Origin of the sequence: Actinomadura livida (genome assembly GCF_014648675.1) — a bacterium.
GTDB lineage: Bacteria > Actinomycetota > Actinomycetes > Streptosporangiales > Streptosporangiaceae > Spirillospora > Spirillospora livida.
Map to the genome: position 1 here is coordinate 92,606 of NZ_BMRO01000001.1, position 51,033 is coordinate 143,638.

General features: G+C 69.6%; 41 protein-coding genes and 2 pseudogenes. 25 read left to right on the plus strand and 18 right to left on the minus strand.

Going from position 1 to position 51,033, the window contains the following annotated elements; translation table 11 throughout:
* The coding region (locus IEZ03_RS00400; protein ID WP_189241135.1) for a GDSL-type esterase/lipase family protein at positions 1-1,561 on the minus strand (1,561 nt) is incomplete at its 3' end.
* 998 nt (positions 1,562-2,559) lie between these two features.
* Here IEZ03_RS00400 and IEZ03_RS00405 point away from each other — a divergent pair.
* Entirely contained in the window at positions 2,560-3,450 is an 891-nt protein-coding gene (locus tag IEZ03_RS00405; protein ID WP_189241136.1) for an undecaprenyl-diphosphate phosphatase, read from the plus strand.
* Positions 3,451-3,675: 225 nt separating this feature from the next.
* On the opposite strand, the gene IEZ03_RS00410 is transcribed toward IEZ03_RS00405, so the two are convergent.
* The 3 genes from IEZ03_RS00410 to IEZ03_RS00420 all read right to left on the minus strand — a co-directional run bounded on the left by IEZ03_RS00410 (position 3,676) and on the right by IEZ03_RS00420 (position 7,658).
* A complete protein-coding gene (locus IEZ03_RS00410; RefSeq protein ID WP_184883128.1) occupies positions 3,676-6,414 on the minus strand; it encodes a DUF6079 family protein in 2,739 nt (912 codons plus the stop codon).
* 228 nt (positions 6,415-6,642) lie between these two features.
* On the minus strand, positions 6,643-7,227 hold the full coding sequence (locus tag IEZ03_RS00415) for an SUKH-4 family immunity protein (RefSeq protein ID WP_184883125.1): 585 nt from the start codon (positions 7,225-7,227) through the stop codon (positions 6,643-6,645).
* Positions 7,224-7,658 carry an ATP-binding protein gene (locus IEZ03_RS00420; RefSeq protein ID WP_184883123.1) on the minus strand — a complete coding sequence of 145 codons (435 nt, stop codon included), beginning with the start codon at positions 7,656-7,658 and terminating at the stop codon, positions 7,224-7,226. Before IEZ03_RS00420 ends, IEZ03_RS00415 begins: the two co-directional genes overlap by 4 nt.
* A gap of 285 nt (positions 7,659-7,943) precedes the next feature.
* Between IEZ03_RS00420 and IEZ03_RS00425 the strand changes: the two genes are divergently transcribed.
* Complete coding sequence (locus IEZ03_RS00425; protein WP_184883121.1) at positions 7,944-10,394, plus strand: NACHT domain-containing protein; 2,451 nt, start codon at positions 7,944-7,946, stop codon at positions 10,392-10,394.
* A gap of 209 nt (positions 10,395-10,603) precedes the next feature.
* Here the strand turns inward: IEZ03_RS00425 and IEZ03_RS00430 are convergent, their stop codons facing one another.
* The gene (locus IEZ03_RS00430; RefSeq protein ID WP_184883118.1) at positions 10,604-11,737 is read right to left on the minus strand and encodes a DUF7986 domain-containing protein; all 1,134 of its coding nucleotides are present in this window, start codon (positions 11,735-11,737) and stop codon (positions 10,604-10,606) included.
* A 430-nt stretch (positions 11,738-12,167) separates the two neighbouring features.
* Between IEZ03_RS00430 and IEZ03_RS00435 the strand changes: the two genes are divergently transcribed.
* The 5 genes from IEZ03_RS00435 (at position 12,168) to IEZ03_RS38765 (ending at position 16,796) form a co-directional block, all read left to right on the plus strand.
* Positions 12,168-13,580 (plus strand): hypothetical protein, encoded by a 1,413-nt coding sequence (locus IEZ03_RS00435; RefSeq protein ID WP_184883116.1) that lies wholly within the window; start codon positions 12,168-12,170, stop codon positions 13,578-13,580.
* Positions 13,567-14,016, plus strand: coding sequence for a hypothetical protein (locus IEZ03_RS00440; protein WP_184883114.1), 450 nt, complete (start codon positions 13,567-13,569; stop codon positions 14,014-14,016). Before IEZ03_RS00435 ends, IEZ03_RS00440 begins: the two co-directional genes overlap by 14 nt.
* 28 nt (positions 14,017-14,044) lie before the next feature.
* Complete coding sequence (locus tag IEZ03_RS00445) at positions 14,045-14,542, plus strand: hypothetical protein (RefSeq protein ID WP_184883113.1); 498 nt, start codon at positions 14,045-14,047, stop codon at positions 14,540-14,542.
* A 1,184-nt stretch (positions 14,543-15,726) separates the two neighbouring features.
* A complete protein-coding gene (locus tag IEZ03_RS00450) occupies positions 15,727-16,611 on the plus strand; it encodes a helix-turn-helix domain-containing protein (RefSeq protein WP_184883111.1) in 885 nt (294 codons plus the stop codon).
* On the plus strand, positions 16,608-16,796 hold the full coding sequence (locus tag IEZ03_RS38765; RefSeq protein WP_184883109.1) for a DUF397 domain-containing protein: 189 nt from the start codon (positions 16,608-16,610) through the stop codon (positions 16,794-16,796). Before IEZ03_RS00450 ends, IEZ03_RS38765 begins: the two co-directional genes overlap by 4 nt.
* 253 nt (positions 16,797-17,049) lie before the next feature.
* On the opposite strand, the gene IEZ03_RS00460 is transcribed toward IEZ03_RS38765, so the two are convergent.
* The 3 genes from IEZ03_RS00460 to IEZ03_RS37360 all read right to left on the minus strand — a co-directional run bounded on the left by IEZ03_RS00460 (position 17,050) and on the right by IEZ03_RS37360 (position 18,792).
* Positions 17,050-17,256, minus strand: coding sequence for a DUF7008 domain-containing protein (locus tag IEZ03_RS00460; protein WP_184883107.1), 207 nt, complete (start codon positions 17,254-17,256; stop codon positions 17,050-17,052).
* A gap of 22 nt (positions 17,257-17,278) precedes the next feature.
* On the minus strand, positions 17,279-17,947 hold the full coding sequence (locus IEZ03_RS00465; protein WP_229807877.1) for an HNH endonuclease: 669 nt from the start codon (positions 17,945-17,947) through the stop codon (positions 17,279-17,281).
* Between the two features lie 560 nt (positions 17,948-18,507).
* On the minus strand, positions 18,508-18,792 hold the full coding sequence (locus tag IEZ03_RS37360; RefSeq protein ID WP_221480647.1) for a hypothetical protein: 285 nt from the start codon (positions 18,790-18,792) through the stop codon (positions 18,508-18,510).
* A gap of 118 nt (positions 18,793-18,910) precedes the next feature.
* Here IEZ03_RS37360 and IEZ03_RS00475 point away from each other — a divergent pair, with 118 nt between their 5' ends.
* The 4 genes from IEZ03_RS00475 (at position 18,911) to IEZ03_RS00490 (ending at position 25,800) form a co-directional block, all read left to right on the plus strand.
* On the plus strand, positions 18,911-21,223 hold the full coding sequence (locus IEZ03_RS00475; protein WP_184883105.1) for a hypothetical protein: 2,313 nt from the start codon (positions 18,911-18,913) through the stop codon (positions 21,221-21,223).
* Between the two features lie 10 nt (positions 21,224-21,233).
* A complete protein-coding gene (locus IEZ03_RS00480; protein WP_184883103.1) occupies positions 21,234-21,593 on the plus strand; it encodes a nucleotide pyrophosphohydrolase in 360 nt (119 codons plus the stop codon).
* A 135-nt stretch (positions 21,594-21,728) separates the two neighbouring features.
* A complete protein-coding gene (locus tag IEZ03_RS00485; protein WP_229807878.1) occupies positions 21,729-23,603 on the plus strand; it encodes a DUF2075 domain-containing protein in 1,875 nt (624 codons plus the stop codon).
* 127 nt (positions 23,604-23,730) lie between these two features.
* Positions 23,731-25,800: a UvrD-helicase domain-containing protein gene (locus IEZ03_RS00490; protein ID WP_184883102.1), complete on the plus strand. Its 2,070-nt coding sequence runs from the start codon at positions 23,731-23,733 to the stop codon at positions 25,798-25,800.
* Here IEZ03_RS00490 and IEZ03_RS00495 read toward each other — a convergent pair.
* Positions 25,778-27,292, minus strand: a complete 1,515-nt coding sequence (locus tag IEZ03_RS00495; RefSeq protein WP_229807879.1) for a serine/threonine-protein kinase — start codon at positions 27,290-27,292, stop codon at positions 25,778-25,780. The two genes, IEZ03_RS00490 and IEZ03_RS00495, sit on opposite strands and share 23 nt — an antisense overlap.
* A gap of 68 nt (positions 27,293-27,360) precedes the next feature.
* Positions 27,361-29,343, minus strand: a complete 1,983-nt coding sequence (locus IEZ03_RS00500) for an N-6 DNA methylase (protein ID WP_229807880.1) — start codon at positions 29,341-29,343, stop codon at positions 27,361-27,363.
* 197 nt (positions 29,344-29,540) lie between these two features.
* Here IEZ03_RS00500 and IEZ03_RS00505 point away from each other — a divergent pair, with 197 nt between their 5' ends.
* The 6 genes from IEZ03_RS00505 (at position 29,541) to IEZ03_RS00525 (ending at position 36,564) form a co-directional block, all read left to right on the plus strand.
* Positions 29,541-30,152 (plus strand): hypothetical protein, encoded by a 612-nt coding sequence (locus IEZ03_RS00505; RefSeq protein WP_184883098.1) that lies wholly within the window; start codon positions 29,541-29,543, stop codon positions 30,150-30,152.
* Positions 30,153-30,167: 15 nt separating this feature from the next.
* Complete coding sequence (locus IEZ03_RS00510; protein ID WP_184883096.1) at positions 30,168-30,851, plus strand: DUF4352 domain-containing protein; 684 nt, start codon at positions 30,168-30,170, stop codon at positions 30,849-30,851.
* 87 nt (positions 30,852-30,938) lie between these two features.
* A complete protein-coding gene (locus tag IEZ03_RS37365) occupies positions 30,939-31,835 on the plus strand; it encodes an AfsR/SARP family transcriptional regulator (RefSeq protein ID WP_229807881.1) in 897 nt (298 codons plus the stop codon).
* Between the two features lie 14 nt (positions 31,836-31,849).
* The gene (locus IEZ03_RS00515; protein WP_229807882.1) at positions 31,850-33,853 is read left to right on the plus strand and encodes an ATP-binding protein; all 2,004 of its coding nucleotides are present in this window, start codon (positions 31,850-31,852) and stop codon (positions 33,851-33,853) included.
* 45 nt (positions 33,854-33,898) lie between these two features.
* Entirely contained in the window at positions 33,899-35,146 is a 1,248-nt protein-coding gene (locus IEZ03_RS00520; protein WP_184883094.1) for a tryptophan dimethylallyltransferase family protein, read from the plus strand.
* Positions 35,143-36,564, plus strand: coding sequence for a tryptophanase (locus IEZ03_RS00525; RefSeq protein ID WP_221480646.1), 1,422 nt, complete (start codon positions 35,143-35,145; stop codon positions 36,562-36,564). The genes IEZ03_RS00520 and IEZ03_RS00525 overlap by 4 nt, the downstream gene beginning before the upstream one ends.
* Here IEZ03_RS00525 and IEZ03_RS00530 read toward each other — a convergent pair.
* On the minus strand, positions 36,453-37,430 hold the full coding sequence (locus IEZ03_RS00530) for a DMT family transporter (protein WP_229807883.1): 978 nt from the start codon (positions 37,428-37,430) through the stop codon (positions 36,453-36,455). The two genes, IEZ03_RS00525 and IEZ03_RS00530, sit on opposite strands and share 112 nt — an antisense overlap.
* A 40-nt stretch (positions 37,431-37,470) precedes the next feature.
* Here IEZ03_RS00530 and IEZ03_RS00535 point away from each other — a divergent pair, with 40 nt between their 5' ends.
* From IEZ03_RS00535 to IEZ03_RS00545, 3 genes are all read left to right on the plus strand, one after another.
* A complete protein-coding gene (locus IEZ03_RS00535; RefSeq protein ID WP_184883090.1) occupies positions 37,471-37,995 on the plus strand; it encodes a MarR family winged helix-turn-helix transcriptional regulator in 525 nt (174 codons plus the stop codon).
* Between the two features lie 234 nt (positions 37,996-38,229).
* Positions 38,230-39,189 (plus strand): RNA polymerase subunit sigma-70, encoded by a 960-nt coding sequence (locus tag IEZ03_RS00540; RefSeq protein ID WP_184883088.1) that lies wholly within the window; start codon positions 38,230-38,232, stop codon positions 39,187-39,189.
* A gap of 68 nt (positions 39,190-39,257) precedes the next feature.
* Positions 39,258-39,869, plus strand: a complete 612-nt coding sequence (locus IEZ03_RS00545; protein ID WP_229807884.1) for a maleylpyruvate isomerase family mycothiol-dependent enzyme — start codon at positions 39,258-39,260, stop codon at positions 39,867-39,869.
* Between the two features lie 208 nt (positions 39,870-40,077).
* Here the strand turns inward: IEZ03_RS00545 and IEZ03_RS00550 are convergent, their stop codons facing one another.
* On the minus strand, positions 40,078-41,079 hold the full coding sequence (locus tag IEZ03_RS00550) for an endonuclease/exonuclease/phosphatase family protein (protein ID WP_184883086.1): 1,002 nt from the start codon (positions 41,077-41,079) through the stop codon (positions 40,078-40,080).
* 171 nt (positions 41,080-41,250) lie between these two features.
* Positions 41,251-42,021 carry an MBL fold metallo-hydrolase gene (locus IEZ03_RS00555; protein WP_184883084.1) on the minus strand — a complete coding sequence of 257 codons (771 nt, stop codon included), beginning with the start codon at positions 42,019-42,021 and terminating at the stop codon, positions 41,251-41,253.
* A gap of 159 nt (positions 42,022-42,180) precedes the next feature.
* Between IEZ03_RS00555 and IEZ03_RS00560 the strand changes: the two genes are divergently transcribed.
* The 3 genes from IEZ03_RS00560 to IEZ03_RS00570 all read left to right on the plus strand — a co-directional run bounded on the left by IEZ03_RS00560 (position 42,181) and on the right by IEZ03_RS00570 (position 46,133).
* Complete coding sequence (locus tag IEZ03_RS00560) at positions 42,181-43,782, plus strand: serine/threonine-protein kinase (protein ID WP_184883082.1); 1,602 nt, start codon at positions 42,181-42,183, stop codon at positions 43,780-43,782.
* A gap of 207 nt (positions 43,783-43,989) precedes the next feature.
* A complete protein-coding gene (locus tag IEZ03_RS00565; protein WP_184883080.1) occupies positions 43,990-44,595 on the plus strand; it encodes a DUF6082 family protein in 606 nt (201 codons plus the stop codon).
* Positions 44,596-44,966: 371 nt separating this feature from the next.
* Positions 44,967-46,133: an epoxide hydrolase family protein gene (locus tag IEZ03_RS00570; RefSeq protein WP_184883078.1), complete on the plus strand. Its 1,167-nt coding sequence runs from the start codon at positions 44,967-44,969 to the stop codon at positions 46,131-46,133.
* Between the two features lie 91 nt (positions 46,134-46,224).
* Here IEZ03_RS00570 and IEZ03_RS00575 read toward each other — a convergent pair whose 3' ends face one another.
* The 3 genes from IEZ03_RS00575 to IEZ03_RS00585 all read right to left on the minus strand — a co-directional run bounded on the left by IEZ03_RS00575 (position 46,225) and on the right by IEZ03_RS00585 (position 48,443).
* Positions 46,225-46,629: a nuclear transport factor 2 family protein gene (locus IEZ03_RS00575; protein ID WP_184883076.1), complete on the minus strand. Its 405-nt coding sequence runs from the start codon at positions 46,627-46,629 to the stop codon at positions 46,225-46,227.
* Positions 46,630-46,690: 61 nt separating this feature from the next.
* Entirely contained in the window at positions 46,691-47,692 is a 1,002-nt protein-coding gene (locus IEZ03_RS00580) for a sigma-70 family RNA polymerase sigma factor (RefSeq protein ID WP_184883074.1), read from the minus strand.
* A 76-nt stretch (positions 47,693-47,768) separates the two neighbouring features.
* Complete coding sequence (locus tag IEZ03_RS00585) at positions 47,769-48,443, minus strand: hypothetical protein (protein ID WP_184883072.1); 675 nt, start codon at positions 48,441-48,443, stop codon at positions 47,769-47,771.
* A 90-nt stretch (positions 48,444-48,533) separates the two neighbouring features.
* Here IEZ03_RS00585 and IEZ03_RS39000 point away from each other — a divergent pair.
* Together IEZ03_RS39000 and IEZ03_RS37375 are read left to right on the plus strand one after the other, a co-directional pair.
* A pseudogene (locus tag IEZ03_RS39000) lies at positions 48,534-48,974 on the plus strand (glycoside hydrolase family protein); the annotation flags it as partial.
* A gap of 68 nt (positions 48,975-49,042) precedes the next feature.
* Positions 49,043-49,438: a glycoside hydrolase family protein gene (locus IEZ03_RS37375; protein ID WP_229807886.1), complete on the plus strand. Its 396-nt coding sequence runs from the start codon at positions 49,043-49,045 to the stop codon at positions 49,436-49,438.
* A gap of 66 nt (positions 49,439-49,504) precedes the next feature.
* Here IEZ03_RS37375 and IEZ03_RS00595 read toward each other — a convergent pair whose 3' ends face one another.
* Positions 49,505-50,545: a right-handed parallel beta-helix repeat-containing protein gene (locus IEZ03_RS00595; RefSeq protein ID WP_184883071.1), complete on the minus strand. Its 1,041-nt coding sequence runs from the start codon at positions 50,543-50,545 to the stop codon at positions 49,505-49,507.
* Between the two features lie 213 nt (positions 50,546-50,758).
* Positions 50,759-51,033 (minus strand): annotated as a pseudogene (locus IEZ03_RS00600) (hypothetical protein); the annotation flags it as partial.

A 51,033-nucleotide genomic window follows, 5' to 3' on the forward strand; every position in this document is an offset into this window, starting at 1 on the left:
TGTAGCCGCAAGTCCAGCTGTCGCCGGACACCGGGAACGGCAGCCGCGTGAAGTCGCTTTCCCCCGCGGTGACGTTCCTCATCCACACGTAGTACCCGGTCGCGTGATCGGCGTCCGTCCACGTCAGCGTCGCCTCCCCGTCCCCCGGCGACACCGCCAGGCCGGCGGGCGCCGCTGGAGCCGGCCCGGTCGGCGTCACCGACACCGCACCGGTCGTGCCGCCGAGGATCGCACCGTTGATCGCCTGCACCTTGAACTCGTACGTCGCGCCGTTGAGCAAGAGCCCGTCCGTCCAGGGGCCGCCGTCGACGGGATAGGGAAGGCGGGTGAAGGTTTCGTCCCCCCAGGTGACGTTCCGCTTATGGATGTAGTACCCGCTCGCGTTCGGCGCCGCGGTCCAGTTGAGGGTCGCCTTGCCGTCGCCCGCCGTGACGGTGAGGTTCGTCGGCGGCTGCGTGGGAACCTCCCCCGTCGCGGTGAATGTCGCGGTGTTCGACCACGCGCCCCCGTCGTGGCCCTTGAACGCCTGGATTCTGATCTCGTAGGTGTTGCCTGGGATGAGGGTGGGGTTGGTCCAGGGGCTGTCGTCCGGCCCCAGCAGGTGCGGCAGTTCGTAAAAGTCCGCGTCACCGTTGGTGGTGTTCCGCTGTACGACCTTGTATCCGGTCGCACCGGTGGAAAGCGTCCAAGACATGACGCCTTGGCCGTCACCGTTGGCCGCGACCTGCAGTTGCGGCGGCTGCTGCGGCCCCAGCGGGACGGACGGGTAAGGACGCGGGTAGGTGGCTCCGAGACCGAACTCCGTGGCCAGCGCGTCGGAGAAGGCGGCGGCGATCTTGACGTCGCCCGCCGCGTTCGGGTGGGTGCCGTCCCACAGATCCTTGTCGGGGTCGATGTCGGCGTTGTTGTCCGCCACGGCTATGGGCGAAGTGGCCGTCGACATCGAGGACGCGACATTGGAGATCCGAGCGTTGTAGGCGGACACCAGTGAGGCGAACGCCGAATCGGTCTGTGCCCGTCCCGTCGGCAGCAGTTTTCCGATGACCAGCTTGATGTCCGGCTTGGCGGCCCTGGCGTTGCCGATGAATGCGCGAAGGTCGGCTTCGGCTCCTGCGGCATCGTTCATCGCGTAGGCCAGGTCGTTGATGCCGAGCAGAACGAGCAGGTAGTCCGGCGAGGCGGCCGACACCTTGCTCTGGATGACGGATTTCTCGTCGAGCAGCATCCGTCCCCAGACCGCATTATGCGAGGTGGGGAAGCCGGAGTCGGCGTAGGTGCAGTCGCTCTGCTTGTCCTGGACGTTGTCGAAAAGCGAATTGTAGGGGCCGACGAACTGCGGGGTGACCCCGTTGGCGGTCAGGTGCTCGTAGAGCCGGTATCGCCAGGTGTAGTCACCGCTGCTGCCCTGCGAGATGGAGTCCCCCGTGATCATGATGTCGGGGGTTCCTCCGCTGGGCTCGTCCGGGAAGGGTTCGCAGGGCCGCGGCATTTCGAGGGCGGCGGGGAGCTGCTGCCCCTCTCCCGCCTTCGCGCGGAGCCCGTCGGGGTCCTTCGGATCCACCTCGGGAGCCGGCTTCTCCGGGGATCCGGCAGGTGGGGACGGCCGTGAGCCGGCGGCCGGTTCCGTTGTCCGCGCCGGTTCGTCCGCTTGCGGCGCCGTGGGTTTCGGCGGCTGTGCCGGCGAATCGGCGGGCGTCGTGCTCCCCGCTCCGCCGCGCGCGGGAGTGGGCGCGGGCTCTCCGGACGCCGGGGACGCCGCCAGCGCGACCAGCAGGGTACCCATCAGGACCCCGATGAGCAGAATGCAAAAACGCCCGACCGTGCGCGAATGGTAATGCATTCCAGCCGTCCTTCATGCCTCGTGACCTCTGAGTACACATGCGGCCGGAATCAGGCATTTTCCCGCACAATTCCCGCTGGACGAGAATTTAACACGGGAAAGTCTATTCGTACACTGTGATCTGGATCACTGGCTTTACTGGATTTGTTGATGTCCTTTGGATCAAATGTTGCTGTCCTTCGGATAATTTGTCTGTGAATTCTTCGCGCCCTAATTCCTGGCTTCAAGTGATCACGGGGTGACCGTCCGTCGAGCCGGCCGGCCCGCGCGGCGCGCCCATCTTCCGGGGACCTCGGCCATTGCCGGTCGTTCACCGGCTCGTTGCCTGGGATGGCGCCTTTTGGTGCGGTCCAATACCTCGCTCTTCAGCGGCCACCGCACCGGTTCAGGGGCCCTCCGGCACCGCGGCCGACCATGCCGGCGCATGCACGGGTGTCGACTGGGTCGTCTCCGAGCCGCTGCCGTCCACCGCACGCGGGAGGACCTGTGGCCCGGACGGACCGAGGACGTGTACGTGCAGGAGGCACGTAAGTGCCGATGGAGACTGGTGTGGTGTTCGCAGTTGGTGGGATCGGTGGGAAACTCAGAGGTATCTGACCAGTTCCTGGTCATGCGATCGGGCAGTGCCGGTGGGCCGGTGGCCAGGTGCCGCCCGGTCGTATTGCTGCGCCTCGCCGCGCCCGGCCCGGCGATGCCATCAGAAGGAGTAACCGCTCCACATGACGTGGTTCGAATCCATTGTCCTTGGGCTTGTCCAGGGGCTTACCGAGTTCCTGCCGATCTCCTCCTCGGCGCATCTGCGGCTGACGGCGGTGGCCGCGGGGTGGCGTGATCCGGGGGCGGCGTTCACCGCGGTTACGCAGATCGGGACCGAGACGGCGGTGCTCGTCTACTTCCGCAAGGACATCGCACGGATCATCACCGCCTGGGCGCGCTCACTGGTGCGCAAGGAGGCCCGGGGGAACATCGACGCGAAGATGGGCTGGCTGGTGATCATCGGCTCGGTGCCGATCGGGGTGCTCGGCCTGACGCTCAAGGACTACATCGAGGGGCCGTTCCGCGATCTTCGGCTGATCGCGTGCACGCTGATCGGTCTCGCGATCGTGCTGGCGCTCGCCGACCGGTACGCCGCGCGCAACGCGCAGCGGGCTGAGGCCGCCGGGCGGCACCGTGCGAACCGGCCGGTCAAGGACCTGGATGATCTGACGGTCCGGGACGGGCTGATCTACGGGCTGTGCCAGTCGCTCGCGCTGATCCCCGGGGTGTCGCGGTCGGGCGCCACGATCACCGGTGGGCTGTTCCTCCGGTACAACCGCGCGGCGGCGGCGCGGTACTCGTTCCTGCTCGCCATCCCGGCCGTGCTGGCGTCCGGCGCGTACGAGCTGACGGAGATCGGCGAGCCCGGCAGCCATGTGGACTGGGGACCGACGATCCTGGCGACCGTCGTCGCCGGGCTGGTGGGCTATGCGGTGATCGCCTGGTTCATGAGGTTCATCTCCACCAGGAGCTTCATGCCGTTCGTCATCTACCGCATCGCCCTCGGCCTCACCGTGCTGGCGCTTGTCTGGTCCGGTGCGCTCGACCCGTTCGCCGGCGGCGTCAACGGGTGATTTCCGTGGTTGTCCGGAGGTGGCCGGGCGGTCGTACAGGGTTCAATCGTTCTTGGATGCGGGGTGCTTCTAGGATGTCCCGGCCTGACGGGGCTGTCAGGCCGGGTGAAAGGGCGGTGCGGGGTGGCTCAGCTGGCCATTGCGAAATCGTTCATGCCGCAGTACGCCAAGCTGGAGCCGAAGGTGCGCAAAGGCGTGGACGCGGCCATCGGGAAGTTCGCGGACCTACGCGACGGTGACGTCCCCGGTCGCGGCGGCCGCCGCCGCGGCCCGCCGGTCGAGCGTCATCGGCCAGTTGTCGTTGAGGACGAGCGCGGCCTCCCCCATGGCGCCGAGGTCGAGCGGGTTGACGATGCGGCGGATCGTCGGGATGTCGGCGCGCGGCGGTTCGTACCGCCGGACCTCGTTCTCCATCGCCTGCTCGATGGCGCCGAGCGCGACCTGCAGGTCCCTGAGCCGGTAGGGCGCCTGCTTCTGCGGGGCGAAGTCGGGGTGCTTGGGGAAGCGGTGGTCGAGCAGCTTGCCGCAGACGTGCTCCAGCGCGGCGTCGAAGCCGAGCGCGGCGGGCGGGCGGATGTCGACGGCGGCGTCCATGCCCATGATGTGCTGGTCGATCTGCTGCCCGATGTCAGCGTCGTCGTGGGCGGCCAGCCCGTACGCCTTCTTCAGGACGTCCCGCAGCCTCGTGTCGAGGGCGTTGCAGCGGCTCTCCAGCTGTGTGCGGGCGTGGTAGCGGTCTTCGTCGGTCAGCAGCGGGGTGTTCTCGCGCAGCCGTTCGCGTTCAAGGATGTGCTTGATGACGACCAGCTCGCCCAAGTCCGAGAGGCGATCGGTGGAAAGGAACGACGGAAGCCAGCACAGCGTGGACAGGTTGGCCCGGCGGGAGTCGGCCCGCAGTTCCTCGACGCGGTTGCGGTCCTCGGCGGGGCCGAAGACGTCGTCGAACGGGTAGTCGACGATGACGCGCAGCGCGCCCGGCTCCTCCGCCGCGAAGACCTCGGCGGAGGTCTTGGGGTCGGCGACGTTGGCGAACACCAGCTCGACGACGCGGGTCGTGCCGCGCCAGGTGACGGTGCGGCGGCTGACGAACGGGTCGGTGTCGCCCGCCTTGAGCTCCTCCCAGAGGATCTCCTTGAGCAGGCGCCGCCTGGCCGCGTCGTCGTCGACGTTGCGGACCTTGTCCAGGATGCTCTTGGTGTCGACGCCGATCAGCGCGACGTCCACGGTCGGGTTGCCTTCGCCGTGCAGGCGGATCTCGCCGAACTCGCTGGCCAGGTCGCGCAGCGTCTTGTGGACGACCTCGCCCTGCCGGCCCGGCAGCATCGAGGGGATCGAGCCGTGGTTGAGCGCGGCGAGCCGCCCGGGGTTGAGGGTCTTCAGAGCCGGGACGTTCGGCACCAGCGCCTTGAGCATCAGCGTCTTGACGACCAGGTCGTCGCCGCGGAACGCGTGCGTCGGCGGCAGGGCTGCGGCGTCCTCTTCGGTCAGGCGGTGCCGGGCCAGCAGCCAGGGCCGCAGCCGCTCCTGGTAGAAGTTCTTGGCCTGGTCGAACTCCGAGCGCAGCTTGTCGCTGAACGGGTCGACGCCGCCGGTCAGCAGCACGTCGAAGATCGCGCCCAGCGGGATCAGCTGACCGGCGGGGAGGGTGTCGCGGTGGTCGACGAGCAGCTGCAGCATCAGCTTCAGCGCCGTGCGCTCCCGTTGCAGGGCGCTGGAGATGTCGACCATCGTGTGCAGGAACGCCGGGCTGAACGGGTACACCGACCGGAACGCGGCCTGGTCGGTGCCGCCGCCCTGGGAGTCCAGGAGCGCCTCCCAGACCTGCGCCTGCGCACGCGTGATCCGCTCGAAACCGGCCTCGATCTCGGCCCGTGCGCGTTCATCTTTTGGCTTGAGGAGCCGCTGCCGGACGACCTCGGGCAGGTTCGCGTCGGCGAGCTTGATGAAGTCGAACCGGCCGTCCCAGTGCTTGAGGGTGTCGAACAGCGAGGTCTGCTGGGCGCCCGCGACGTCGCGTCCCACGAGTTCGCGCAGGTCCCGCTGCCGGGGCACGAAGCTGATGATCGGCGCGGGCCGCCGCCAGTCCGCGGACTCCACGAGCTTGGCGACCATGCTCGCCTGCTCGGCGACGAACGCCGGCTTGGCGAGGTGGGTGTTGAGCCACAGGACCAGCTCGTCGAGCAGCAGGATGAGGGCGTCGTACCCGAGCACCTCCTTGGCGTGCCGACTGATGATCGCGAGGCCCTCGTCCAGGGGGACGAAGGCGTCGGCGTCTCCGCTGACGGCCTGCCGGTAGGCCGCGAGGTGCGTGGCCAGCAGGTCGGCGACGAGGTTCTGCCGCTTCAGGTCGCCGTGCGGGGCGTTGAGCGCGGCGTCCAGTTCCGCGGCCGTCCAGCCGATGCTGCCCCACTCGTCGTCCTCCGTGGACGGCAGGCCCGCGAGGAACGCCTCGTCCCCCATCGACGCCCGGAGCGCGCGCGCGTTCTCCAAGAGGAGGTCGTCGCGGTAGACGGGCGCGGGCGACGCTTCGGGGTGCAGCCGGGCGGCGTGCTTGACGTAGTCGCCCAGCACCGCCGACGCCAGGGTCGCCGAGCCGCTCAGGTGGTAGGGCACCAGAAGGATCCTGCGGCCGGAAAGCCAGGGGTCGTGCTTGTCCACCACGGGCCGCAGCAGTTCTTTGCTGCGCGCGTCGGGATCATGCTTGACCAGCGCGTGCAGCATCGCCATGAAGTGGCTTTTACCGGACCCGAAGGAGCCGTCGATGTAGGCGGCGTGCGAGGTTCCGGTCTCCACCGCCGACTGCACGATGCCCAGGGCCCGATCGAACGACTCGGCGAGCTGCGGCGTCACGACGTAGTTCGTCACCGTATGGTGATCGGCGATCCCGGCGGTCAGCTTCAGCACCAGGTCCCCGGAGTGCACCCGCTCCGGGATCTCGATGAGGTCCCGCAACAGCTTGGTCATCGGCCCTCTCAACTCGCAACGTCCCCCTGGGCTCACCGCGCAGCGCCCGCACCCGTCCCCGGCTCCCCGCCCGGCGTAGTCAGATCCTAGGCCCTGCCGCAAAGGCTTAGTCAGGGATCAGGGCGCCTGCGATGACGTCCTCGCTCGGGCCTGTGCCGGCCGCCGGCCGGCATGGGAGGCCGTACCGGTCCGGCACGCCGGCAGTGTCGGCGCGCGGGTGGCCGCTGCTCATGGATCACCGTGTTTGTAGGTGCGGTATCTGGTGGCGAGGGTGTCGGTGTCGTAGGCGGGCCAGAGGGTCAGGGCGCCGGTGTTGCGGTCGATGATGATGACGTTGTCGAGTGTGTCGTGCGGCGGGGTTCCGGGGCGGGCGATGAAGCCGTCGTCGAAGGAGTCGACGGTCAGCGGGACGGGGTGACCGGCGGTGCGGACGTAGTAGTCGTCGGCGCGGCGCCAAGCCTCCGGGCGGTCGACCGGGTGGACCTGGAGGGCGTAGGCGGCCAGAACGTCGGAGACGGCGCGGACCGTCGGGCAGCGGCCGGTGCCGCAGGCCAGGCAGATGAGGCGGTCGTGGCGGTCGCGCCCGTACCGGTGCGCGGTGAGGACGGTGGTCAGCGCTGCGGAGGTGGCGAGCGTCAGCATCCGCGCGGTCCGCAGGAACGACAGGCTGTACGGGTCGAGGGAGCCGGCGTTCTTCTCGGCGAGCGCGTCGAGGGCGCGCGGGTCGGGGGCGCGCGGGTCGGTGCGCATGGCGGCGGTCATCGCGGACCGCACCTGGAGGACGGTCCATTCGCGCAGGTCGCGGCCGCTCATGCCGCTTCTGCCGCGGAAGCGGAGAAGAACGCGGTCACGGTGCGGGACCGGTCGTTGCCGAACCAGCCCCATCCAGAGGCGAGCAGGGACACGGTGCGCAGGCCGCGTCCCGATTCGGCGTCGGCGGCGGCGTCGGTGACGGTGGGTTCGTACGGGGCGCCCTCGTCGGTGACGGCGACGGTGACCGCACCGTCCCAGCGGGCGATCTCGACGGTGAAGGCGCCGCCGGGCTGACCGGACTTCGTGTGCCTCAGTGCGTTCACCACGAGTTCGTCCACGGCCAGGAGCACCTCGTCCAGTTCGGAGCAGCCGGCGAGGAGTGCGGAGGTGAAGCGGCGGGCGGCACGCGCCTGGTCGAGTTCGCCGGGGAAGGCGCGGCGCCAGCGCTGCGCGCCCGCGGGGACAGATGGGAAAGGTGTCGGGTACGACATGAGGGTTCCTCAGCGCGTAGTAGCCGGTTCGTCATCGTGCGTGTTCATCGTCACAGCGCGAACCTGCACGCACTCGCGAAATCCCACGTCAGGCCGCTGATTGGCACGCTCATAATCTGAGCATCGACGGTCCGTGCGCACCGAATCCGAATGCACGCCAACGGAATGTGCGGGCGGCCCTCCCCGTTTTCGGGCTGGCCTCCGGTCGGTTTCGAGTGGACCGGGACGGGGTGAGTGTTGACCTTCGGCGGCGCGGCGCGGGGAGTCGGCGTCAAGATGGCAATCATGCGTAAGGGCAAGGGCTGGGGGCCGTGGCTGGCGGTCCTGGCGGCGGTGACCGGAGTGGTGGTGCTGGCCGGGACGACCTTCGCCCCGCTGTTCGGCGAGGGCAAGGACGGGCTGGGGGAGGCGGCGAACCGCGCGCAGCTGACCGGGGGTCTCCTGCTCGGCGCCGCGGTGGCCCTCGTCACCGTGGTGCGGTGGGCCCGGCAGCGCTCCCGGGGGCGTGGCGCCGCCGTACCGGCCGCAGACGCCGTGGCGCAGGCCAAGCAGGTGCTGGCGGAGCTGGTGGACCAGCAGTGGAAGGAAGAGGCGCGGCTGCGGTCGCTGGATGACCCCGACCCGATCCCGGTGCGGTGGCGGACTCCGGAGGCGGCCGAGTTGATGGACCATGCCGTCAACATCGATCCGTCCGCCGGACCGGGCGGTGGGCGTGCAGATGGGTCGGCACGGTTGTGGTGGGCGGCCTCCAGCGCCGACATCGATGCGCTGGCCGACCGGTTCCGCCGCACCCGGCGGCGCCGGCTGGTGATCCTGGGCGGACCGGGCACCGGCAAGACCACCCTGGCGGTGCAGTTGCTGTTGCAGCTGCTGGCCACCCGTACCGCCGATGAGCCGGTCCCGGTGTTGCTGCCGGTGGCCGGCTGGGACACCCGGCGCCATCCCCGGCTGCAGGAGTGGATCGCCGACCGGCTCACCGGCGACTATCCGGCGCTGCGCTCACCGGAGCTGGGCGCCGAGGTGGCACGGGCACTGGCCGGGCGCGGGCACATCCTGCCGGTCCTGGACGGGCTGGACGAGCTGCCCCCACCCGCCCAGAACGCGGTGATCACCGCGCTGAACCGATCCCTGGGCGGGGACGACCAGCTCATCCTCACCAGCCGCACCACCGAGTTCACCGCCGCGATCAGCGCCGCCGGGGACGTGATCACCTCCGCCGCCGTGCTGGAAGCACGCCCGCTGACACCCGCGGCCGCCGCCGACTACCTCACCCGCTGCCTGCCGCCCTCCCCCGGGCCGGCCTGGCAGCAGACCCTGACCGCGCTGCGCGCCGCACTTCCGGCCGACCAGACCCCATTCGGCCAGGGGGCCGGCCGGCCGGCGGCGGCGCTGGCCGACCTCACCGCCACCCCGCTGGGACTGTGGCTGGTCCGCACCGTCTACACCGCACCCGGCGCCGACCCCACCCCACTGACCGATCCGGCCCGCTTCCCCACCCCCGGCGCGCTCCAGGCCCACCTGCTCGACCAGCTCATCCCCGCCCTGATCACCACCCGCCCCCCTGCTGACAGCTCCGCCGAACCGTTCCGCCCTCGCCGCCGCCACGACCCTGTCCAGGTCCGCCACTGGCTGGGATACCTGGCCCACCACCTCACCCACCAGCCCGCCACCGGCGGCCACGGCGGCCAGGGCACCCGCGACCTGGCCTGGTGGCGGCTGGCCGCCACCACCCGCACCTTCACCCCCAGCACCCGGCTCATCATCACCCTCGGCACCACCCTCACCATCGGGCTCGCGGTCGGGCTCGCGGAGGGGCTCACGGACGGGCTCACGGAAGGGCTCGTGTTCGGGCTCACGGCCGGCCTCGCGGTCGGGCTCGCGGCCGGCCTCGCAGCCGGGCTTACCGCACGGTCATGGGCGCAAGACTCACCCGGATACGCCGATTTGCACCTCCGCCGACGCTCGGCCGCCCTCGCACGCAACCTCGCAGCCAGGCTCCCGCACGGGCTTGCGGCCGGGTCCGCGGTCGGGCTCGCGTCTGTCTTCACGGGCAAGGTCGGGGAGTACTACCTCTCCGTGGACGGCTACACCTACTACAAGGACCGCGGCGGCTACTTCGTAGCGGACGGCTCCTCATTCCCCGCGGGCGGCGACACGGGCAACCTCGCGGACTTCCTCGTGAATGGGCTCGTGGAAGGGCTCGTGGAAGGGCTCGCGGTCGGGCTCGTGTTCGGGCTCCCGCTCGCGATTGCGCTTGGAATCATGGCTTGGGCAGCGACACCAGCGCAGACTTATCACGCCACAACACCGATGAGCAGCTGGCGCACCGACCGGAGACTGAACCTTCTCCGCTTCTTCACCATCACCCTCGCCATGGCCCTCACGACCACACTCGTGGCCGGGATCACGGTCACACTCGCGCTCGGGGGCACGGGCGAGCTCGTGTCCGGGCTCACGTTCGGGCTCGCATTCGGGCTCGCATTCGGGCTCGCATTCGGGCTCGCATTCGGAAAACACCGGGCCTGGTGGGCCTACCAGCTCGCCACCTGGAAACTGGCACGGGCCGGTCACCTGCCCCGCAAACTGATGCCCTTTCTGGACGACTGCCACCGCCTCGGCCTGCTACGCACGGTCGGCCCCTTCTACCAATTCCGCCACGCCGAGCTCCACGACCACCTCGCCGCAACCCACCCGCCCCGGAACAGCGCCGGCAGGCGCCACCACCGCCCCACCTGACCGGAAACACGAACGTCGCCCTCGCCCAAGACTGCAGGGCGGCACAGCGGAAGGCCGGACGGGCAGCCACGGAAGGCGGTTGGTGAGGCGGGTGAGCGCGCCGGCAGCGAGCACTCACGCGCTGAATGTTCACGCCACCGTGGCGGCAGGCCCCGGGAGCCCGCCGCCGGGCGGGCCCGCTCCCAGTCCCCTGACCTGGTCGGCTTGCTTTACGAGCGCTTCGCGTCCTGGAATCGCTGGCTGAGAGCGGGGGAGGAAGGCGTCACCCGGGGCAGCGGCGGCTCGGCGTACCAGTCGGCCTTGTACCGGCGCAGCAGGTCCTCACCGTCGCGCTCCCATGAGAAGCCGGACCTCTTCAGCAGCTTCCGGAACACACGGTCGGCCGCGGCAGGTCCGGCTTCGGCCACCAGACGCCGGATCGGGACGGGGCTGATCCCCTCATCACGCAGGTACGCGGAGATGACCTCGCGGTAGGGCCGTCGCCGGATGAGGTCGGGGTCGGCGAAGGCGCGCTGCGCGACGGGGTAGTCGACGTAGAAGCCCAGTCCGTCCTCCTCGTCGTAGATCAACGCGACGTCTTCCGCGGTGGTCCATGCCTCGGGCAGCGGCGGCAGGTCCGGTTCCGTCCATGGACCGTCCGTGCTGCCTGCCCGCTCGTAGATGTGGCGGTACAAGGCCATCAGGGTCTGGTGGACCTTTTCGCCGGGGACGACGATCAGGTCACCGCCGTTCAGGTCGATATACGCCCGGCGCTGCTCGGCCTGCAGTTCGCGGGCTTGGGCGAGTTTCTCGGGGTTACGGAAGACCCGCTCCGGAAACCTCATGACGATTCCGGGCAGCCCGGCCAGCACCTCGTCGGCCTGGTCGGCGGGGAAGGCCGTCGGCGTGCCACTGATCATCCACTCGTCGCCGACGGGCACGATCCCGCCGATCATGACCGTCCCGGGGGTGAGGGCCTCAACGCCCTCCGCCCCCATGTTGGAGCGGACGCGGTAGGTGAGCTCGTCAACATGGTTGAAGGCGACGACACCGTCATCGCGATACGGCTCGGTGATCTCGAACATGCCCTGCACGTTGTCGAGCCAGCCCAGCAGCAGCGCCCTGTCCGCCTCGTCCAGGTCCCGGCGTTCGGCGACGAACCGTTCCACCACCCGGGATCCGCTTTCGAGCCGGTGGTTGAAAAGGAAGTCCTCGATGACGGCGGAGAGGGCGCTCTCGTCGTTGACGACGCCGCCGGGAAAGGCGTCCAGGACCAGCTCGCTCAGCGGGCCGTCGAAGCGCTCGGACAGGGCGAAGTTCACCAGCTCCCCCTTGAGATCGCCCGCCCGTGCCATCTGATCCATGTTCGTCCCTCTTCGTCGCCGGTTTCGTGGGCGGCACGCAGGCTACCGCCGCGGGCCGACTCATCGCCGGACGAATGATCGGCTTCCGTCCCGCCCAACCGGTCGCCGCCCGTCCCGAGCACGCCTCCGGCGAATCAATCGAAGATAGACGTTTTCTCGTCCAGAACGTCTTGCACTGATCCCGTTTCCCCGCGAAACCGCGGCCCACAGACGACCCGAGCCGCCGCCTCGGACATACGGGCTGTGAACTCTCAGAGCCTGAACGTGCAGAAAATGAATGTGCGCGATTACATGGACGGCGACACCTCCGGAGGCCGCCCCCGCACGTCCACCGGATGCATGTCCGACATGCACTGAAAAGGGCGATGGGTTCGCTGTCAGATTGTCCCGGCGGCAGGGCTCCGTTCCTCCGGCGGAAAGGGTGGAAAGCGTGGGCATCGACCGGCCCGGCGGGACCGACACTCACGCGGAGAACGTCGAGAAGCCACCGGCCGAGGACCGTCCGGCGGCACCGCCACCCGACCGGCCAGGGTCGCCCGGCCAGCCGTCCCGCTTAGAAAGCCTCCGCGCCGCCCGCGAGGCGCAGGAGGCCCGCCGCGCCGAGACCGGCACGCAGCAGACAGCTCCGCAGGAGACAGGCGCCGAGCAGCGGGACGAACGCGAGAAGGACCGGGGGGAGTCCTCCTCGGCCGAGCCCGCCGACAAGGAGCCGGACGCCCAGGCCGGTCCGAAGCTCCCGGAGAGGGGACCGGGCGGCGAGACCGAGTCCGACACCGAGGCCGGAAGCGGCGACCGCGATCGGGAGACCGACCGTTCCGGATCCGAGATCGGACAGGCACGGCCGGACGGACGCGGCGAGCAGCCCTACGCGGCTGCCACCGGCGAACTCACGCCGGAGCAGGGTACGGAACCGCGCGGGGAGGTCCGGGACGACAAGGCCGAGCCTTCCTATGACGGACCTGCCGACGAGAGGCCGGACGCACCGGCCGAACCGCAGACCGACGAAGACCGGCCGATGACCGGCGAAACGGAGCCAGAGGATCCGCAAGACCGGGACCATCAGCCACTCCCCCAGCAGGACGGCCGCGTACCCGGCGACGACGGGAACGATTCCCGCGGAGGAGCCGGCAACGAACAGCAGCCCCAGGCCGATGACCAACCGGCCGGTCACGACAACACTCCGCAGGACGAGCCCGCTCCCGCCGACCAGCAGGACAGCGGCAGCGAAACACAGCAGGCCGCCGAAGCCCCGGTCCGCGCCTCCGAGAACCCGGAACCGGGGGACGCCCCCCTCTTCCGGGTCGCCTGGCTACCGGCAGCGGAGGAAGGCGTCACGCGCTGGACATCACCCGTCGTCCAGTTCAACGAACAGATGCCCGGCAACCAGATCGAGCGCCGTGATAGGAATGCCGAAGGTCGACCGGGGACGCTAGCCACCACAGAAGATGAACCGAACAAATACCGCAATCTCCCCGAACTCACCCGAGATGGAACTCCCGGACGCGGCGAACTCCGTCCACCCGAGGACGATCCCGTCGACCGCAACCCCGACCCCGAGGAAGGAAAGCGGAGCCGATGGGAGAACTACGACCGGGTCAATACCGCATTCGATGCTACGAAGAACATCATCAAAGGCGTGAAGGACCTTCAATCAAAACCATCACCGACAGGACAGGCAGAGTCCAAGACTGATGTCGGCGCCCCTAAGCCCGAGCCTCATACCGGGTACGCGACAGATCCCATGAGCAACGGGATTGTTGCCTTCGCCGCACTTCTCAGTGGGGGGGTACAAATGTACCGGAACTACAGGCCTACTCGACGGAGCGAACATGCCGATAACTGATAACCAGATAGCCACCTTGCGAGCTCAACTCGCGGGGCGGATGGATGAGCACGAACGTCTCCTAGACCAACTGGACACGGAGGAAAGCCAGACCGGCTACATCGCCCTGGTGACTGCAGCATTCTTCGAGGCTGTTGACCGAAGGTTCATCGTCAACGACAAGGTCGTTGACGATGCAGAAGTCATCGAGTTCATCGCCTATCAACGTTCAGCACACCCCGTCGCGGCCGAGCAAATGGACCCCACTGTCGCTGAACAGGTCGTCCTGCATGCTCTAGGCAAGGGGTCGATAAGCCAGGACGTCGACGGTGAGACACTGCTCGGCACAAAAATACTCCTGCTCGCAGCACTGACGGCAGAGGCCGACCTCAGTGAGAGCGAGCTTGAGAGCTTCCTGGCCAAGGCGCGCGCCGAGGCGGACGAGCACATCGGCTAACACGGCCAACTACCCGATGGGTGTCAATATGACGGGCAGTTTTACCAGCCACGTCACGGACATGCACCTGGAAGCATTGCTCGCGCTCCTGGTCGAAGGTCCTGAAGAGTGGCTGGAGCGGTACGGGGAAACAATCAAGAATGAGAACAACGTCGGATATTCACTCCTAATTTACCACGCCTTCAACGAGGCCCTGCGGCTGAGATTTTCGCCGACCTACACCGTCCCGCAGATAATCCGCTTCGTCGCTGATCTTCGCCTCACCCTTAAGGAGTATGCGCATGAGCTGGATCCTCGCGTAGCTGAAAGCCTTATTCGCTACTCCCTCGGCGACGATGCTTTCACCGGCCGTCCGCCATTCGGTACGGACGAAGTGACGGTGATGCGCGCCCAGCTCCTCATGCTCGTTGCTCTTGTCTCGGAGGAGGAGCTCGACGAGGCGGAGTTGGTGAAGTTGGTCAAGGACTCCGCCGCTCTCGCCAGGAACCGGGGCGTGGTCGAGCAAGGCCAGGATTCGGGTGTTTAATCGGAACGCGCACTCGGACGGAACGTTTGGGCTGAAAGGGTTCCCTCGCACGGTGTTCTGCGCCCGCCTCGGAAGCGCGGACAAAAGGCGCTTGATCAGTAGACGAGAGGCTTAGCGGTCTTGTAGTCAACGAGGACCCAGGTGTATTCACGGTAAGCCCACATGTCGCCCGCCATGTTCCCGTACCACCTGGGTAGGTCGCGGAGTGTTTGCAAAGGAATCCTCGCGGAATTCCTAAGTGCTACATGAACCTCATCACCCTCGACACCGAGCCCGACATAGCACATCGTTCCCCAATAGACATTGGGAGTTTCTTCCCTAACTTTCTTCAGCGGAATCCCACCTTGCTTAAGCTCCTTAGGGGTCCCGATCGAACTGATGATGTTGCGATGGAATGCTCGTTCCTTGGCGGTGACGGGCTTCCAAACAGGGCGCGATGCTTTTGAACTGGATGATCCACCAGCAGGTGATTCTGTTTTGGTGCTTACAGTCGGATTAGAGGTCGCCTTTTCGGATCCGGGATCACCTGCGACCGATTGCCCGTCCCCTCCGGTTTGGCATCCACTCGCGAGGGAGATGGCAAGAAAAAGGACTAAGAACGATAGGCACCCCGCACTATGGCCCCGCGCCTTCTGGTCCGAATTCATCTTACTCACCGCTCCCCTCACGTCACGCATACTCAGCCAAGCCGACTGGAAGTGGGCGCGAGCCGGCTGATACTTCGGTGGCGAGGGGATAGAAATTCTAGCGCCTCTACCCCCTCCCCCGGTAGAGAGGCTGGAACTTGGGTGTATCGGTCACAGAAGGGGGCCCGCCAGGTCTGCCAATATGCGGATAGCGAAGACTAAGGCTCCCGTTCACTTTGCCAGGCCGGGCCGAGCAGAGCGACGTGGTCTACGTATCAGTTCCTGACAGGCATATCTCCAGGGGGACGGTCGACCGGGTGTCGGTGCCGTGGCATTGCGCGGAGGGCGTGATCAGGGAGGAACAGGACCGACGAGCTGGCGCGCCGTTTGGAGCGTGAGACAGGTTCGGTCGACTGTCCGAGCACATACGGGCGCGTTCGATAGAAAATTGTGGCCCTGTTCGGCCTGACCACCCGTTCATTTGCCCGCGGGGGACCCTGACCTTCATGTACATAGGGTAGTTGGACGGTCACGCCTCACTTCCCCCGGAGGATCGACATGGTCAGCCCCTTCGTACGACGCCAGCGCCTCGCGACCGTACTCCGCGAACTCCGGGAGGAGCGCGGGATGATGGCGGACGAACTCGCCAAGCGCATCCACTACTCCCGCACGAAGATCAGCCGCCTGGAGAACGCCTACGGCCGTCCCGACGTCGGCGATGTAATCAAGATCCTTGATGCATTCGGCATCACAGGCACGAAGTGGGAGGAGATCGTCCGACTCGCCGACGACGCATCCACCAAAGGATGGTGGGATCGCTACGGCGACGCTATGGGAACACGCCAGCGCCTCTACGCCGACATCGAGTCAGGTGCAGCAACGATCCGTGAGTACAACAACACCACGGTGCCTGGTCTGCTCCAGACCCTCGAGTTCAGCTCGGCCCTCGTCAAGCCCAAGCGCGCTGAGGGAGCACTCGGCTTCAGCCCGTCCAAGATGATCGAGGCTCGGGAACGCCGTCAGAAACTCATCTTGAGCCCGGACGGCCCCAGCTACGACGTCATACTTGACGAGGTAGTCCTGCGGCGCATCAGCGTGCCGATCGAGATCATGGCTGCCCAGGTGCACCACCTGATCAACTGCGTTACGTCCGAGGCCAGCCTTAGCGTGCTTGTACTCCCCGTCGACGCATACATGGAAGGCGTCGCCGTCCCGCGATCCGCCTTCTCCCTCTACACCTTCCCAGACCCAGGAGACCCTCCAATGGTCATAGTGGACGCTCCCAGCCACGACCTCGCATACACGGAATCTGACGAGGTCGATCAGCACACCAGGAGGTATGACCTTCTAAGCAAGGCTGTTCTATCCTCGGAGGACAGCCTCAGATGTCTTGCCGAGGCTGCCGATCGACTAACCTGTAAGGCAACTGGAGCAGGTGGATGACCAAGAAGTTCGGAGCGTGGCGAGTGTCCAGTTACAGCGAAGCTGGTGGGCACTGCGTTGAGGCAGGCCGTTGCACCTCTGGCACAATCGGCGTCCGAGACTCCACACAACAGGGCAAGGGTGCGATCATCGAATTCACACGTTCGGAGTGGAGCGTCCTCCTGAACGCGATCCGCGCGAAGTGAAGACGCCTTTCAGCGCGTCCCAGCAGCTAGTCCCCGATCGATAGCTCCCACACAATTGCGCAGCACCGCTACAGACATCCCGTGAGGCTTGTAGCGGCTGCGCTTCTACGACGGCAAGGCGTTCGGCACGCGCAGAGCAACTGCTGGCCTGGTGCCAACGATCACCAGTCATCGGACGTGGGCGGGTAGGGCCGCCCACCGCTGACCAGTGGCCTCCGCGGTAGCGGCCGCGACCGTGGCGCGAGAACGGAGATCAAGATTGCTTCTTCTTGCGGCCGGCGCACTTGGGCTTCTCTGGGCGCGAGTTCTTGAGATCGTCGTCTGAGATTCCGTACTCGTGCTGCTTATCCTCCAGGTACATGGCGTAGGCGTCGACCGGGCTCTGCCCGAACGCCGGGTCGACCTCACCATGCCACTGCTGCGCCCATGGCGACACCTCAGCAAGCCCGGCAAGGAGCACGGGCGAAACGTAAGGTCATCCGCTACCTACGGAAGACAGTATCCGCGTGCCACTCCAAAAATTCCGCATTAGGGCGATCACGGCGACGTCGTGGGGTGGAAATGCCGTTACCTTTGCACTGAAAGTACTCATTGCCATTACCGAACTCATCGCGAAGTCGAGGGCTCACCATTAGCCGGTACTTGGGGTCGATGCCGAGGTACCCACGGTCGAACAATGTGTGCACATCAGATCGCAACAGAACGCCGTTGTCGAGTCGGTGCTCCCCACCCTTGGGTAGCGGCAGAACATGGGCTGCCTGCAACACGGGGCGAATTTTACTTCCAGTAACGGCGCAACGGCCTTCATAAGCATTCAGCACGACCGCTTTGAAGGCGGTTTGCCCCAGCCTTTGAGGAGCCAAGCGCTTATCTCCATAGACTGGGCCTGGACGGTGCCATGAAACGGACAGGTCGACGTCAACCTCATGACCAATGAGCCTTGAAAGGAGATACTGAAAGTACTCAGCCTCCCCGTGCGTCCCTAGATCGAAGCTCTTACCTTGAACAAGGTTGGGCTTGAAGTCACGAGGTGGCTCCGGGCGCTCCCCGTACGAGAAGAACCGAACATCACGCAACAGGATACATCCAATAATGGGATCTTCACTTGGGGCGATTGATGCTTTACGGTAAAATCCGATCCGCCGTCTCATCCCATCAAGGCTGGCTGCACCGTTGCCTTCGCCGTAGAGGGCCCACGCTTCGGATAGACGGAGACGCGCGAATCCACTGTAGAACCCTCCGCCTACAATGCGGTTCTCCGGATAGTGCGATTTGAAAAAGAACGGCTCACCCGGTGTCAGGACATTAAAACCGTGCTCACTTGAAGGACGCCAAAATTAACCTCACTAATTGTTGGCCGCTGCGCGAGAAAATTGGACCATTCTCCGTCCGTGACGCCGACATAAGCCTTCATGGGTCCATGATGGTACCTCACCGGCGAACAGGTCAAGAGGTAAGAAGTTCACATATGAGACGTCTCGCCTCTGCTTGGCCGAATAGGCGCTGGACCGGGACAGCACAGCAGGGGCAAGAGACTGCGCGACGCGCCGAAGCACATATACCCGGCTCGTCTCGACTCGCACACCAAATGAAGAAGGTCAGGGCTAACTGGGCAGGTGCTTGGGATCAGGTAAGCAGTTTCAGGTCCGGGCCGGCAGCCAGGGGTTCCCGTTGGTGAGTCGGGTGAGGGCGTCGAGCAGGCCGAGGCTGGTCAGCGTGCCGTCGTGGGCGAGCGCCTCATCGAGCCTTTCATGGTGCGCAGTGCGTCGGCGGCCTGCTCGGCCCAACACCAGGAGTCTTCACCGCCGGACCGGGCGTGGTGGTCCAAGACCGCCTGCAGTTCCCGTAGAAACGTGCGCGTTCCCGGGGCGGCACGGGCGGTCATCGCCGCGACCGTCTCGGCCGAGACCAGGGTGCCGAACAGTTCGGCCAGCGCACCCGCGGTGCGGTCCTTGGAACGGAACTGGCCTGCGTAAAGCAGCCGGGGGCGCTCCACCGACGTCCGCTCCGGTCTGCTCGCCGCCGAACCGGGTGAGAGGATTCCGTCCTGGACAGGCCGCACCGCCCGGTCAAAGAACCGCGTCGGCAACCCGACCGGCCCGACGTCGCCGGGGTTGCGCTGGCCACCGCAGGTCGTCGACCCGCGGGACCCGCTGCTGGTGTTCACCGAGGACGGCCGGCAGATACCGGCGAACGTGCCGCTGCCGCCGGAACCGGTGTGGGTGCTGCATCCCGAGGAGCGCGAACTCTCGGTCGACGGCCCCGTCGACGAGCGGGCGGAGGCGGCGATGCCGCTCGGGTGGCCGGGGTGGCGGCTCCGTCTTCTGGAGCTCGACCAGGTCCGTTCGATCGGGCTGGACCGGATCAGGACGGTTCGCGGGTTCGTCCGGCCCCGCGTCATCACCGAACAGCCGGTGCACGGGGTGACGACGCCCTACGGCTCGCCGGTCCATGCCGTCCCGCCGAAGGTATGGCTTCCCGGGATCGGGACGGAGACCACCTGGCGCATCGAGGTGCGTTCGAGCGGCGAGGGGGGCATGGTCGGGTCCCGGAACGTCACGTCCGATGGTCCCGTCAGCGTCGACGACCTTTGGGACGGGCTCCCCCGGCCATTGGCGGGCGCCTACGACGTGGTGGTCCGGGGACCGCTGGGCCGAGGCGCACGCAGGTCGGTGGTGGTGGCGGAAGGGCTCCGCGTCTCCTTCCACCCGGAGGTGCGGCTGTTCGCCGCCGGAGGGCTCTCGGCCGCCGAAGCCGACGTCAGGGCGGGGCCCGGAGCCCGTGTCGTCCCGCGGGAACTTCACTTCGACGCGCGGGAGCGGGCGCGCGTGGTGAGCTTCCAGGCGCCGTCCGGCAGTGAACCGCTCGTCATCACGCCTCCGCATCTGGAGGTACTGCACCAGCATCCGGACGTCGGGGCGGTGTGGAGCGCGGGTCCGCTGCGGCTCACGAGCGAATCGTTCGACGAGCCCGGCGAACTGCTGGTGCGGCTCCCGGGCGCGTCGAAGCTGCCCGCCCTGAACGTGCTCACCAGCTCGGGGACGGCCCAGACGCTCGAGCCGAGCGGCTCGCAGCGCGGCGGCATGGCCAGATACCCGTTGATCAAGCTTCGTGACACGGTCGGCGAGTTCAAGCGCGCAGAGCTGCTGCTGGGTGAGACACCGCTGGTGTACGTGCGGCCCAGGCGGCTGGCCACCGGAGTGTCCGACGCAGGCGGGCATCTGCTGCTGCAGGACGCGGTCGAGATCGAGGGTCTGACCGCAGGCGTGTACCTGGTGACCGCGCCGTGGCGGCGGCCCGTCCTGCTGCCGGTGACGGAGAACCGGATCGTGCTGCCCGCGGACCTGCGGGACGCGGGCCCGGTGAGCGTGCTGCTGCAGGTCGAGGACCCGTGGGCGTTCACCGACTGGCCGCGGTGGCCGTCCGGGCAGGCGCTCACATGCGACCGGCCCGGCGTGTACGAGGCGGGCGACGAGGAAGAGACCGCGCTCGGGGAGTTCCTCGTCGGCGACGCCGCGCCGCCCGCCCGGATCGAGCGCATGGAGCGCCTCTGGACGATCGTGGATCTCGACGACGACCTCCAGGACGCGGGTGCGGCCCCCTACATCGCCGGTCCCTGCGAGAGACTTCTCGCGGCCGCGCCCAACGCCGCGCTCAGCGCGCTGCCGACTGCGATGCCGGCCGCGGAACGTGTCGTCCCACTGCTGGTCAGGACGGGGCTGGCCGCCGTCGCCTTCGATGTGGGCGGTCCCGGCCCGGATCCGCGCGTCGTCCGGGAGCTCTGGTCGACGGCGCCGGCGGCGGCCGCGCTGCTCGCCGCGTTCGGCGACGCACACTGGGTGGACGCGGCACGGGACGTCTGCGGCGACGTACTGGACACCGTCCTCCGCGACGGACGTGACCCGCATGCCGGAGTCGGCCGGTTCGGGCCCGAGGCGGCGCGGCTCGCGCACATGAACCCCCAGCAGCTCGAAAGCGTCTGGAGCGCGGCCAACGTCGTCCCGCGGACCCTGCTGGATCCGGACGCCCGGCTCGCGGCGGCACGGCGGCTGTTCGACACGCGACGGTCGGCGACGGCCGCGTCGCTCGCTCGGCAGGCAGCCGACCTGGTGACGCACGTCCGCCAGGTCATCGCGAAGTCGAGCCACCCCCGGCTCACCGAGCAGATCGACCGCCGTGCCCCCGGGAAGGCCGCGGCGGGCTGGCAGTTGCTGCCGGCGGCGTCGGCGGCGATGGCCCTCACGGCACGGCTGGCGGCACGCGGGGACGAGGAGGCCGCCGGCGCCGAACGGTCGACGCGCAAGTGGTGGCTGCCGCTCGCCATGCTGGCGCCCGAACTCGCGGGCATCGACCTGGTCGTCGCCGAACTGCTGCTGTCCGCGCCCACGCTGGAGTGGCCCGCGGCCACCTCGGACGAGGAGGTCTAGCCTGGCGGGCATGCACGACAACGGGAGGCTCGCCCAGCGGTTGCGGGAGTTCGCGGCGGAACGCGACTGGGACCAGTTCCACACCCCCAAGAACCTCGCGATGGCCCTGGCCGGCGAGGTCGGCGAACTCGTCGCGGAACTGCAGTGGCTCACCCCCGAGGAATCGGCGGCGGTGATGGCGGACGCCGAGGCCGGCGCCCGACTCAAAGCCGAACTCGGCGATGTCGCCATCTATCTCACGCGGCTCGCCGACGTCCTCGGCGTCGACCTGATGCGGGCGGCGCACGACAAGCTCAACGAAAGCGAGCGGCGCTACAGCGCCGCCGCGTACCGCGGTTCGGCGCGTAAAGCACCTCCCATGACCGACTGAAAACGTCGGTCACGACATATAGCCTTTGCTGTAGAAAGTTGCGGCCCGACGGGCTTCCACGGACGCGTCCTCGACGCGGACGAAGGACACGCCCCCATACCGCACGAGCCATTCGTGCTGCCTGGGGGAAGTTCTGTGACGGTTCTCCGTCTCACCGCCGAGTCGCTGCTGTCACCCGTCGAGCAGAAGTTCGCGCAGAAGCTCGCCGAGCAATTGAAGATGAGGGACGGAATCACCGTCTCGAGTTCCGAGGTGCGGTCGTGGGAACGGAGCCTCCCCATGGTCGCCCAGGACCTCGTCGCCGCGGGCCTCGGCCATGTCGAGATGCTCATCGAGTACAAGCTGCCTCTGACCAGCAAGCGAGCGGACGTGGTCCTCGCCGGCGTCGACCGCCGCACCGGCGGCGACGCGTACGTGGTCGTCGAGCTCAAGCAGTGGAGCCGCGCCGAGGTGTGGGACGAGGACCCGAGCCGCGTGCTGGTCCACAACATGACCGGGAAGCCGAAACTCCATCCGGCGCTTCAGGCCAAGGGGTACGCCGAGTACATATTCGGCTTCCTCGTCGAGCTGGCGAAGAACCCGGACGCGCTGCACGCCGTCGCATACCTGCACAACGCGGCGAGGGGCGATGTCGCCGATCTCTATGACGTCGTCGAGGACGACCGGACCCGGTTGTTCACGCAGTCGACGCGCGGTGCGTTCATCGACTACCTGCGCGACCGTTTCGCGCCCGCCCCCGGACACTCGGCCGCCGACCGCTTCCTGAGCAGCGAGGTGCGGCCGTCCAAGCAGTTGCTGGCGCACGCCGCCAAAGAGATCCGCGATCGCGACCAGTTCGAGCTGCTGGACGAGCAGCGCCTGGCGTACGAGCTGGTCCTGCACGCCGTCGACAAGGCCCGCAAGGAGGACCTGAAGACCGTCGTGGTGATCACCGGCGGTCCGGGGAGCGGCAAGAGCGTGATCGCGCTGTCGCTGCTGGGCGCGGTGTCCGGCCGCGGGCTCTCGGTACTGCACGCCACCGGTTCGAAGTCGTTCACGCAGACGATGCGCCGGCACGTCGCCAAGGGCTCTCCGAAGACGAAGGCGATGTTCAAGTACTTCAACAACTTCATGGAAGCCGACCGGAACGGCCTCGAGGTCCTGATCTGCGACGAGGCGCACCGCATCCGGGAGGAGTCGGCGAACCGATACACGCCGGCCCGGCTGCGGACCGGCCGCCCGCAGGTCGACGAACTGATCGACGCCGCGAGGGTCCCGGTATTCCTGCTCGACGGCCGCCAGAACGTCCGGCCTGGGGAGATGGGGACGCTCGAGGAGATCCGCGCCCACGCCGAGGGCAAGGGACTGAACGTTCAGCACGTCTCGCTGGATGAGCAGTTCCGCTGCGGCGGGAGCCGCAAGTACGAGGAGTGGGTGGTGCGGCTGCTCGGACTCGACGGGCGGACCCCCGAGCCGTGGACGGGCGACGACGACTTCGAGGTGTCGCTCGCCGAGTCCCCGCAGGAGATGGAGGATCTGCTGCGCGACCAGCACGAGCGCGGGCGCACCGCCCGGATGACCGCCGGATTCTGCTGGCCGTGGAGCAACCCGCGCGAGGACGCCGGAGGACAGGCACGGTCCCTCGTCCCCGACGTCGTCGTCGGCGACTGGGCGCGGCCGTGGAACGTCAAGGGCGACCGGGCGGTGGGCGACGCACCGCCGAGCGAGCTGTGGGCCACGAACCCCGGCGGCTTCGGTCAGGTGGGCTGCGTCTACACCGCACAGGGGTTCGAGTACGACTGGAACGGCGTCATCCTCGGCCCCGACCTCGTCTTCCGCGGCGGGAGGCCGGTGATTCGGCGTGAGGCCAGCCGGGACCCCGCCCTCCGCCCGAAGACGGTGACGGACGCGCAGGCCGCGGAGCTGATCCGCAACACCTACAAGGTGCTGCTCACGCGCGGCATGGTCGGCACGCTCATCTACTCCGTCGACGAGGAGACACAGGACTTCCTGTCCCGCCTGATTCGCTGAGCGTTCCCGTGGTTGTCCGGAGGCGGTCGGCAGGTTGTTCGGGGTTCAATGATCCCGGGGTCGGCGGGTGCTCCTAGGATGTCCGGGCCTGACGGCGGGTCAGTGCGGGGAGAAAGGGTGGTGCGGGGTGGCGGACCTGGCTATTGCGGACTCGTTCATGCCGCAGTACGCCAAGTTGGAGCCGAAGGTGCGCAGGGGCGTGGACGCGGCGATCGCCAAGTTCGCCGAGCACACGCATGCGGGGCTGCATCTGGAGAAGCTCAACAACGCCAAGGACCCGCGGATCCGGACGATCCGGATCGACCAGTTCTGGCGCGGGGTCGTGCTGGCGCCGGACAAGGGCGACGTGTACTGCCTGCTCAAGGTGATGCCGCACGATGACGCGATCGCGTGGGCCAGAAGCCGGAAGTTCTCGGTCAACCAGGCGATCGGTGTGCTGGAGGTGCGGGACCAGGTCGCGCTGGAGGAGATCTCGCCGGCGCTGGAGAAGGTCGCCGAAGGGACTCGGTCGCGGCTGCTGGAGCATGTCTTCGACAAGGACCTGCTCCGGCTGGGGATCGACGAGGAGCTGATTCCGCTCGTCCGGCTGCTGACCGAGGACGCGCATCTCCTGGCCCTGGAGAAGCTGCTGCCGGAGGCGCAGTACATCGCCTTGCTGGCGCTGGCCGAGGGCATGAATCCGCAGCAGGCGTGGGAAGAGGTCGCCAAGACGCTGGTGGTGGACGAGAAGCCGTCCGACGTCGACCCCGATGACCTGGTGGCGGCCATGCGCCGGTCGCCCGGGCAGGTCGTCTTCGTCAACGGGCCGGAGGAGCTGCAGGACATCCTCGCGCATCCGTTCGACACCTGGCGGATCTTCCTGCATCCAATACAGCGGCGGGTGGCGTTGCGGCCCTCCTACAACGGGCCGGCGCAGGTGACGGGTGGAGCCGGTACGGGGAAGACCGTCACAGCGCTTCATCGTGCGAAGTTCCTCGCTTCCAAGGGCGGCCGGGTTCTTCTGACCACGTTCACGCGGAATCTGGCGGAGGCGCTGGAAGACCAGCTCGCCTTGCTCGTGGACGACCCGGACGTGCGGCAGCGGGTCCACGTCAAGAACGTGGATTCGCTTTCCTACGAGATCGTGGGAAGGCACCACAGGCCCGCAGTGGCCGGGGACGATGTCCTCGATCCGCTCTGGGAGGAGGCCGCCGAAGGGACGCCGTTCTCGCCGTCCTTCCTGAGCCGGGAGTGGGAGCAGATCGTCCTGGCCCAGGGGCTGGAGAGCGAGGAGGACTATCTCGCGTGCACGAGGACCGGCCGCGGGGTCCCGCTGGGCAAGGCGCAGCGGTCGGTCGTGTGGCGTTCCATCCGGCATGTGACGGACGGGCTGGCGGCCGAAGGGAAGTCGACGTTCACCCAGCTGGCCAATGAGGCGGCGGAGCTGGTGGCCGGGCCCGAGTACGACCACGTGATCATCGATGAGGCGCAGGACATCCACACCGCGCAGTGGCGGCTGCTGCGGCGGCTGGTGGCGGAGGGGCCCGATGACCTGTTCATCGTCGGAGACCCCCATCAGCGGATCTACGACCGCCATGTCTCGCTGGCGAGTCTGGGCATCAACGTGCGCGGGCGCAGCACGAAACTGAAACTCAACTACCGGACCACGCAGGAGATCCTGGCCTGGTCGGTGCCGCTGCTGGGGCTGTCGCCGGCGCAGGGGCTCGATGATTCGGCGGACACGCTGGAGGGCTACCGCTCCCCCATCCACGGGCGGCGTCCCGTCGTGAAGGGATATCCGGACCAGGCCGCGGAATTGGACGGGCTGGTCGAGCAGGTCCGAACCTGGCTGGACGCCGATGTGGAGCCAAGTGCGATCGGGGTCGCGGCCCGGTACGTGTGGGTGGCGCGTAGGGCGGCGAAGCGGCTGAAGGAAGAAGGCATCCCGGCGTACCAGGTGCCCAGCAAGTCGCAGGGTGTGCAGGTCGGGACCATGCACAGGATGAAGGGCCTGGAGTTCCGCTGTGTCGCGGTCATCGGCGCCGACGAGAAGTCGATGCCTGCGGCAAAGGCCATCACGCCGAAGCATGAGGATTCAAAGGCACACGCGCAGGACATCCAGAAGGAACGGTGCCTGCTCTTCGTGGCCTCAACGCGGGCGCGGGACCATCTGTACGTTTCGTATGCGGATGCGCCTAGCCCGTTCCTGCCTGGTTGAGGTCGTCCAGGAGAAGCCGCAGGCCGGGTATCTGCGGATGGTCGTCGCCGTAAAGGTCTGTCAGGTCGGCCAGGAGACCGGTCAGTTCCTTGAGGGCCCGGTCCGTTTCGCCTGCGGCGAGTTTCAGGCGTGCTACCCGTTCGCGGACGCGCAACGTCAGGGCGTCGTAGGGACTGCCGCCGGAGACGTCATCCAGGAGCTCCTGGAGATGCCGGAGCGCGGCGCGGGTCGCGCCGAGACGGGCTTGGCAGACCGCTTCCTGTTCACGGCAAGCCAGGACGTTGGGATCGTCAGGCCCGTACCACTCGGCCAAGGTCACGGCGGCCGCGCGGTAGGCGTGGACAGCGCGGCGGTAGTCGCCGCCATGGAAGAGCACATCGGCAAGGTCCAGACGAAGCCCCATGTACTCGGGGTCTTCATCCCCGATGGCTAGACGGGCCGGTTCGATCAGGTCGGAGAGCAGTTCCGCTGCCTGGGTGTAGCGGCCCTCTTCAGCGAGATCACCTGCTTCCGCGCGCACTTGGACGACTTCGTCGAAAGTGGGCAGTTCGACTGGCTCGGCAGGGGTCTCCGTGCGCGAGGCCGTCCCGGTTATCTGAATTCGGCTGATGGCGTTGGCGTACAAATGTTGCGGGGCGACCGTGTCGACGATGCCCGGCAGAGGGTGGAGGGAGGTGACGAACTCCAGGAGGCGACGGTAGACCTCGTCGGCATTCGCTGGGCGGTCGACCGGTTGCTTGGCGAGGAGTTGCAGGACGAGGGCGTCCAGTCCAGTCGGTACATCGGGACGTAGATGGCTCGCTGGGATCGGTGGTTCTTCCTCGTGGCGGCGCAGCACCTCGTAGGGGGTGTTGCCTAGGAAGACTTGGCGGCCGGTGAGCATCTCGTAGAGTACGCAGCCGAGTGAGTACAGGTCGCTGTGCGGGCTCGGGCTGCCGTATACCTGCTCCATGGCGGTATAGCCCGGCGTGTAGGGCGCGCCAAGGCCGGTGGTGGTCCGGCGGACGTCGCCGGGGCCGAGCCCCACCGCGGCGCCGAAGTCGAGGACTTTGACCGAGCCGTCCGGGCACAGCATCAGGTTGCTGGGCTTGAGGTCACGATGGACGAGTGGACGGCGGTGGGCGACAGTCAGGACGGCGCACACCTGAGCGGCTATCAGTGAGGCCCAGGAGATGGAGAGCGTGTCCACCTCGTCGAGGGCGTTGGCGACAGTGATGCCGTCGACGTACTGCATCACGAGGTAGAAGCTTCCTTCGTGGCTGCCGTAGTCGTAGACGGTCGGGACGCCGGGATGCTCGAACCAGGCGGTGCTGCGGGCCTCGTGCTCAAAGCGGGCGACGAGCGCCTCGTCCGACACGCGGGTGAACTTGACCGCCAGGCGGCGGTCGAGGAAGCGGTCGTAGGCGCGCCACACCTCGCCCATCCCGCCGCGCCCGATCGGCTGGTCGAGCACGTACCGTTCGCGTTCTCCGAGGACATCGCCCCGCTGCAAGAACCCACCCCTTCCGCCTGTGCCCGCAGCGTACTCGGGTCCGGGCAACAGCGGCGTGGTCGCTCGTCTCAGCGCGACGGGCGGAGGGTTCCGGCGCCGAGTTCCTCCAGGCCGAGGCGGACGGCGTCGATGCCCGCGTCGTAGGTTTCGCGCAGCGCGGTCTGCAGCGCGCACAGTTTGCTGAAGGCGCGACCCAGTTCGGCTTGCTCGTCCAAGGTGAGGCGGGGCAGGCGGGCGCGGCGGACGTCGTAGCGGGCGGACGAGGTGGAACTGCGCAGCCGGGCGCCGTGCGCGCCGAGGAGGAGCCAGCCGGCGACGAAGTCGGGATCGCTGCGGGACGGGTCGACCCTGACGATGGCCAGGCCGGGGCCGGTGATGGCGCCGCCTTCGGTCATGACGCGTACGGCGGGATGGCGTGCGGCCAGGGACACGACGATGTCGCCGGTGGCCAGGCGGAGGTCGTCCTGGGTCGCGGCGGCGGTCAACGTGGGCTTCCGGTGTTCGACCAGGTCTTCCAGGGTCAGGACCGGGTCGTTCCCTTCGCCGATGTTCACCTTGCCTGAGGCGCGCCAGACCTCCAGCACTCCCGCCTTCGCGAGTTCGCCGATCGTCGTCATCGGGACGTCATCGCGTGCCTCGGACTGGGTCAGGAACGACAGTTCGGCGGCCGTCCGCTGGAGTTCTTCGGCCTTCGCTGACAGCAGTTCACGGGCGACGGTGAACGATCCCTCCGACGTGGGGGCGCTTCGTTGCGGAAGGTATCGCGCAGGGGTGAGGTCTACCTCGTCGTCCAGCAGATCGATGATGCGCACGACGACGCTGGAGTCGGTGCCGTCATCCTTGCCCTTGAGGTACTTCCTCCAGGCGTTGAGGGCGACCTTCTCGAAGTCGGCGGGGTCGGCCGACGTGTCGACCATGAGGACGTCGTCCGGGGGCTGGTCGCCAGGGGACGGACGACGCAGAACCCACACCGTGAGCGCGACGGCCATGTTCGGCACCGCGCCGGCCGGCAGGCCGATGACCGCCCTCAGCGCGCCCCTGCGGAGCAGCTCGGCGCGGACGCGGCGTCCGGAACGGCGGTTCGCGACGGCAGGAGGCATGAGCATGACGACGGCACCGCCGGGACGGACGTGGGCGAGGCCGTGTTGCAGCCACGCGAGCTCCGACTCCATGCGGGGTGGGAGCCCGTACTCCCAGCGTGGGTCGCCGGTCAGCTGCTCGTAGCCCCACCCCCGGTCGTTGAACGGCGGGTTGGTGACGACTAGGTCGACCGTCCGGCCGGTGAAGGCGTCGGCGAGGAGCGAGTCGCCGGAGTGGATCTCGGCGGGAGCGCCGCGCAGTGCGAGCTGGACGGCCGACATCCGCGCGGTCGTGTCGTCGATCTCCTGCCCGAGGAGCTCCTCGACGTCCTTGAACCGGTCGTTCGCCATGCCGAGGTACGCGCCGGTGCCGCAGGCGGGGTCGAGGAGGGTGCGCGCGGGGCCGCCGAGGTCGAGCATCAGCCGGACGACGGGTTCGGGCGTGAGGTAGACGCGGCGGCTGTGGTGCTCCAGGTAACGGGTGCGGAGGAACTCGAAGGTCTCCGCGACTCCCAGTTCGTCCACGAGCTGGGAGAGTGCCCGGACGAGCGGGACGGGGTCGGCGGGCAGGGCGTCCGGCAACAGGTCGGTGTGGGCGCGGACGGCGCCGGGGAGGGCTTCGGCGATCTTCTCGTCAGGGGCGGACGACAGGTCGCGCCAGTGGCCGGGGTCGGCGCGCAGGTAGAGGAGGAAGGCGCCCGCGAAGGTGAGGACGTCGGCGAGTTCGACGTCCCCGTAGGCGGCGCCGCGGAGGGTCTGCCAGACGCGTTCGCGGACCGGCGAGTCGGCGAGTTTGCCCTGGCCGCGGAGCCATGCCTCGACTTCGGCGAGGGAGAACGTCGGGCTGACCGCCGTCCCGCCGACGGGCTGGGGGAAGTCGTCGTGGCGGCGGCGCCAGTTGCTCACCGCGGCGCGGCCGACCGCGGCCAGCCGTGCGATATCGGCCGCGGTCACCGTCGCATCGTTCGACACCGGCACTCCCATCAGCGGACACGCATCCGTGATCTCACCCTAGCGCCTTCCAGCGGTTGATCTGGTTCACCAGCACAGCCGGACTCTCGCCGACACACACAGGAGCGCACAACTGTTTACAGGTTGATTGCATTCACAGTTCACCCTATGGTTGCCTGTGTACAGCGATCTGCATCCCCCTGAGAGCAGCGGAGTTGATGACGATGCACGTGCCGACGATGTCCCTGCGCGAGTTCGACGACGCGCAGCGGCGGATGCCCCCCGGCCTCGCCGAGCGGACCCAGCGCCTGCGGGCCTGCGCGACCCGCGCCGCGTGGTGCGGCTGCTGCGGGGTCGCGCGGCGGCTCCTGCGGCTGTGCTTCGCCGCCGTCCGGCATGGCGACGACGCGATCGCGGAAATGCTCCTCGGCGAGGCCGGGCACTACATCGGCACCGGGCGGCACCCCGCGACGTGCCCGCAGATGCCGCCGCGTCCGGCACGGCGCGACGGCCGGGCCCCGGCGCAGGGGCGGGTGCCAGGCTGGACCGGGCTCCCGGGACCGCTGGTCGCCGCGACCGACGCGAGCTGGAAGCGGGGCACCTGCGGGATCGGCTACGTCGTCAGCGACGGCCGCTGGGGCATGCGGGGCTGGACGTTCGGCCCGCAGGACCCGACCGGGCCCCACCGGGTGCTCAACGAGACCGCGGACTCCCTGGCGTCCATCGCCCGGCGCCGCGCCACCGAGACCTTCGACTCCACCGCCCGCGCCGAGGGCCTCGTCGAGGCGTTCCTGCACGCGTGGCACCGCACCGGCGGCATCGCCGCCTGAACCCTGGAGAACGAGATGAACCCCGACCAGCACGGCCCGCACGCCTACCACCGTCCCGGGCCGCCGATGCCCCCGTACGCCGTGCCACCGCGGAAGCGGCGCGGAAGGGGCTGCCTCTACGGCGCCATCGGGGGCGCGGCCACGCTGTTCCTGATGGCGTCGTGCGGGGCGATCGTGGCCACCACCGGCGGCGCCGCCGACCCGGCTGCCACGTCCGGCGACTCCCCCGCGGCCTCCGCGCCGGCCGGCGGCGACGCCGGCGAGAAGAAGGACGAGAAGCAGCCCAAGAAGATCACGAACGGCATCGGCCGCGAATACCGGGACGGCAAGTTCGCCTTCACCGTCACGAAGGTGAGGAAGGGCGTGAAGAAGGTCGGCAACGAATACGTCGGCGACACCGCCCAGGGACAGTTCGTCTTCATCCACGTGACGGTGAAGAACATCGGCGACGAGGCCCGCAGCTTCACCCACCACAACCAGACGCTCATCGACACCGAGGACCGCGAGTTCGAGGCCGACCCCGAGGCGTCGATGTGGTCCGGGCAGGACACCAAGTCCTTCCTCCAGCAGATCAACCCGGGGAACTCGGTCAAGGGAACGCTCATCTACGACGTCCCCCGCGGCACGAAGCTGAAGGCGATCGAACTGCACGACTCGATGTTCTCCCGCGGGGTGACGGTCCCCCTCGGCGGCGGATGACGGCTCGCCCCATGCCGGTTCGGTCGAGTGCGGGCGGCGTGGTCACGTTCCGTGACGTGTTCATGGCGGATCGTTTACCATCGTGTGATGCGGGCGCGGCACGAGTTCGGGGTGCTCGGGCCCCTGGAGGTTCGGCGGGACGGGGTGCCGCTGCCCATCGGTGCGGCCAAGCTCCGTCTCCTGCTGGCCGCCCTGCTCGTGGACGCCGGTCACGTCGTCCCCGTCGACACGCTGGTGGGCCGGTTGTGGGGCGAGGAGCCGCCTGCGCAGACCCGGAACACCCTGCAGAACTACGTCCTGCGGTTGCGGCGCGCGCTCGGCGAGGGCGGAGCCGAGATCGTGCTGACCCATCCCCGGGGCTACCTGGTCGAAGTCGAGCGGGACGCCCTGGATCTGCACCGGTTCGGCGCGCTCGTCCGGCAGGGGCGCGCCGAGCTGGAGGCGGGCGGTGCGCCCGACCGCGCGGCGGCCCTGCTGCGGCGGGCACTGGGGCTGTGGCGGGGCGCGCCCCTGTCGGACCTGCCGCCCGACCTGCTGCAGGACGTCCTCCCGACCCTGGCCGAGCAGCGCCTGGACGCGCTGGAGCTGAGCATCGACGCCGACCTGGCGCTGGGCCGCGCCGCCCACGTGCTGCCGGAACTGCGCAACCTCATCGGGACACATCCGCTGCGCGAGCGCTTCTGGGCCCAGCGCATGCGGGCGCTCTACCAGTGCGGCCGGCAGGGTGAGGCGCTGGAGTGCTACCGCACGGTCGCCGCGCTGCTCGCGGACGAGCTGGGCATCGACCCGGGAGCGGAGCTGCAGGACCTCCACCGGCGGATCCTGGCCGCGGCCCCGAGCTCGGTCCGGCGGCCGGCCCGGGCGCGGGGCCGCGAGAGCACCGGCGGGGAAACCTGCCGGCCGAGACGACCACCTTCGTCGGGCGCGAAGGCCCGCTCGCGGAGGCGCGGCGGACGCTCGGGAGCGCCCGGCTCGTCACGCTGACCGGGGTCGGCGGCGTGGGCAAGACGCGGCTGGCACTGCGGGTCGCGGCCGAGGCCGCCGCGTCGTTCCCCGACGGGGCGTGGCTCGCCGACCTGGCCGTCCTCGCGCCGCGGACCGATGCCGAGCAGCTGGACCGGACGGTCGCCGAGTCGCTCGGCCTGCGCGACCAGTCGGCGCGCGCCCCGGCCGACGCGGTGGCCGATCACCTGCGCGACCGGCGCGTGCTCCTCGTCCTGGACAACTGCGAGCACCTGGTACAGGCCGTCGCCGCGCTGGCGCTGCGGCTGCTGCGGGCGGCCCCGGGCCTGCGGATCCTCGCGACGAGCCGGGAGCGGCTCGGGGTGCCGGGCGAGCACGTGCTGGTGGTCCCGGGCCTCGCCGTCCCGGACGGGGAAGGCGGCGGGCAGGGCGGCGCCCACGGCGAGGAGGCCGTGCGCCTCCTCACCGACCGGGCCGCCGCCTCCGCTCCGGGCTTCGCCGTCACCGGCCGCAACCGGGACGCGGTCGTCCAGCTGTGCCGCCGCCTGGACGGCATTCCGCTCGCCATCGAACTGGCGGCCGTCCGGCTCAACTCGATCGGCGTCGAAGAGATCCTCGACCGCCTGGACGACCGCTTCCGGCTGCTGGCAATGCCCCAAGGCCGCGGCGGCGGCCGCTACCGGCAGACGCTGGGTGGCGTGGTGGACTGGAGCCACGAACTCTGCTCGTCCGGCGAGCGGCTGCTGTGGGCGCGCCTGTCGGTCTTCGCGGGCGGGTTCGACCTGGAGGCCGCCGAGGCGGTCTGCGCGGGAGAGGGCATCGCCCGCGACGAGGTGATGGACCTGCTCGCGGGCCTGGTCGACAAGTCGATCGTGATGGCGGGCGACGCGGAGGGCAGGACCCGCTACCGGCTGCTGGAGACCATCCGAGGGTACGGGTGGCGGCGTCTCCGGGAGCGGGGCGGCGAGACCGAGATCCGGATCCGGCACTGCCGGCACTACCGTGACCTCGCGGTCCGCGCCGCCACCGAGTGGTGCGGACCGGACGAGATCGCCTGGCTGCGGCGACTGCGCCGCGAGCTGCCCGACCTCCGCGCCGCCCTGGAGTTCTGCGCCGGCACCCCCGAGCACGCCGGGACCGGCCTGGAGACCGCGGTCGGTCTCACCCGGGCGCGGTCGTGGTTCTTCAGCGGCACCATCGGGGAGGGCCGCCACTGGCTGGATCGGCTGTCGGCACGGTCCGGCCGGCCGCCGCCCGAGGAGAGCGCGCACGCGGCGGCGATGCGGGCCTTCCTGGTGATCGTGCAGGGGGACCGGGCGGCGGTGCCCGACGCCATGGCGGCGTGCCGCGCGGCGGTCGGCCCCGGCTCGCCCGAGGCCCCCTACCTCGAAGGTGTGCACGCCCTCCTCATCCAGGGCGACCCGGGGTCGCTCGGCAGGCTCGCCGCGGCCCGGGAGGGGTTCCGGGCCGCGGACCGGCCGGGCGACGCCCTCATGGCCACCATGTTCTGGGCCATGTCCGCCGTCTTCCTCGGCGGCCGGGACGCCGCCTTCCACGCCTGCGACGTCTTCCGCGCGGACGCCGAGACCGCGCGGGCCGAATGGCTCGAATCCTGGGCGCTGTGGTCCGGGGGGCTCGCCGAGCTGTGGCACGGCGAACCCGTCCGCGCCCTGCCGCTCCTGCGGGACGCCGTCGTCCGGCAGCGCGCCGTCGAGGACGAGTGGGGGCCGGTGTGGGACGTGGAGGCCCTGGCATGGACGGCCGCCGCCGTCGGGCACCACCGGCACGCGGCGGTGCTGCTGGGCGCCGCGCACCGGATGCGCACGTCGACGGGGGTCGCGATGATCGGCCTCGCGCCTTTCCAGGCCGCGCACGCCGCGACCGAAGGGCGGGTCCGCGGTGCGCTCGCCGCCGAGTCGTACGCGGACGCCTGGAGCCGCGGCGATGCGGCCGAGGACTGCGTCGGCCTGGCGCTGGCCGTGGTGGAGGAGATCTCCGCCGTCCCGCCGGAGCCCCGGCGGGAGGTGACCGGCGCGTGACCGCCGGGCGACCGGCGTGACGGCCCGCTCGGCCATCGTCACCGTGTGACACCGAGAGACGCGTCGGCCGCGGAGGGCCCCGACCAGCAGGCCGACGGGACGAGACGGCGCTGCGCCGTACCGGGCAGCGGCCCGATCCCTGATCCGGACGGTCCCGTGCCCCGCGACAGTGCGTGCTCGCCAGGCGGAACCGAACTCCGGCTCGGCGAGCATGTGAAGCGGCAGACGGCGGCACTGTGCGAGGCGGCCGGAACCGCCCGGGACCTGGTCCGGCCTCTGCTGGACACCGCACTGGAACCGCTCTCGCGGTTGTCGTTGCTCGATCCGCCGCCGGCGCGGAGCCTCGTGTCCGACGACCATTCGCCGGTGGAGCTCTCGCTGGCCTTCACTCCCGGCGCGCCGCCGGTCCCGCGGGTGCTGCTGGAGCCCGGCTACACCGACGACATGGCCCGGAGCGGCCGCATCGGACGTGGGGTGGCCGAGCGCCTGGCCGACCGCGGCGTCCTGTCGTGCGCCCGCCTGCACATGCTCTCCGACCTCTTCCTCCCCGCCACCCCGCACGGGCCGTTCGCGTTGTGGCTGGCCCTGGAGTTCCCGGACGGCCGTCCCCGGGCCAAGGTCTATCTGAACCCCGCGGCGCACGGCCCGGGGCGCTCGGCCGACACCGTGGCCGAGGCGCTCGCCCGCCTGGGGTACGGGGAGGCGTTCCCAGCGCTGAGGCGATACGCCGACCGCCCCGGCGGCTTCCTGTTCTTCGCGCTGGACCTGGGAGACTGGCCCGCTCCACGGGTCAAGGTCTATGTGGCGCACCGGGACTTCTCCGCCGCCGATGCCGCCGCCGCCTCCCGTGCCATGCCTGGAGACCACCCCGGCCGGGTGGCGGAGTTCGTCGGCCTCATCGCCGCCGAGCGCCGGCTACGACGACGTCCGCTCGTCTCCTGCTTCTCGTTCACGCGGGCATGTCCCGACCGGCCCAGCGGCTACTCGCTGCACGTCCCCGTGCGGGACTACGTGGAGGACGACCGCCAGGCCAGGGACCGCGCGGTGGCCGCACTGCACCGGTACGGCATCGACAGCCGTCCCTTGCACCGGGCGCTCGCCGGCGTGACGTCCCGCCCCCTGGACGCCGGCGTGGGGCTGATCGCCTACGTGACACTGACCCATGCCGCCCCGAGCCCGCCTCGCGTGACGGTCTACCTGTCCTCGGAGGCGTACCGGGTCCGCCCCCCTCGCCGGAGCGCGCCCGCCGCATCCGGCGGCGGTGAACCCGGCCCCATGATGGTCGGCGGGTGACCGGGCGGATGGAGCCGTACCGCATCAAGGCCGTCGAACCCCTGCCGCGCACGACCCGGCCGCAGCGCGAGGCGGCCCTGCGGCGGGTGCACTACAACCTGTTCGACCTGCGCGCCGAGGAGGTCACCATCGACCTCCTCACGGATTCGGGCACCGGGGCCCTGTCGGCCGGCCAGCTGGCGGCGGCGATGGCGGCCGACGAGTCCTACGCCGGGTCAGGGTCCTTCCACCGCTTCCGCGACGCGGCCCGGGAGCTGACGTCCTACCCGCACATCCTGCCGGTCCACCAGGGCCGCGCCGCCGAACGCGTCCTGTTCTCCACCCTGGTGGGGCCCGGCAAGATCACCCTCAGCAACACGCACTTCGACACCACCCGCGCCAACGTGGAACTCACCGGCGGGGAGGCCCGCGACCTCCCATGCCCCCAATCGCGGGACGTGGACGGCGCCGCACCGTTCAAGGGCGACATCGACCTTGAGTCGCTGCGGGCCGTCCTCGACGGCCCGGAGGCGTCGCGCGTCGCGCTGGTGCTGATGACGGTCACGAACAACGGATGCGGCGGCCAGCCGGTCTCCATGGCCAACCTCACCGAGGCCGCCGCGGTATGCCGCCGCCACGGCGTCCCCCTGTTCCTGGACGCGGCGCGGTTCGCCGAGAACGCCTGGCTGGTCACCCGGCGGGAGGCCGCCTACCGCGGCAGGACTCCCCACCAGGTCGCGCAGGAGGCTTTCCGTCTGGCCGACGGCTGCCTGCTGAGCGGCAAGAAGGACGGCATCGTCCACATCGGGGGGTTCCTGGGGCTGCGCGACAGCGCGCTCGCCCGGCGGTGCGAGCCGCTCCTGATCGCCACCGAGGGGTTTCCCACGTACGGCGGGCTCGCGGGCCGCGACATGGACATGATGGCGGTCGGGCTGGCCGAAGCGCTCGACCCCGCCTACCTCGCGTCCCGCGAGCACGCCGCCGCCCATCTGGCCGCGCGCGCCCGCGCCGCGGGCGTCGGCATCGTCGAGCCGCCGGGACTGCACGCCGTCTATCTCGACGCCGGACGCCTGCTCGGACACATCCCCGCGCACCGCTTCCCGGGCCAGGCGCTCGCCTGCCAGCTGTATCTGGAAGGCGGCATCCGCTCGGTCGAACTCGGCTCGCTGTATCTGGGCCGGGAAGACGAGCACGGCGAACCGGTCGCCAGCGCACCGCACGAACTGGTTCGTCTCGCGCTGCCGCGCAGGGTCTACACCCGCGGGCATCTCGACCATGTCGGCGACGTCCTCGCGCAGATCGCCGGCGAGCCGGGCAAGGTCCCCGGCTACCGCATCACCGAGCAGGCCCCCGTCCTCCGGCATTTCCGCGTCCGCCTCGAACCGGTCGACGACATGCTCCGGTGCGTCTCCGATGAGAGGGCACATGAACGGCACTGAACGGAATGTACGCGTTTCCTTGCCCGTACGGGCCGGCCGAGTGCGACTCCGGCCAGGACCAGGATGAGTCCGCACACCTGGTGGACGGTCAGCGCCTCGCCGGCGAGCGCGGTGCCGAGCAGCACCCCGGTCGCCGGGTTGAGCAGTCCGATCAGGCCCACGGTGCCCGCGGGGAGGTGCCGCAGCCCGGCGAACCAGGCGACGAACGCGAGCGCGGTGGCGACCAGGGCCACGTAGGCGAAGGCGAGGAGCGTCGGCATGGAGACCGCGGGCGGACGGCCCTCCACCGCCGCGGCGACCGGGAGGAGGAAGAGACCGCCGGCGACGAGCTGCCAAGTGGTCGAGGCGAGCACATCGACGTCGGAACTCCAGCGCTTGGCCAGGATGTATCCGAAGGACGACATCACCATGGCGGCGGCGGAGGCCAGGACCCCTCCCACGTTCACGGTGTCCGTCCCCGCGAGCAGCATGAGGCACACCCCGGCGAGCCCGATCGCGGCACCGGCCAGAGGGGCGGCCCGGGGCCGCTCGGACACCAGCGGCCACGCGATGAGCATCATCGTCAGCGGGGACGTCGCCATGACCGTCGAGGCGACGCTCGTCGGAAGCAACTGTGACGCGATGTAGATGAGGGCGAAGAACACGCTCACGTTGAGCAGCCCGAGCACGGCGGACCTCCACCACCATGCGCCGCGGGGCAGCGTCCTGGACAAGGCCAGCAGGACGAGCCCGGCGGGCAGTGCCCGGAAGGCCGCTCCGTAGAGCGCGTGGTCGGGAGGAAGGAATCCGCGGGTGACGAAGTAGTTCGTCCCCCAGGCCACCGGCGCCATCGCCGTGACGGCCGCCCAGCGCAAGTTGGCTTCCACGGAAGGCAATATAGCTTCCCCGGAAGATATATTGCCTTCCATGGAGGACCGGCAACCGCTCGACCACGTGGCCCGCATCCAGGCCGACTGGCGCCGCGAACGTCCCGACGTGGACGTCACCCCACAGGGAGTGATCGGCCGCCTGCACCGTCTGGCCGGGCATCTCACCAAGGAACTCTGCGCGGTCTACGACCGCTACGGGCTCAGCGAGGGCGAGTTCGACGTCCTGTGCGCCCTGCGCCGTGCCGGCGAGCCCTACGAACGGGCGCCTGGGGAACTCGCCGTCCACACCATGGTCACCACCGGCGCCATGACGAAGCGACTCGACCGCCTGGAACGGGCCGGGCTCGTCACCCGCCGCCGCTCCGACGACGACCAGCGCAGCCGGATCGTCGCCCTCACCAGGCCCGGCCGCGAACTGATAGACCGCGCATTCACCGACCACATGCGCAACGAGCGACGCCTATTGGACCTGCTGCCCCCCAGCGAGGCCGAAGCACTCGAAACACTGCTCACGTCTTGGCTAGCGCGAGCAGAACCCCCGTCCCCACCCACCGGCGACTGAGACCACCGCTCCCCTGGACGGTCGTCGGCCGAGTGCCTGCCAAGCCCTGATGGGGGTGCTCGCCGCATTAGGGTTCGGCAGTGATCGAATCGATGGCGTTCGTGCACGCCGGGTCGGCACTGTCGGACCTGGTCATCGGTGACTGGCACTTAGCGGCTGGGTCCGAGAGTTCTACAGAGGGGTGCGGCAGACTTGGGATGACTCGTTGGGGGGTGGGACGTGCGAGGAGGTCGGTTGGCCGTCGAGGAGCTGGAGGCATTGCGGGGGCCGCTGACCGGCTACTGCTATCGGCTCCTCGGGTCCGCGGCCGATACGGATGACGCGGTTCAGGAGACTCTGATTCGGGCGTCGTCCAAGTGGGAGCAGTACGACCCGGGCAGGGCGCGGTTGAGTACGTGGGTCCATCGGATCGCCACCAATGTCTGCATCGACATGCTGCGGGCGGCGAAGCGGCGGGCCTTGGTGATGGACGTGGGGTCGGCGGGGCCGGAGCTCGGTGCGCCGCTGCCTCCGGAGTCCTGGGTGGAGCCGATGCCCGACTCGCGTGTGCTGGGCGAGCAGGATCCCGGTGAGGTCGTCCTGGGGCGGGAGTCGGTTCGGCTGGCGTTCATCGCGGCGCTCCAGCACCTCGCTCCCCGGCAGCGGGCCGTCCTTGTGCTGCGGGACGTTCTCGTGTTCAGCGCTCAGGAGACCGCCGAGATCCTCGGCACGACCGTGGCCGCGGTGAACAGCGCGTTGCAGCGGGCGCGGGCCTCACTCGAAGCCGCCCGGCCTGATCCGTTCGACGTCTACGACCCCGAAGACGCCGGCCAGCGTCATCTGCTGCGTCGCTACGTGGCCGCTTTCGAGTCCCATGACGTCGCCGGGTTGACCGCGATACTGCGTGAGGACGCGGTGGCCTCCATGCCGCCGTTCCTGTGGCGGCTGGAAGGCGCTCGGAGGATCGCTACGACCGTCGGGGCCGCCGACTCCTGTGCGGGCGCGCGGCTGATGCCGTGCCGCGTCAACGGTGCGCCCGGGTTCGGGCAGTACCGGCCCGGGGACGACGGCGCCCTCCACCCGTTCGCGCTCGTCGCGGTCGACGTACGGGACGGCCAGATCGCCCGGATGGTGACGTTCCTTGGTACCCAGGACCGGTTCGCCGAGTTCGGTCTCCCGGAGTTCCTTCGAGGTGCTGAGCACGTCAGCATGTGAGCGATGAGTTGCCGCACTACGCGTCGTACAAGTCGATGAACACCCTTACGACGCGGAAGGACGGCCTGATGGAGACAGACTCGGCCCACCTGACCACAGAAACCCGTGCGGAGCGGGAGCGGCTCGCCGACCTCCTCGGCGACCTCGCGCCCGAGCAGTGGGACACGCCGTCCCTGTGCGACGGCTGGCGGGTCCGTGAGGTGGTCGCCCATATGACGATGGCGTACCGGACCAAGGCGATCCAGGTGATGGCAGGCATCGTCCGGGCCCGGTTCTCGTTCAACCGGTACGCCGACCGGGACGCCCGGGCGGCGACGCAAGCGATGAGCGAGGCCGAACTGCTCGGCCTTCTCCGCCGCAACATCGACCACCCCTGGCAGCCGCCGGGTGGCGGGCAGGCCGGCGCCCTCAGCCACGACGTCATCCACGGTCTCGACTTCACCGAGCCGCTCGGCCTGCCCGCGGCACCGCCCGAGCGCATCGCCCTGGTCCTGGCGGCGAGCAGGCCCCGGCAACTGAAGTACTTCGGGGTCGACCTCGGCGGGCGGAAACTGGCCGCCACCGACTCCGGCGCGGTCGTCGGGGACGGATCCACCGTCGTGGAGATGACCTCCAAGGACATCCTCCTCGTGGTCACCGGACGGCGCGCCCTCAACGAGGTCCCGCAAGCGAGCCGGTGACGGCTCAGCAGGACGGGCGGACACCGAAGACGCCGGCGGCATTCCCGCCGTGTCGCGGGCGCACGGCGCTTCACTGGTTCCACGGTGGGTGCGCACCGAAGGGCCGGCCCTTGCCGTAGCTCAAGGACATGACGCCGCCTGACGACGACCTGTCGTCAGGCGGCGCCTTTTCGACGTCCGTCCGTGCCCGGATCGCTCCCTTACCTGGTCACAGAGTGTGCACCCAGGTGCCGGAGGTGTAGCAGTGATCGCTGGCAAGAGGGTCGGTCGGGCAGTACGGCGCCTTCGTAGTGGGCTTACCCGTGCGGTCGACCCAGATGTAGTCGACATGCCCGTCGGGAGTGGCCGCCCGGGGGTAGGTTTCCGGCTCGCCGTCGTGGTCCTTCCAAGTCGGCATTGTCCCCTTGTCCTGGGCCACTAGATCCTGCATGCCCGTGAAGTATGCGGGAACCGCGTCACGGAGATCAACGGGCAGCAGATTGAAGTCGCCGGCGAGTACTCTCGCTTGTCCGGCCGCGTACGCCGTGGCCATCACGAGGTATTCAGCGGCTTGCGGTCTCGCCCACTCTTCCTCATTCTCCAGGTGGGTCGTGCAGACCGTCATGACCCCGATATAGGTCTGCAGTTTGAGGCAGAGCATGGTGCGGCACTCGTCTACTGTGCAGTCCAGGCCCTCATCTCGCGACGGGAGGTAGCGCGCGATGCCGTCCACTTTGACACCACCCGGATGCAGGATCGCACTACCGAACGGCTCGCCTCCGCAATCATTGGTGTTCTCGGGCAGGCTGACGACCATCGTGCCCGGGCTGCCCGTCCTGGTGACCAGGTCCTCGAAATCCTGCCGGCAGACCTCGTTGAGCGAGATGAACCAGGGGCTGTCGGTGCCCTTGAAAAAGGCCACCAGGTTCTTTGCCCGGTCCTTGAGCACCGGATGTTCAACGCACGAGTCGTTTCCAGCGCAGATGTTGTAGTGCTGGATGGGGATCTCCAGGAGCGCAGCGGCACGACTGGACGCCGATGGCTGCGGTCGCTGTACGTTCGCGGGCGTGTACTCCAGGACCATCGGCTTCCCGTCGGCGGCCTCGATGACCCGCGTCGTGGGACCGGACGTGACCGGTGGTGCACTCTCGGCATACCCGGGAATGCCGGCAAGGCCGAACGCCATGATCATGATGACGGCGACGGCCAGCGTCGCCCTTACTCTTCGCACTGGGAGCTCCCACCTGCTGAATCGGAATGCCCCCGATGGGCAGGCTCAGTGTGCGGATCCAACCGTGGGCCGTCACGTTACTGGCCGATCATGGTCATCGACGGGTTTTACAACCGCCCATCGACTGCAATTCGGCCAGCCATATAACGCTGCGGAGCCCGTCGCGGTCGCTCAGCCGACCCGGAAGGTCTCGCCTGGAGCGGCGTAGACGGTGGGGCCGTCGAAGCGGGTCGAGGCAGCGGCCACCGCCTGCCGAGGAGTGAGGGAACGTCCGACGTGGGTGACGATCAACCGGCTCGCCTGGGCCGCGCGGGCGGTGTCACCGGCGTTCTCCGGCGTGTGGTGGACCTGCTCCCCCGTGGCCGGGATCTCGGCACTGTCGGCCTCGCACAGCAGCACGTCGCACCCCTCGGCCAGGCTGGTCAGCGCCGGGCAGGGAGCCGTGTCCCCGGAGTACACCAGTGACCCGCCCTCGCCCTCGACGCGCAGCGCGAAGGCCGGCATGCCGTGCGATACCGCCCGGCTGGTCAGTGTTAGCGCGCCGATTCGGGTCGAATGCCCGTCCTGCAGTTCCTCTATGGCGAAGGCGGACTCGACGGGGCTGCGGACGGAGGTGTTGGTGAGGAAGTGCGCCAGCCGATCGGCAATGCCCGGCGGGCCGTACAGGGGGATCGGGGCAGCGAGGCGGATGTCGGCGTAGAGCGCGCCGTAGTAGGCGGTGAGGAGGTCCGCGCTGTGGTCGGCGTGCAGGTGCGAGATCCAGATCGCGTCCAACTCGTCCAGCCGGACGTGCCGTTGCAGTTCGGCCAGCGTCCCGGTGCCCGCGTCCACCCACACCCTGGCGCCCGCGCCGGACACCAGGTAGCCGGAGCACGGGTTCCCCACGCTCGGGTACGGCGTCGCGGACCCCAAAACCGTCAGACTGAGATTCTCCCTCGCCATCCGCGAAGTCTAGAACGGGTGATCAACATACGCGTTCCGCACGAAACCGCGCCGCGGCCATGCACGGTCATGTTCGCGACCGAGCGGGCGGCGACATCGAGGTCGCGACCTTGATAATGGCCTTACCGCCGTCCTCGGCCGGGCAATTGGAGGCGATACGTGAGTGATTGGCAGGTCCAGGGCTTCCAGGAAGTGCGGGAACTCGGCCGGGGCGGCCAGGGCAGGGTGGTCCTGGCCCGGCACGTGGAGGCCGGTACCCCGGTCGCGATCAAGTACCTCCCCGCCGATGCCGGCCTCGACAGCAGGGAGCGGTTCCGCCGCGAGTCGCAGATGCTCGGCCGTGTGGCCAGCCCGCACGTCGCGCGCCTGTACCGGTTGGTGGAGAACGAGCGCGGTATCGCGATCGTGATGGAGGTGGTCGACGGCGTCCCCCTCACCAGGGTCCTCGGCCACCACGGGACGCTGGAGCCCGAGGCCGCGCTGACCGTGCTGAAGGGCTCCCTGCGGGGACTGGCGGCCGCGCACGAGGTAGGGGTCGTCCACCGCGACTACAAGCCCGCCAACGTCATCGTCCCGGCCGACGGGTGCAGCAAACTCATCGACTTCGGTGTCGCGGTGTGGTCGGGGGAAGGCAGCCGCGCCGGGACGCCGCACTACATGGCACCCGAGCAGTGGCGCGGCGGTCCCGCGTCCCCCGCCACCGATGTCTACGCCGCCACCTGCGTGTTCTTCGAATGCGTGACGGGCCGCCGCCCGTATCCGCCCGCCGAAGGGGCCGCGGGCCGGGCCGCGATCAGGGCCGGGCACCTGTCGGCGCCGGTTCCCGTCGAGGACGTGCCCGAGAAGCTGCGGGGGCTCGTGGCCAGGGGAATGGCCAAGGAGCCCGCCGAGCGCCCCGAGGACGCCGAGGCGTTCGCGGCGGAGCTGGAGGAAACGGCCCGTGCCGCGTACGGGGCGGACTGGGAGGGGCGCGGTATCCGCGCCCTCGCCGGCGGAGCCGTCGCGCTGGCCGCGCTGTTCCCGCTGATGGCCGCCGGATTGACGTCGGCCGGGGCGGGCGCCGGAGGCGCGGCGACCGCGACGGCGGGCACGACGGGCGTGCTGTCCGCGCTGGGCACCAAGGCCGGCGCGACGGTGGCGGGCGCCGCCGTCGTGACCGCCACCGTGGGCGGCGGCGTCGGCGTCTACCAGGCCACCTTGCCTGAACCGGCCGAATCGCAGGTGGCCGTCGCCGCGACTCCCAGCCCGACGGGCAAGCGGCTGGATCTCGGCGATTTCACGATCACCGCCCCCAAGTCCTGGAGGGTCACCCGTATAGAGGGCGAGCTTGGCGGATACCGCGTTCGGGTGCCCGGTGAGTGTGCGCCCACCGAGTACCGCGGCGAGGCCTGTCCGATGGTTCAGGTGCTCGGTTCCAAGTGGGTGGACCCGCCCCCGACGACGGCCATCGAGAGCTACGAACCCGCCTATGCGTGGCATCCGGGAACCGACCCGTCGCACATCTGCCCTCCCCGCCCCCTCATCCCGTCGGCGAGCGGCGTGCGGCTGCTGAACCAGGCGTTCGCCAAGGTCGGCGACCGCACCGCCGAATACCGCGAGTGGCGGATGCAGTGCGCGGACTTCGTTGCGGGCGGCATGCGCGCGCGGGACGTCTTCTTCGTCCAGCGCCTGTGGTACCTGCCGCAGTCGCGGATCCTCATAGTCGACGAGTGGGACACCCCCGGCCTCGCGCAGATCCTCGCCCGCGCCAAGTGGACCTGAGGGACCCGCCTCCGGCCGGGGCGCTTCTGCGCTGACAATTCCAGTCGACTCCGAAAATGCGTATTCGGTCTTGCCGTGGGTGCATTTTCTGGCGTGGGCGGGCCATTGGAACCGGCCGTTGGACGAGGCGTCGCATTAGCGGACAATGCCGGGCGGCGGGTCCGGGTCCCGCCGTAGGCGTCGTCGGGTGCGGTCAGGAGAGCGGTAATGGCGGATGTGCCCAATGTTTCGTTCTGGGAGCGCGGTGAGCGGCAGCAGGTTCGACGGTGGCCGCTGGGCGGGGGCGCGGCGCTGCTGTTCCTCGGCATGGGGCTCGTCGCCGCCTCGCCGGTGATGCTCTACCGGCTCGGCGTGGCCGGGGGTGTGGAGTGGGACGAGATCGGCGCCATCGGTGACGCCCACGGCGCGGCGGCGACCCTGCTCACCGCGGTGTCGCTGGTCGGCATCACCGTCTCGCTGCTGCTCGGCGCCAAGGACTCCCGGACGAACCGCGCCCAGGCCGTCCGCACCTTCCACTTCAAGCTCGTCCGAATGCAGCTGGAGGGTCCGGAACTGCAGTGGGCCAAGGCGTCGGCCCGCCGTCCGGCCATGAAGGACACGCCGACCGGGAGCGGCCCGACGAACCCCGCGGGCACCGAGACGCTGGGGATAGCCCGCCGTGGAGGTCGGGGGGAAGCCGTCGTCGCCCGTGCGGCAGTCGATGGGCCCGGCGGGCGGATTGGTGGGCGCGGCGATGGCGTCGAGGCGGTGCCGGGTGAGCAGGTCGTCGATCGAGCGCGACGCCCGCCGGGCCAGTGTCGATGGTGTCCTTGAGCAGCACCGGGATCCCGTCCAGCGGCCCCCGCAGCCCGCCGGCGGTCGGACGCCGCCGCCTGCGCGAGCGCGGTCGGTCCAGCGCCAGCACCGCTCGCACGGCTCCGTCCAGGCGGCCGATCCTGCCGAGATACGCCTCCGTCAGCGCGACCGCATTCAGGCAGCCGCGCGTCCTGCACCGCTGGAGTCCGGGGATGGTCGCCCGGTCGAGCGCCGAGCCGTCACCGCAAGAGCACGCCCCGCCGACGGTCAAAGCACCGCCCCTTCCCTCCCGGACGACCTTAGCCGCTCGTTACCGTCTCCGAACGGAATGAATGGTTCTGTTCTGATATGATGAGAACAGAACGATCCGTTCCGTTGAGGAGGGCGTCATGGGTGGTGCCGGTGAGATCCGGCCGTTCCGGATCGAGGTTCCGGAGGCGGAACTGGATGATCTGCGGGAGCGGCTCGGGCGTACGCGGTGGGGGGCCGCGGCGCCCGGGGAGCCGTGGGAGCGCGGGGTCCCCGTCGAGTACCTGCGGGAGCTCGCCGAGTACTGGCGGACCTCCTACGACTGGCGCGCGCATGAGGCCGAGCTGAACAAGATCCCGCAGTTCATCACCGAGATCGACGGGCAGCCGATCCACTTCCTGCACGTCCGCTCGCCGGAGCCGGACGCGCTGCCGCTGCTGCTCGTCCACGGCTGGCCCGGGTCGGTCGTCGAGTTCCTCGACATGATCGGCCCGCTCACCGATCCCCGCGCGCACGGCGGCGGCCCCGCCGACGCGTTCCACGTCGTCATCCCGTCCATGCCCGGGTTCGGGTTCTCCGGGCCGACCCGGGAGGCGGGCTGGAGCACCGACCGCGTCGCCCGCGCGCTGGCCGAGCTGATGAGCCGGCTGGGCTACGAGCGGTACGGGACGCAGGGCGGCGACATGGGCGCGTTCGTCGCGCCGGAGCTGGGCCGCATCGACGCGGGGCGCGTCGTCGGGGTGCACGTGAACGCCGCGACCTACGGGTTCATCCCGTACGGCGAGGTGTCCGACGAGGAGAAGGCCGGGCTGGACGACCGGGAGCTCGCGCGGCTGGAGCGGCTCGCCGGCTGGACGGCGGACGGCAGCGCCTACTTCCAGATCCAGGCGACCCGGCCGCAGACCCTGGCCTACGGGCTGACCGACTCCCCCGCCGGGCAGCTCGCGTGGATCGTGGAGAAGTTCAAGGAGTGGACGTACCCATCCGACGCCCTGCCCGAGGCCGCGATCGACCGGGACCGGATGCTCACCGACGTCATGCTCTACTGGCTCACCGACACCATCGGCTCGGCCGCCAACATGTACTACGAGAACATGCACGCGGCCGGCGGCTGGGACACCGCGCCCCCGACCACCCCGACCGGGGTCGCCGCGTTCGCCGAGGACATCGCGATCCGCCGGTACGCCGAGCAGGGCAACAACATCGTCCACTGGTCCGACTTCGACGAGGGCGGCCACTTCGCGGCGATGGAGCGGCCCGATCTGCTCACCGGCGACGTCCGGGCGTTCTTCCGCCCGCTCCGCTGACGGCCCCGCAACCGGATGACCGCCCGGCAGGACGGGCGGTCATCCGGAGTCTCCGGCCCCTTCGTCGATCAGACGGCTCCTAGGATCCGCCCTAATTCGCGGAGACGTGGGGGAACGAGTGGTGCTCGTGGGCGACGACCCAGCGGCCGTCCTGCTTGCGCAGGCCGAGGGTCAGGCGCAGCCGGTTGTCGGGGTCGGTCTCGAACTCCTCCTTGGTGCCGCACCGCAGCAGGGCGTAGGCGAAGGCGACGTCATCGCCCGCGATCACGTCCAGCGACTCGATCTCGAAGGCGGCGCCTTGGGCCTGCCACTCGAAGAAGGGCGGCCACGTCCGGCGGTAGTCGTCCAGCCCGCGCACTCCCTCGTAGGGCGGCGGGACGTCGAACATGACGATGTCTTCGGCGTGGTCCCGCAGGACCTGGTCCATGTCGCCGATGTGGACCGCCTCGGCCCAGCGTTCGATAAGAGCGCGGATCTGTTCCTGGTCGGTCTGCATTGTCGTGCCCTTCCGGCTCGTTTTTGTCCGTCGGGACTACAACCCGGGCCGGGCCGCGAAATCATCGCGGCGGGCCGGCCAGTTCCATGGGAAGGCCGAACAGGGAGAAGTCGGCGTCCAGGAAGGACACGACCTCGGAGATCCGGGGGCCGCGCAGCACGAGCAGGTCCAGGCCCGCCGGGATGTACGACGCCTTGGCCTCGTCCCACATGTAGGTGCCGAAGGCGAGCTGCCCGTTCGCCCGCGCCGGCAGGAAACGCCAGCGCCCGGTCAGCGGGCCCTCGACCAGGAAGGCGCGGATGCCCGCGTGCCCCTCGTACCAGGCGGCCAGCGGCGGCATCGAGTACCTGGCGTCCTCGGTGAGCATCGCCACGATGGAGTCGACGTCCCGCGCCTCCCACGCCGCCATGTACCGGCGGACGACGTCCCGCTGCGCGGCCTCCCCGATCGCGTCCAGCGTCCGCTGCTGGCCGGTGCGGGGGACGGACTTCCGCGCCCGCTGCAACGCGCTGTTGACCGCGGCCGTCGTCGTGTCCAGGACGTCGGCGGCCTCGCGGGCGCGGTACCCGAGCACATCGCAGAGCAGCAGGGCGGCCCGCTGAACGGCGGACAGGTGCTGCAGAGCGGCGACGAACGCGATCTCCACGCTCTCCCGCGCGAGGACGCGGGCCTCCGGATCGAGGTCGTCCGTCCAGGCCATCCACCGCCCGGGGTACGGCTCCACCCACGCCGTCTCGACCGCCGGTGCGCCCGCCGGGCTCATGTCGGTGGGCAGTTCCCGCCGCCCGCGCCGCTCGATCAGCGTCAGCGCCCGGTTCGTCGCGATCCTGTAGAGCCAGGGCCGGATCGATCCGCGCGCCTCGTAGCCGCCAAGGCTCCGCCATGCCCGGTCGAGGGTGTCCTGGACGGCGTCCTCGGCATCGTGGACGGAGGCGAGCATCCGGTAGCAGTGCGCCCGCAGCTCGTCCCGGAAGGGCTCGACGAGGCGGCCGAACGCCTCCCGGTCGCCGTCCTGGGCGGCCAGCACCAGCTCGGCCTCGGCAGTCGGTTCCCCCTGGTCCATGGCACGAGTATGGCCGACCGGACGGCCCTCCCAGGCTGATCGTCGCATCCATCGCGCCGGCCGCGGCGCGGCCGGGTCAGAGCCAGCCGAGTTCGGTGGGCTGGGGGAAGCCGCGGTGCCAGAGGCCCCAGGCGGTGAGCGCGACGAACGCGGGCGCGAACGCGGGGATCAGGGTACGTCCGAGGTGGTGCCGCGTGCGCAGGCCCCACACGGTGAAGGCCGCGGCGACGAGCAGGCCCATCAAGGCGGTGCCGCCTTCGAGGGAGTTGGTGGTCCAGGTGACGGCGACGAGGAGGGCGAGGACCAGCGCCGGGAGCGGGGGCGGGGCCGGGCGGCGGGCGAGGGCGCGGGCGAGGGCGGCGACGACGAGGGCGGCTCCGGCGTACCAGATGTAGTGGCCGGCCACCTCGTCCCACAGGTGGACGACGGCGATTCCGGGGGTGTCGTTGCCGACGGAGTTGGCGGCGAGGTGGATGCCGTGCCCCTCGACGTAGGTGATGGCGCCGACGAGGTAGAGGACCCAGCCGCGGTGGTCGGCCCGGCCGGCGTGGAGCGCGGCGGCGGCGGTGAGCAGGACGGCGTAGGGGGTGAGGACGTCGGCCCAGTCGGCCCAGCGGGTGTCGCCGACCGTGCCGAGCCAGGCGAGGCCGAACCCGATGTGGTGGGTGAGGCCGTAGGCGAGGGCGCAGGCGGCGAGCCAGCGCCGCGCGCGCCGATCGGCGTCGGTGGGCGCGGCCGTAGTCGAGGTCATGCGTCTCCGTTCCGGTGGGTGACCATCATGGCGGAAAACGGGAACTGCCCGTGATCAAGCGGCCGGGCCCTTGTGTTAGCCGGGTACCTCATGGCGCACTTCACCGGAGAGTCGGCGAACGGCGAGCAGATCTACCTCGCCCACAGCGACGACGGCCTGCACTGGACCGACCTGAACAACGGCTCGCCCGTCCTCGTCTCCACGGTCGGCACGCGGGGCGTCCGCGACCCCGTCGTCGTCCGCTCCCCCGCGGGCGACCGGTACTGGATCATCGCGACGGACCTGCGGATCGCCTCCGGCACCTCCTGGGACGACGCCGCGAACCGGGGCAGCACCTCGATCGTGGTCTGGGAGTCCGGTGACCTGGTGAACTGGTCGTCGCCGCGGCTGCTCAACGTGGCGGGCGCCATCCCGGGGGCCGGCAACGCGTGGGCGCCGGAGGCCATCTACGATCCCGCGGCCGGGGGCTACGTCCTCTACTGGGCGACGAACTCCACGGTGAACGGGATAAGGAAGCACCGCATCTGGTACGCGCGCACCACCGACTTCCGCACGGTCACCGCGCCGCAGATCTACATCGACCGCCCCAGATCATCGAGGTGCCGGACCGGACCGGCGGGTGGCGGTACTACCGGGCCTCCGGTGACGGCCAGCTCACCATCGAGGCGTCCAACTCGATCCTCGGCTCGTGGACGCGGCTCGGAGACCTGTCGCACCTGGGCCTCACCGGCGGCGACGTCGAGGGGCCGATGTGGGCGAAGTTCAACGACCGCGACGAGTGGACGCTGTGGCTCGACCAGTACGCCACCGGCCGCGGCTACATGCCGCTGACGTCGTCGAACCTCGGCAGCACGCGCAACTTCGCGCGGCCTGGCGGCTACGACCTGGGCGGCACGCGCAAGCGCCACGGCTTCGTGCTGAACCACCTGCTCCGCCTCGACCCGATCGGCGACGCCGTGGCCAGGGGCGACGCAACCTTCCGCGTGACCGGCTGACGCCGGGGGCGAAATGCAGAGGGGACCACGCCGGTCGCGGCGTGGTCCCCCGGAAGCGCGGCGGGGTCAGCAGAGCCCGCGCGGCTTGGAGGTCCTGCAGTGGTTGGCGCGGAACTTGTTGGTCCGGCTGCCGCTGTTGTCGAGCAGGTCGTACGGCGCGTTGCCGAGGACGCGGTTGGCCTCGACGACGTTGAAGCGGGCCGGCCGGTTCTGCGGCGGGACCCCGCGGAAGAGGACGATGCCGCCGGAGTAGGGCAGCCTGCCGCGGTTGTACGTCACCTCGTTCTTCTTGATGCTGTTGTGGTCGCCGCCGAAGAGCAGGATGCCGGTGCCCTTCAGCGCCGGGACCGGGCCGTACGGCCGGCAGTTCCGGTTGTTCTTCGAGATCTTGTTCTTCCAGAGCGCGTTGTGGCCCTGCCCGCCGGGCTGGCCGTCGTCCACCAGCAGGACCCCGGCGCAGTTGCCGACGAACGTGTTGCCGTAGGCCTTGACGTTGCGGGCGTGCCGGATCAGCAGCCCCATCGCGTTGCCCGAGGCGTGGTTCTCCGCGACGACCGTGCCGTGCGCGTTGGCGATGTCCCCGACGTACAGGCCCGCGTGCTCACCCGAGTGCTGGACCCAGTTGTGGACGAAACGGCCGCGGGTGGAGCTGAACTCCGCGATGCCGTACTCGCCGTTCCTCTTGGCCAGGACGTGCTCCACCGTGAGCCGGTCGGTGTGGAGGCCGAGAACGCCGGTCTCCCTGAAGTGCTGGACGCTGAGCTTCTTGACGGTCACGTTCCGGACCGGGTGCCCCGCGCGGCCGATCACGCAGATGCCCATTCCCGGCTGCCCGGCCTTGGCGCAGTAGTCGTTGCGGCCCGGGCGCAGCACGGTCTTGTTGCCCGCGCCGCGGATCGTCAGCGGCTTGCGGACGAGGACTCCCCCGTCATAGCGCCCCGCCTTGAGCTGGATGACGTCGCCGGGCCGAGCCTTGTTGACGGCCTTCTGGATCGAGCGCCCCGGCTTCACCACGTGAATCCGCGCGCCCGTGGCCGCGTGACCGGCCGGCATGAAAGCCGCGAACGCGACCGCCGTGCCGAGCGAGACCGCGAGAGTCCGCCTCATCCCTTTTCCCCCGTTTCTAATGCTGCCGACTGGAAATCGCCCGCCCTCTGTCGTGGCCGGGCAATTCTTCGCCCATCCTGGACCGCCCAGGTGATGCGATGCGGGCGGGAAAGGTAAACGGCCGGGAAGCGGCCGCGATTTTGCCTTCCCTTTCGAGAGCGCAGACGGCTTCGGGGAAACCCGCCGGACAACCGGCGGGCGCGGTCGTGCGTCTCAGCGGAAGCGCGAACGTCCATTCGGGGCGAGCAGGACCACCAGGACGTACGCCGCCGCGAGCATCGAAATGAACAAAAAGAGCATCACCGGAGACGGCCCGCCCAATGGGGCGCGCAAAGGTCCCGTGAATGCCGCGCCGCCGAGCACGATCCAGAGCGCCTCGTAGACGACGGCCCCCGTGTGCACGCCGCGGCCGCCGGAGGGGAGGCGCGCGGCGAGCACCAGCCCGGGCACGGCGAGCAGCAGCAGGGGCAGCGAGAAGAGCACCGGGA

Excerpts from the sequence above, each read along its gene's own strand:
- IEZ03_RS00420 (WP_184883123.1), bottom strand. The coding sequence starts at position 7,658 with ATGTCGTACCCGACACCTTTCCCATCTGTCCCCGCGGGCGCGCAGCGC.
- IEZ03_RS00580 (WP_184883074.1), bottom strand. The coding sequence starts at position 47,692 with ATGGACCAGGGGGAACCGACTGCCGAGGCCGAGCTGGTGCTGGCCGCC.
- IEZ03_RS00570 (WP_184883078.1), top strand. The coding sequence starts at position 44,967 with ATGGGTGGTGCCGGTGAGATCCGGCCGTTCCGGATCGAGGTTCCGGAG.
- IEZ03_RS00595 (WP_184883071.1), bottom strand. The coding sequence starts at position 50,545 with ATGAGGCGGACTCTCGCGGTCTCGCTCGGCACGGCGGTCGCGTTCGCG.
- IEZ03_RS00410 (WP_184883128.1), bottom strand. The coding sequence starts at position 6,414 with ATGACCAAGCTGTTGCGGGACCTCATCGAGATCCCGGAGCGGGTGCAC.
- IEZ03_RS00575 (WP_184883076.1), bottom strand. The coding sequence starts at position 46,629 with ATGCAGACCGACCAGGAACAGATCCGCGCTCTTATCGAACGCTGGGCC.
- IEZ03_RS37365 (WP_229807881.1), top strand. The coding sequence starts at position 30,939 with ATGCGGGCGCGGCACGAGTTCGGGGTGCTCGGGCCCCTGGAGGTTCGG.
- IEZ03_RS00555 (WP_184883084.1), bottom strand. The coding sequence starts at position 42,021 with ATGGCGAGGGAGAATCTCAGTCTGACGGTTTTGGGGTCCGCGACGCCG.
- IEZ03_RS00405 (WP_189241136.1), top strand. The coding sequence starts at position 2,560 with ATGACGTGGTTCGAATCCATTGTCCTTGGGCTTGTCCAGGGGCTTACC.
- IEZ03_RS00585 (WP_184883072.1), bottom strand. The coding sequence starts at position 48,443 with ATGACCTCGACTACGGCCGCGCCCACCGACGCCGATCGGCGCGCGCGG.
- IEZ03_RS00535 (WP_184883090.1), top strand. The coding sequence starts at position 37,471 with ATGGAGGACCGGCAACCGCTCGACCACGTGGCCCGCATCCAGGCCGAC.
- IEZ03_RS00425 (WP_184883121.1), top strand. The coding sequence starts at position 7,944 with ATGCGTAAGGGCAAGGGCTGGGGGCCGTGGCTGGCGGTCCTGGCGGCG.
- IEZ03_RS00440 (WP_184883114.1), top strand. The coding sequence starts at position 13,567 with ATGCCGATAACTGATAACCAGATAGCCACCTTGCGAGCTCAACTCGCG.
- IEZ03_RS00505 (WP_184883098.1), top strand. The coding sequence starts at position 29,541 with ATGACGATGCACGTGCCGACGATGTCCCTGCGCGAGTTCGACGACGCG.
- IEZ03_RS38765 (WP_184883109.1), top strand. The coding sequence starts at position 16,608 with ATGACCAAGAAGTTCGGAGCGTGGCGAGTGTCCAGTTACAGCGAAGCT.
- IEZ03_RS00510 (WP_184883096.1), top strand. The coding sequence starts at position 30,168 with ATGAACCCCGACCAGCACGGCCCGCACGCCTACCACCGTCCCGGGCCG.
- IEZ03_RS00565 (WP_184883080.1), top strand. The coding sequence starts at position 43,990 with ATGGCGGATGTGCCCAATGTTTCGTTCTGGGAGCGCGGTGAGCGGCAG.
- IEZ03_RS00445 (WP_184883113.1), top strand. The coding sequence starts at position 14,045 with ATGACGGGCAGTTTTACCAGCCACGTCACGGACATGCACCTGGAAGCA.
- IEZ03_RS00450 (WP_184883111.1), top strand. The coding sequence starts at position 15,727 with ATGGTCAGCCCCTTCGTACGACGCCAGCGCCTCGCGACCGTACTCCGC.
- IEZ03_RS00545 (WP_229807884.1), top strand. The coding sequence starts at position 39,258 with ATGGAGACAGACTCGGCCCACCTGACCACAGAAACCCGTGCGGAGCGG.
- IEZ03_RS00430 (WP_184883118.1), bottom strand. The coding sequence starts at position 11,737 with ATGGATCAGATGGCACGGGCGGGCGATCTCAAGGGGGAGCTGGTGAAC.
- IEZ03_RS00415 (WP_184883125.1), bottom strand. The coding sequence starts at position 7,227 with ATGAGCGGCCGCGACCTGCGCGAATGGACCGTCCTCCAGGTGCGGTCC.
- IEZ03_RS00465 (WP_229807877.1), bottom strand. The coding sequence starts at position 17,947 with ATGAGACGGCGGATCGGATTTTACCGTAAAGCATCAATCGCCCCAAGT.
- IEZ03_RS00480 (WP_184883103.1), top strand. The coding sequence starts at position 21,234 with ATGCACGACAACGGGAGGCTCGCCCAGCGGTTGCGGGAGTTCGCGGCG.